Raw genomic sequence first — 57,671 nt, 5'->3', positions numbered from 1 at the left:
GCGCCGAGATGATTGAAAATACGGAAATGGCAATAAGTGCAGGGATATTGATGTAACCAATCGAGCCCATGGGCAAATTCGGTGCGCCCAGCCCCATAATGAGGAAGCCAATGGCGCCGGGGAGGCCGATGAGAAAGCCGATACCGGATGCGGTGGCCACGGCCTGGTGCGCCGGGCGGTTGCACAACACCATGGTCATCACGGTAATGGTGCCGCCACCGATACCGAGCAGGGAGGAAAATCCGCCGAGAAAACTTGCGAGGCCAGCGCGGGCAATACCTGTCGGCATTTCCAGTTTGCCTTTGAGCCCGTCAAAAAGATTGGGGAAAAGGAAGTAGATGGAATACATCAGGACGCCGGCGGCAAATACATACACCAGGCTTTTACTGTTGGTGAAGGAGGCGATATAGAGGCCGGCAAAAACCCCCAGCACTATCCATATGGACCAGTCCCGCAACACTTTAAAGTCCACGGCCCCGCGCTTATTGTGCGCCTGTACCGATCTTGCCGAAGAGACCACGATGGATGCCAGTGAGGTACCTACTGCCACGCGCATCATTTCATCGGTAGCACTGTGGAGAAAGGGGAAGACCGCCAGTAGTGCCGGCACCACCACAAACCCGCCTCCGTTGCCAAATAAACCCGCCGTTATTCCGGCGATCAGGCCCGCTGCACAGAGCAGCAAAATAAACAGTGATACTTCTTCGATGCTCATAGACACTCCGCTAGCTCTTCGTTGAACAAAGTCTAAAAAGCATTAAACGTGCCAATAGTCCCGCGGTCGGGTTGTGCTGCGATGAATGGAATTTCCGTGAGGGTGGGGCGAATCTGGGCGCCATCACAATCTTCGTCGGTGGGATCAGCGCGACGGAAGAATTGTTGGCTCTCACTGTGCCCACCGCGACGACTTGCCCCGAAAGTGTGATTCGCACAGGGTGATCTGCCGAATCCCGGTGTTGCGGTTTACTGTCGAGGTGCGAGTGGTAATCTCTACGGTTTAATAATGCACAACAAAGGTTTTTGGGGGGATCAATGCTAACGAGGTTACTCTTTGCCGCGCTGCTGATATCCAGTTTGTCCGTTGAGGCGGCGAGCATCGGCGAAATCACCAGCGGTATGAAAAAGCAGCAGGGGCTGTACGATTTCTACTGGGATAGTAAAGAAGGTCGGGTTCTACTGGAGCTGGACTACTTTGACCAGGATCTGCTGTTTGTTACTGGCCTGGCGCAGGGCCTGGGATCCAACCCGGTGGGCCTGGACCGCAACCAGGCCGGTGAGAGCCGTCTGGTGCGATTTGAGCGGGTGGGTAACAAGGTATTGCTGCACCAGCGCAATCTCGCTTACCGCGCGGAATCCGACAACCCGGCCGAGCGCCAGGCGGTATCGGAAGCATTCGCCTCTTCGGTGCTATGGGGCTTCACGGTACTGGCGGAAGAGGGGAGTGCGGTACTGGTGGACTTCACGCCTTTTCTCCTGAGCGACCAGCACGGCATTGCCCAGCGCCTCAAAGACACCAAGCAGGGCAGTTACAGCATCGATGGCAGCAAGTCTTCCATTTACCTGCCGAGAACCAAGAGCTTCCCCAAAAACACGGAATTTGAAGCGCAACTGACGTTCACTGGCAGCGAGCCGGGTAACTACCTGAAGGAAGTGGTCCCTACCCCGACACTGGTGACCTTACGCCAGCATATTTCACTGGTGGAGCTACCGGATAACGAATACCAGCCCCGCCAGTTCCACAGCAATAGCGGCTATTTCCCACTGACCTATCGCGACTATGCGACGGCGATCGATCAGCCGATGGATCAGCGGCTGATTTTCCGCCACCGCTTGCAGAAGCAACCCGGTAGCGATGAGGTGGTGGAGCCGATCGTTTACTACGTGGACTCCGGTGTACCGGAGCCGGTGCGCAGTGCCCTGATCGAGGGCGCAAGCTGGTGGAATCAGGCCTTCGAGGCTGCCGGTTTCAAGAATGCCTTCCAGGTAAAGGTGCTGCCGGAGGACGCCGACCCCCTGGATGTGCGCTACAACGTGATCAACTGGGTGCACCGTTCTACTCGAGGCTGGTCCTACGGTTATTCCGTCTACGACCCGCGTACCGGGGAAATCCTCAAGGGCAATGTCACCCTGGGCTCCCTGCGTGTGCGCCAGGATTTTCTCATCGCCCAGGGCCTGTTGCAGCCCTACGGCCAGGAGGACGCCGATACGCAAGCGCTGCAGGATATGGCGCTGGCCCGTATTCGCCAGCTGTCTGCCCATGAAGTGGGGCACACCCTCGGACTGGCCCACAATTTTGTGGCGAGTACCGAAGGTCGCGCTTCGGTAATGGATTACCCGGCGCCGCTGGTCACTCTGGATGGCGATGCACTGAAATTACAGCAAGCCTACGACACCGGTATCGGTGCCTGGGACAAACTGGCGGTCCGCTACGGGTATGGTGTTACCGACAATGCGCAAGAGCCTCAGTATCTGGCCGCGGTTATCGATGATGCCCGTGATCAGAAGCTGCGTTTTATCTCTGACCCGGATTCCCGCTCCATTAATAATGCCCACGGTTCTTCTCACCTGTGGGACAACGGCGGCGATGTACTGGAAGAGTTCTCCCGTATGACAGAGCTGCGCCGTTACGCGCTGGATAATTTCAGCCGTGCGGCAAACCGTTCGGATACGGTGCGCTCCTCCCTGGATGAAACCCTGGTGCCAGTGTATTACGGACATCGCTACCAGGCGGAAGCGGTCGGCAAGTTGCTTGGCGGCCTGGAGTACGATTACCTCTACAACAACGCCGATCCGGAGAGCTATACCCTGGTACCGGCGAGCAAGCAGCAGCAGGCGATCGATGCCCTTGTTGCGACCCTGCAACCGGAGTTTCTGACCCTGCCAGAGAAGGTGCTGCAACTGCTGCCGCCGAAATCCTACGGTTACAGCCGCACCGGTGAGAGCTTCCCGGCCTACACCGGTGTCGCGTTTGACGGTATTGCGATGGCGGAAGCGGCGGCGGGCCACACTTACGCGATATTGCTCGATCCGGAGCGCGCCGCCCGCCTGCAGGAGCAGCAGGCCCGTCGCGGTGAAGGCCCGGGCTTCAACACCCTGCTGGCCCAGCTGACCGAGCAATCGCTGAATCGCAAAAAATATGACGGGCTGGAGGCGGCAGTACACCAGCGGGTGAATCACGTCTATATTCACCGCCTGATGCTGCTTGCCAGCGACAAAAAAGCACCGGAATCCGCCCGTGCGCGTGCCAACTTTGAGCTGGCAAAATTCCAGCACGCCATTGGTGAAATGAAACTTTTTGGCGATGATCCCCTGGGATACAACGCGCACTACTTCTATGAAGCCAACCGCATAGCCGCGTTTATGCAGGGGGATTTGAAGGTGGACGCGGGTGATGTGAAAGCAATACCGCCAGGGTCGCCGATTTGAGCGGCTAACCTATTCTTTGTGAACGCAATAAAAATGCCGGCAATATTGCCGGCATTTTTATTTTTCCGTCGACCTGATTGAGCGCGGCCGCCAAGGTTATCCACGAATAAACTGTGATTTCCTGATCCAGTGCTTGCCCCGATAGTTCCGCGTGGGCGCGGAAGTGGTTTTGGCCCAGAAGTAATCCCGGTTGAACTGGAACTCTACATCGTATCCCTCGGCCAGGGCGGCCAGGGGCATGGCCTGCCAGTTGGATTGGCGGCGCTTGCTGGTTGCCTCCAGCAAATACTCGGTATTGTCCACAACGGCGACCACCCAGGCATGGCCGTCGCCGTTGTAAGTGCCCAGGGCAACCCGGGCATCGACCCCCAGGTTAATCAGCCAGTCGGCCAGCAGTATGGCGTGGTCCTCACAGTCACCACGCTTCTGATAATAGGCCTGGCGGGAGGTCTGCCAGATATCGGCAAGCCCTGCATATTGCAGGTGGTCGTACTGGTACTCCTTGCGGATGGCGAGGGTGTAGAGGGGAATCCAGAGTGCCTCGGTATCGAAGGGCTGGAAGCCAACCAGGTAGCTGTTGGCAAAGTGGTGCAGGCTGTCGAGACCGCGGGCGGAGGCCGTGACGGATTCAAGCCCCTGCCAGTTCCATACGGAGATATAGCCGCTCTCTTCGGCAGACCTTTTTCCAATCGCTCCTTGCACCATGCTTTCCGTGAGGGGCGAACTGCTGCCGCTGACCACAACCGTGCCCCGCTGGCTGTCTATATGCGTTTCCTCCCCGGATCCCAGAGGCGCGCTGCGGATGCTGGCTACCAGCGAAGCCTGCTCCCGCTGCTGGGCCCATTGCTGTTGTAATAGTTTCGGCACCATTAGCAGGGCACCTAGCACGATACCGATGAGCAGTAGACGCACCGGACTAACCTCAGCCCTTGAGCCCGAAGGAAATGATCAGTGCCACAAACATCAGGATGGTGGAGGCAAAGATTGCGACGGCCATATTGCCGTTCTTCAGCTCCGCTTCAATGTCTACATGCTTGAGTAGCTTCTTGTCGATCACCAGCAGGGCCACCATGCCGATAAGTAGTGCCAGCAGGGTGTAGAGCAGGTTCAGGCCGAGATTGAACAGGGTGGCGGTCAGAAATTCAGATTGCACGGTTGTTTATCCTGAGGGTAATTCGAAGGCGGTTATTGGGCCCCATTAGAGGGGTCTTATTAGACCACAAGTCTATGTTGATTGGTGCGCCGCCAACGGCGTTCTAATGCGTTCTGGTATTGGCATTTGAACAGGCCTGACTGATCGGTTTGGGGAAGGGAAATTCTGAAATCATCTAAGGGAAACGGTGTTTCAGTTTTGACGTCAGCTTCGCGCCGGCTTGCTCGCTTTGGCAGGGGTTTAAGTACGGGATGGTGGCCTTGTTGACGATGATGAGTGCGCTGAAGTGAGCCGGCGTTTTATCGCCGCGAATCTTGTTGGGAAGGGACTGACCGGGGAATAGACTTCGTGGCACATCCGAAGAGGAGGTAAACCAAATGCGTTATCTTATGCCCGTCGTTCTGTTCTGTGCTGTAGCGGGTTTTGCTCAGGCGGAAGACCAAATGACTCAGCTCCCTGCTGGGGCGTCCGAAGTGCAGATTATGGGTAAAACCTATTGGCACAGTGGCGATAACTTCTATCAGTTCAATGAACAAACTGGTCTTTTCTATCAGGTTCCTCAGCCTACCGTTCAGGCTCATAAGGATCGTCTGTCACAAGCGCATATGTATCAGCGCAGCCAGACCCTTCCTGCGACTAACCTGACTGGTGACCAGATTGAAGGTTGTCGTAACTCCGCTGCGGATAAATCCAATGAAGTGCCCAACCGGGGCAGCAGCGTTTACATCAATGAGTACAACAAGTGCATTACTGATCTACAAAGTCAGTAACCGCCTGAGAAAGGATAAAAAGGTTTACCGGGTTACCGGTAAACCTTTTTTATTGAACAAATTTTATTGAACGAATTCCGATAATTCGAGCTGCGTTAGCCGGCCACTATCCACTGGGGTGCAACGTGGTTGAAGTCCAGTGCCATGGTCACGCTCAGAGCGGTAATGGTGATAATCGAAAACCCGAAAACCTGCCGCGCCCAGCCATGGACGTCAACGTCTTTGCGGTAACCGCGCAACGCCATCGCCAGCCACCAGAAACTGGTGCTACAGGCCACTGTCATAAACGCGGTACCGGTGTAGCCATTCAAAGGCAGCAGAATACTGGTGAGGGCGAACACCGCAATATAGAGCACGATATGCAGTTTTGCCTTGCCGATGCCCTGTGCAACCGGTAATACCGGAATATTCGCCGCCTCGTAATCGCGGTAACGGAATATTGCAATGGCATAGGAGTGTGGCATCTGCCACAGGCAGAACATCACCAGCAGGATCAACGCTGCAGCGTCACAGGCTCCGGTCACCGCGCAGTAGCCCACCACCGGCGGCACCGCACCGGACAGCGCGCCCACCAAGGTGCCGTAAACGGAGTTGCGCTTCATATACAGACTGTAAGCCCCTACATAAACCGCAAATCCGAGCGCCGCGAAAGCGACGGCAACGGCGTTTGTGTAAAACGAGAGCAGCGCAAAGCCCGCAATGCCGAGCGCCACGCCGAACAGGAGCGCTGCCCGCGCGGCCAGGGCACCGGTGACGGTAACCCGGTTGCGGGTCCGCTGCATGCGTGCATCAATGTCGCGGTCTATGTAGTTGTTGATGGCGCAGCCAGAGGCCACGATCAGCGACAGCCCGGTCACCGAGGCCATAAACAGCCCCCAGTCGATCTCGCCGCGGGCGGCGAGGAAGAATCCCCCCGCTACCGAAATGAGATTGCCGGCGATGATGCCCGGCTTGGTGACGGCGAAGTATTTCGATAAATGCTTGAACACGGCCATTACCTGAATCGTGGTAAAACCATCAATGCATCATCATGGCGTTGGAGGCGTAGATGATCCACACCGACAGCCCAACCACCATCACGATGATCAATGCAGTAAACAGGAAGGCGAAGGTATTCGCGCGTCCCGCGATGGAGAAGTTGAGGTGCAGGAAATATTTCAGGTGCACCACCACCTGAACAATCGCCATCACCACCACCAGCCAGATGCTGGTGGCCTTGTCGAATTGCCCGGTCATCACCGCCCAGAAGGGAATGGCGGTGAGGATGACCGACAGCACAAATCCCACCAGATAGGACTTGACACTGCCGTGATCGGCCGCGTGTTCATGCCCGGAATGCAAGTCAGACTGTGCGCTCATTACAGAACCCCCATCAGGTAAACCACGGTAAATACACACACCCAGACGATATCCAGGAAGTGCCAGAACAGGCTCAGACAGGACAGCCGGGTAATGGTTTGTTGGCCCAGGCCGCGCTTCACAACTTCAATCATCATCACCGCCATCCAGATCAGGCCGGCGGTCACGTGCAGGCCGTGCATGCCGACAAGTGCGAAGAAGGAAGAGAGGAAGGCGCTTCGCGACGGGCCGTTGCCCTCGGCAATCAGGTGATGGAATTCATTCACTTCCATACCGATAAACACCGCGCCGAAGGCGAAGGTCACCGCCAACCAGCCGAGGGTGGCGGCTCTGTTCTGGCGATGCGCGCCGATCATGGCGAAACCGTAGGTGATACTGCTGAACAGTAGCGCCGCGGTTTCGATGGCCACGTAATCCAGTTCGAAAATATCGCGCCCGGATACGCCGCCGGCGGTGTTCATGAACAGCACCGCGTAGGTGGCGAACACCGAGGCGAACAGCAGACAGTCGGTCATCAGGTAGAGCCAGAAACCGAAGATGGTGTTCTCACTCGTGTCGTGATGTTCGTGATGATGATCGTCGTGGTGATCGGACGCCGCAGCGGCGCCCTGTGGTATTTGCGCTATCGCGGTCATGCGGACACCTCTTTGACAGTTTGTTCGGATGCTTTTTTGCGGCGCTTGGCCGGGGTTGCCGGACCGTGTGCATGCTCCGGTGCGGGATTCACGTGGCGCAGATGGGCGTACTCGATACGCGCGATTTCATCCGGCTGCACGTAGTAATCCACATCCTTCGCATAGGCTCTTTGCAGAAGGAAACCAACCACAGCCACCAGGCTCGCAATCGCCAGCCAGGTGATGTGCCACACCGCGGCAAAGCCGAAGGCAGTGGCGGCACCGGCGATTAAAATGCCGGCCGCGGTATTTCTCGGCATATGGATGGGCGCGTATTTGGCGGGACGCTGGTAGGCGGTGCCCTTTTCCTTCATCTCCGTAAACGCGTCGATGTCGCGCACCTGCGGCAGTACCGCAAAGTTGTAGAACTGCGGCGGCGAGGCGGTCGACCACTCCAGGGTGTGGCCGTTCCAGGGGTCACCGGTGAGGTCGCGGTTCTGCTCGCGGTCGCGGAACGTCAGGTACAGCTGCACAAATTGCAGCACGATGCCGACAAGGATTACGACGGCACCGGCGCAGGCGATATACAACCAGAGATTCCAGTCGGGGTTGTCGGTGTGGTTCAGGCGGCGGGTCATACCGAGGAAACCGAGCACGTACAGCGGCATAAACGCCATGTAGAAACCGACCTGCCAGCACCAGAAAGACGCCTTGCCGATGCGCTCGTTCAGATGAAAGCCCATGGCTTTGGAGAACCAGAAGGCAAAGCCGGCCAGGTAACCGAACACCGCACCGCCGATGATGGTGTTGTGGAAGTGGGCGATCAGGAACAGGCTGTTGTGCAGCACATAGTCCGCACCCGGCACCGCCAGCAATACGCCGGTCATGCCACCGATGGTGAAGGTCACCATAAAGCCCAGGGTCCACAGCACCGGTACCGTCATGCGCAGGCGGCCGCGGTACATGGTGAACAGCCAGTTGAACAGTTTCACCCCGGTGGGTACCGCGATGATCATGGTCATGATGCCGAAGAAGGCATTCACATTGGCGCTGGAGCCCATGGTGAAGAAGTGGTGCAGCCACACGATAAACCCGAGGATGGAAATCGCACCGCTGGCCCACACCATGGACTTGTAGCCGAACAGGCGCTTGCCGGTAAAGGTGGAAATCACCTCAGAGAAAATACCGAAAGCGGGCAGCATCAGGATGTATACCTCGGGGTGTCCCCAGGCCCAGAACAGGTTGATATACATCATGGCGTTGCCGCCGAGATCGTTGGTGAAGAAGTGAAAGTCCAGGTAGCGGTCGAGGGTCAGCAGGCCCAGTACTGCGGTCAGGATCGGGAAGGAAGCCACGATCAGCACATTGGCCCAGGTGCAGGTCCAGGTGAAGATCGGCATGTCCATCAGCTTCATACCCGGCGCGCGCATCTTGAACACGGTCACCAGGAAGTTCACACCCGTCAGCAGGGTGCCGACACCGGAAATCTGCAGTGCCCAGATGTAGTAATCCACTCCCACACCGGGACTGAACGACAACTCCGACAGCGGTGGATAGGCGAGCCAGCCGGTCTTGGCGAACTCACCGAGGCCGAGGGAAATGTTGATCAGGATGGCGCCGCCCGCGGACAACCAGAAGCTCAGGTTGTTCATGAACGGGAAGGCCACATCGCGCGCACCGATTTGCAGCGGCAATACGATGTTCATCAGACCGATCATGAACGGCATCGCCATGAACATGATCATGATCACCCCGTGGGCGGTGAAGATCTGGTCGTAGTGCTCCGGCGGCAGGTAGCCGGCGGATCCGTTAGTCGCCATGGCCAGCTGGGTACGCATCATGATCGCGTCGGAGAAGCCGCGGATCAGCATGATTAGTGCGAGCAGGATATACATTACACCGAGGCGCTTGTGATCGACGGAAGTGATCCAGTCAAACCACAGGGTGTTCCACTGCTTTGCGCGGGTGATGGCGAGCGCGATGAGCACGCCGGCAATACCGACCACCGCGAGGGTGCCCATGATGATGGGCTCGTGATAGGGAATCGCTTCCCAGGATAATTTACCGAGCAGATTCATTTTTATTCCTCCGCCTTGCTGTTGTGTGAGCCGTTATGTGGGCCGTTGTGCATGCCTGGCATGGAAGCGGTGTCGTGCTCCCCGTGGTGATGGGCCGGGGCCTTGTTCCAGGTGTTGTAGTGCTGCATGTACTTGAACATGATCTGGTGGAAGAGCCCGTCGCTGACCGCGCTGAAGTATTCCACCGGGTGGTTTTCACTGGGCTCGGCCAACTGTGCGTAACGCGAGTTATCCAACGTTCCATGACCGCGCTTCATGTCGCTTGCCCAGCGCTCGAATGCCGCTTCATCCACCGCCCTGGTTTCGAAGTGCATACCGGAGAAGCCTTCACCGCTGTAGTTGGCCGAGAAGCCCTCGAAGGTACCCGGCTCATTGGCGATCAGGTGCAGCTTGGTCTCCATGCCCGCCATCGAATAAATCTGGCTGCCGAGCTGCGGGATAAAGAAGGAGTTCATGGTCGACTCGGAGGTGATTTTGAAATTCACCGGTCTGTCGGTGGGGATCACCAGCTCATTCACCGCGGCAATACCCTGCTCCGGGTAGATGAACAGCCATTTCCAGTTCAGTGACACCACTTCCACGGTGAGCGGTTCGCGCTCGTGGTCCAGCGGCTTGTAGGGATCGAGACTGTGGGTAGAGCGCCAGGTGATGACGCCGAGAATGAGCACGATCACCACTGGCACCAGCCATACGGTGGCTTCGATCTTGGTGGAGTGGGCCCACTTGGGCGCGTAGATTTCATGTTCCCGCCCCTCGCGGTATTTCCACGCGAAGTACAGGGTCATGACGATCACCGGAATCACCACCAGCAACATCAGCAGGGTGGAGATGATGATCAGATTTTTTTCGTCGACACCCACTTGTCCCTTGGGGTCGAGCACGCCGCCGTCGCATCCCGCCAGTGCAAGCACGGCAGCAGACAGCGCAGCGTTTCTGAGGCTACGAGTTAACACGAGGAGCATTCCTCTCGGCATGGAGATTGACAACAACTACCTGCGGTAGTCAGAGAGGCGCTGACAGATTGCGAACGAACAGGTCCCCCGTCCCGATGCCGGAGGCAGTCAGGTCACAGGTTTATTTTTCGATGAAAAATATCAGCGCGAATGGACTGAACAGGCCGAACCTGTAAAGACCATATGCATTACGCGCGGAAAGGGGGAGCTCGGGAGGTGTGGGCGGAGCGGTGTGCAGAGCACAGTGCCGGAGTCGGCGGTTGTAGTGCGCGAAGAAAACGTTGGAAAACGGTGCGCAGACTTCTGAAAAAACTGAGCAATAGCTGCAGCCAGAAGTGCCGGAAAATGAAAATACTGGTAATCAGCAGCGCCGCACTGGCGAGCGCGATAATGGTTTCGGAGGTAATGCCGCTTTCGAGAATTGGCAGAAGCTCGGAGGGTGTCGGCGGAAAACCGAATTGCAGCAGCAGGCTGGAAAAACCGAAAAAGGCGCTGCCCAGTAACCAGAATACAAATACCGCCCTGACCCGAGGGTCCAGGTTTGCCGGAAGTATTCCGGGGGCATTGTTATAGTGGCTGATCGCTTTCAAAAACTCATCCAGCGGGTAACGCTTGCGGTAAATCGGCACCCCCGAAAGGGGCGCTTGGGTCTGCGGGCAGCTCTCGTAGACTCTCCTGTTGGCTCTCTTGATTACGGGAGTCAAAGAATGGCTACGGCTACGGCTACGCGGCGAAGCCTACCAAACAATGTCCGGGGGCACAAAGAGAAACGGTATACCGATTGGTCAATAAGCCGGACTGCTTATTGGCATGGTCAATAGGCGCTGCGGATCAGTGCGATACCCGGTTCTATGGCGCGGCGCCAGGCCAGCGCGGTTTCTTCGCTAAAGTCCGGGTCGTATTTTCTCAGGGTGACCAGCAGGGCATCCAGCCACAGGCCATACCACTCCGGGCGGATGTTGTAGCCGCTGCGGGAGTGGCTGCAACCTAGCGCGCGCAGTTTGGTGTCGGCCATACCGCGGGCGTGCAATACCAGCTGCATGATGCCGTTGCGCAGGAGGTGGCGCTGGGCGGCCATGTCCGTGTCCACGAACAGGTCGCGAATCTCGGTTGAGCTGCCCATAAACTGGTCGTAAAAATCGATAAAGAAATGTTCGTTGTTACAGCAGCGTCCATAACTCTGAAACACCACATCACTATCGGCATTCCCCATACCGGAACTCCCTGTTTTCTAATCTATTGAATACGGTTGGCGGTACACCGTGTTAATGGGCGTCGCTTGTTGAGGCGAGGATTCTAGAGGGAGGGGTTGTAGTGAAATTTGATCTGGATCAAGACGGGCGCTCAAATTGATCTGGATCAATTTTATCGAGCGATATTTTTTCTCTGCAGGAGGCGCTCTACAGGGGAAAAAGAAAGGGCTTAAAGAAAGGGCTTAAAGAAAGGGCTTAAAGAAAAGGGGCCGATATCGGCCCCTTGTGGTTTGGCTATTGCCGATTAATTACAGTTTTTGCCCTTGCAGGGCTTGCCGCCGCCGCTGCCGCCACCGCTGCTGCCGCCGGAGCTACTGCTACCTGAGCCGCCACCACAGCCGTTGGCGGTGAGGTAATCCACCGCATCCTTGGCCTTCACCAGACCGAAACCGTAGGCGTTATCCCGTCCTGCAGTACCCAGATCTTCCGCGGTGCTGGTCAGCGCGGAGCGGATTTCGCTGGCGCTACAGCTGGGGAAGTGGCTCCATACCAGCGCGGCAACACCGGCTACATGGGGGGTGGCCATCGAGGTGCCATTGAAATACGCATAGTCGCTGGCTTGGATGGCAAGGCTGGCGCTGCTGCCAATCTGGCCGAGCAAGGTAGCGCCGTCGGTATCGGAAATCCCCGCAGACGGAATGCCGGTTGCGGTTTCACCGAGGGTGCCAAACAGCATACCGGGCTCATTGTTGTAGACCACCGCGGCGACACCACCGCCGGCTTCACAGGCCTGGACCTTTTCCGCGAAGCTGATATTGCCGCGGGAAATCAGGCACACCTTGCCGCTGGCATCGGCACAGGCGGCTTCACCCAGGCCGCAATCCATCAAGGCACCACTGGCACTGCCCTGAGGGCTGCCTTCCATACCGGAAGCTTCTATCGCATTGCCAGCCACAGAGAATGTGGTGGAAAGGCCCATGCCCACGGGTACGGAAGACAGGACGTCCACGCCGGGCCCAGAGAGCTCTACCTGATCGGTCTGCTGGGAGAAGTCGGCGACCATCTTATTGCTGTCGACGGCTGCAACTGAGACCACGGAATCGTAGGATGCCGGATAGGAATGACGGGTGTTGCCGTCGTTACCGGCCGCGGCAATGGAGAGAATGTTCTGGTTGCTGTAAAGCGCGGCAAATGCCTGATCTTCGGTGCGGGACTTCATGGTGCCGCCGAGGCTCATATTGATTACGCTGGCACCATTGTTGGCACAATCCTGTGCTGCCGCGACCAGAGACGATGAGTAGGCCCAACCGTCGGCGCCAAAGACCTTGACGATGTAGAGATTGAGGTTGCGGTTCGGGTTTACCCCGACGACGCCGGTACCGTTTCCGCCGATGGCGGCGATGGTGCCGGCCACATGGGTGCCGTGGCTGTTCTCATCGGTGTACCAGAAGCCTGTGCCCAAATCGTTACTGCCATTCACGTTATTCCCGGCAAGATCTTCATGATTGAGGTCGTAGCCGGAATCGATGATACATACGGTCTGGTTGCCGGCCATGGCATCGCTGAGCAGATTGGCCTGTACCATCGGAATGCCGAAGGGCGTGGTTTCCGCCATCGGGTAGCGCTTCACATCCTCTTCCACGTAGTCCACATTGGGGTTATTGCGCATGGCGGTGAGGGCTTTTTGCGGGAGGTTGGCGGCCATGGCGTTGTGTTTTTCCAGGGCCAGGGCCGAGCGCCCGCCGTTCTTTTCCATCATCGCTTTTACGGCCGGGCCTTTGCCCTCTTTGAATTTGACGATGTAGCGCTCATCCGCGGCGCTGGCCTGGACGGCGACGGCAAGGGCCAGCGCGCCGAATGTTAGGGATGAAAGGTTTTTTCTCATTGTTATGAAGCTCCAATATGGGCTGCTACTTCTTATTGTTAAAGGTTTTGCTGGCTGCAGCAGTGCCTGAACCGGTACAGACGTACAGCCGGTGATGAAAATCTAGCAGCTTTTGCTGGTGTTCCAATTGTGGAATGAGGCAAGTGTGGATAAGTGAGCAAATTCTGTTTTTCAGGATGAAAAACGCGGCAATCTGCTGGGGGTTGTGAGGATATTGCTCGTTATGGTTAAAACGAGGAATGCACTAATTGGTACCATCGTTCCTATTGCTGGTTTGGCGCGAAATGCTACCCTCAGTGGCAAATTTCTGCGTATCAAACGTTACAGGGTACACAGCAAAAAAAGGGCCGCGGTATAAACCGCGGCCCTTTTTGTTGTAATTACATTTTGCAATTACATTTTGTAGTTACAGTTTGTAGCTGCAAAGATTGCGGCTAATTGCTCAGCTGTCGCCAGCGACAGGCTTGCCGTCAGCATCCAGCTCGGCGATGGTGCCGATTTCCAGCGCTGCTACCTTGTCGGCGATTTTTTCCTTATCGCCCACAATCACCCACACAAACTGATCCGGCTTGATGGTCTGCTTCGCCAGCTCATGTACCCGCTTCAGGTCGATACCGCGTACCTGCGCCGCGTAGCCGTCCATATAGTCCAGCGGGCGCTCGTAGGTGACCAGTGAAGACAGGGCACCGGCAACGGAATTGATGGTCTCAAAACGACCGGGTAATTCGTTGATGCGCTTGTCTTTCAGTTTCTGCAGCTCGTCCACTTTGGCCGGGTTGCCGCCAATGTAAGCCCGCAGTTCCTTTTGCAGTTCCGCCAGGGATTCACTGGTTTTGTCGGTCTGTACCGGTGCGTACACCAGCAGCGGTTGCTGGCCTTTGGCGCCGGTCAGGAAGGAGTAAGCACCGTACGCCCAGTGCTTGTCTTCCCGCAGGTTCATATTGATGCGCGCGGTAAAGGTGCCGCCGAGAATGTCGTTCATCATGTGCAGGGTTTCACGCTCGGCAATTTTCTCCGAGGGCGCCAGCAGGCCGCCGATGATGATGGACTGCTCGGATCCCGGCTTGTCGATCAGGTAGACGCTGGATTTCTCCGGCAGTGCCACCTTGGCCAGGTTCTTCACCGGTTTTGCACCTTGCGGCGCCGTCCAGTCGGCAAAGTGCTGCTGCAGTTTTTCCTGCAACTGCGGCATGGTGATGTCGCCGGCCACAATCAGGGTGGCGTTGTCCGGGCGCAGCCAGCTCTGGTGATAGTTCACCAGGTCGTTGCGGGTGAGTGAGGCAATGGACTCTTCGGTGCCGCTGCCGGTAAATGGAATGCTGTAGGCGTGATCGTCACCGTACAGCAGCGGCGGCAGGTTGCGCAGGGCCATCTGTACCGGTTTGGTTTTTTCCTGTTGGATACCGGCAATCCAGCGGCTGCGTTTACGCTCGATTTCTTCATCCGCAAACGCTGGGTTCAGCAGTACATCTGCAAACAGGCCGAGAGACTCGTCCAGGTTGCTGGTGAGTGCATTCAGCGTGACGCTGGAGGAATCCAGGTCAGCATCGGTGCCAATGCGGGCGCCGAGCATCTCTTCTTTGGCGCTGATTTCCAGCGCGCTCAGGTGGCTGGTGCCTTCCTTCATCATCGACATGGTGTAGCTGGACGTACCCAGTTTTGCACCCTGGTCGGCAGCGTAGCCGGCATCAAACTTGAGCTCCATGTTTACCACGGGCACCGAGTGGCGCTCTGCCAGTACGATCTTCAGGCCGTTGGCCATTTCCGCGGTCTGGATTTCCGGGAAGGGTACCGAGGGGAAGTCGCCGAGTTCCGGCAGCTTGCTGCGGTCGGCACCGGCCTCTGCGGTTTTGTATTCCGGGAAGGGGTGTACTTCCAGGTTGTGATCGCCGCTGGCGAGCCAGTTATTGGCCGCGGCTTTCACCTGGGCCGAGGTCAGTTGCTGCTTTTCGCCGAGGCTTTCAAGGTAGGCGTTGGGGTCGTTGAAGTAGAGTTCACCGCGGGCCAGGATCACGCCCTTGCCGCTCCAGCCGCCCACCTGTTCCAGGTCGCGGGCATAGGAGGAGTACTCACTCATGTTGACCCGCGCCAGCTCGGCGTCGGTGGGACCCTGCTCGAGGAATTTCTGCAGCTCTTCATCAATCGCCGCTTCCACCTTAGCCAGGTCAACGCCGGGTTTGGCATCGGCAATGATCTGGAACATGGAGGCCAGTTCGAATTCGTACAACGCCACATTCACGCTGGTGGCAATCTGGTCTTCGTACACCAGGCGCTGGTACAGGCGGGAGTTCTTGCCATCGCCCAGTACCGAGGCCGCAACGCTGATGGCTTCTTCATCGGCGTGACCCAGGTTGGGAGTATTGAATACCTTGTACAGGCGAGACTGGGCAACGCGGTCGTACATGGTTTCGCGGCTGGACTGGTCGCGCTTGGCGATCCAGGAATCTTTCTTCGCCAGCGGCGGGCCCGCGGGAATATCACCGAAGTATTTTTCGGCCTTGGCTTTGGCCGTTTCCAGGTCGATATCGCCGGCCAGTACCAGCACGGTGTTGGCCGCGCCGTAATAGGTTTTGAACCACTCGTGTACATCGTCAACGCTGGCCGCGTTCAGGTCTTCCATGGAGCCGATGGTGGTCCAGGAATAGGGGTGGCCAGCGGGGAAGATGGACGCCTGCAGTTTTTCCCACACTTTACCGTAGGGCTGGTTTTGGCCCTGGCGTTTCTCGTTCTGTACTACGCCGCGCTGCTCGTCCAGTTTCTCCTGGGTAATGACGCCGAGCAGGTGGCCCATGCGGTCGGACTCCATCCACAGGGCCATATCCAGTGCGTTGCTGGGCACCGTTTCGAAATAGTTGGTGCGGTCGAGCCAGGTAGTGCCGTTCATGCCGGTGGCACCAGCCTGCTCGAAGGGCTTGAAGTATTCGTCGTCGTAGTTTTCCGAACCGTTGAACATCAGGTGCTCAAACAGGTGAGCGAAACCGGTACGCCCGGGTTTTTCATCCTTGGAGCCAACGTGATACCAGACCCCCACGGACACGATCGGCGCCTTGCGGTCCTCGTGCACGATCACCCGCAGGCCGTTGGGCAGGGTGAATTTTTCGTAGTCGATGCTGAGGGCCTGCGGTGCTGCTGCGGTGGCGGTGTTGATGGCTTCCGCCGGAGCTGGAGCCTTACTACTGGTGCTGTTGCTGCCCGCCGTGGGGTCGCCGCAGGCGGAGATTGCGAGGGCCAGGGTCGCTGGCAGCCAGAGTCTGTTAGCCATAACAGGGTTCCTTTTTATTGTTGGCTCTTATGTTCGGGTGTATTCCGGTGTGCGTTCGGAGCCGGCGCGGCCGGGGATCTCCCGGCAATGCCGCTCGGCGTGAGGCCGAAGCGTTTTTTATAGCGGTCACCGGCTGTGACTGCAATGGGGCTGGTGGCGTACCGGGATGAGATGAGGTGGCGCTTACGGGGACAGAGAGTGAGATATTCCTGCTTTCAGAAAAAAATTCCCGTTTTTTTGTGGTTATTAAAAAGCCAGTTTCGAGGTGGTTGAAGCGGGTTTTTGACGAAAAAGTGACCTTAAAACAAGGGTTTATCATGTTTGTAAGTACTTAGTTCCGCATTTTTAGCCAAAACCGAACAAACATTCCATTTTCCTGTGTGCTCTGTAGAATGGCGCAAAAAATAACTGCTGGGACGTACATCCCAGTTTTGACCACTCACAGGAAAAAAATCATGAGAAGCCGCAAGTCCCTCTCCCCCATTGCGGGGTTGTTGCGCCGTATGCGCGTCGCCCAGGCACTTTCCGATAAAACCGGAATTTCTGCCGATGAAAGTCTCGATATCGTGACCGAAGGTGCGCGTCTGGGTGGCAAGGCGGCTTCTACTGAAGAGCGTCGTCGCTTCCTGAAGCAGCTGGGTATGGGCGCTGCTGCGGTGGGTGTTGGCGCGGCTGCCGGTACGGTATCCAAGCCGGTGATGGCGGCGCCTGGCGGTGGTAATGGCGACGGCAAACCGGGCCGCGTGGCGATTATTGGTGGCGGTGTTGCGGGTATTCGCTGCGCCCATCGCCTGCAGCAGTACGGCATTGCCAGCACCGTATTTGAAGGTAATACCCGCCTGGGTGGCCGGGTGAATACCAACCGCACTATTTTTGGCCGTCCCGTCGAGCGCGGTGGCGAGCTGATTTCTACCGAACACAATGGCGTGCGCAATCTGGCGAACGAGCTGGGTCTGGATGTGGAAGACGTCAACGGCAACGCGGTGCCGGGCGGCAGTGAGCTCTATTACGTCAATGGCCAGCACTACACCGAGCACCAGCTCAACGAAGAGTGGCGCGACGTCTACAAAATCTTCAAAAAGGTACAGCAGGATGCCCCCTGGCTGCCGACCTACGACTGGCACAATGACACCCACAAGGCGCTCGATTACATCGACTCCAACAGCTGGATGGATCAGGTCGGCATCGGTGCCAGCTCCAATATGGGGCAGGTATTCCAGGCGGACCTGGTTGCCGAGTACGGCCTGCAGCCGGAAGACCAGACGGCCCTGAACCTGATCTACTTGCTGGCCTGGAACCCGATCAACAGCGCACTGCCGCTGGCGGGTACCGACGAGCGCTTCCGTATTGCCGGTGGTAACGACCAGATCTGGAGCAAGATGGTCGAGCAGCTGCCGGAAGGCACCATCGAAACCGGTCGCAAGCTGGTGGCGATCAACGGCAGCATCGATGGCCCTTACACCCTGACTTTTGAAGACGGCTACGTACACAACTGCGACAAGCTGGTACTGGCCTTGCCATTCTCCCTGCTCCGGGATGTGGATATCGAGCCGGCGCTATACGACAGCTTCCGCCCAGAAAAACGCATGGCCATCGAACAGATGGCATTTGGTACCAACGGTAAAATGGCGATTCATGCCAGCAGCCGTCCCTGGGCACAGTCGCAGTACATCAACGGTCAGCAGTTCACTACCAATGGCGTGAGCTATGTAGGCCGCCCGGAGTTGTTTGATACCTGGGACTCCACCTCTATCACCGGCTCACAGGACGGTATTCTGGTGAACTTCTTTGGAGGTAACTACGGTGCGAACCTCGGTGGTAGCACACCGTTTGCGGCACCCAAAAACGCTGATGTAAATCACTTCCTGAATATCGTCGACAACTTTTTCCCGGGCACCGGCGCCGCCTACACCGGTACCGCGATGCAGTCCAAGTGGTCTGCGAATCCCTGGTCCAAAGGTTCCTACTCGACCCCGACCTTCGGTAGCTACACCTCCTGGTGGGGCGCGCATCCGTTGCAGGAAGGCAATATCCACTTCTGCGGCGAGCACACCGAGCTGGAAACCTTCGGTTACATTGACGGTGCCGTGACCAGTGCCGAGCGTGCGGCGCGCGAGATTCACCAGACCGCATAACGCTTTCCATCTCACAGGATGCAAAAAGGGCCGCGGGTGAAAACCCGCGGCCCTTTTTGTTGTTCTTGTTGTTCTGTTGTTGCCCCTGTTAGGGACCCTGTTTTAGCGGGGATAGTTTTAACATGACCAATGGCTAGACGTCGTTTTCGTGTTTCAGCTGCACCTGCCAGTCCCCCTCCATATCCACACTCACCAGCACCTGGATTGGCCGGCAGCACACGGTGCAGTCTTCGATGTAATGGCGGCTGCCCCCCGATGTGTCGATCAACATCAGGATGGATTCGCCACAGTAGGGACACTGGGCGCTGAACTCTTCTACCCGGGCTGGTTGCATCGCTTGCTCCTGTTTCTTTTTGAATACTAGTCGCATACCCGGGGGCCGGCTCAGGCGCGCGGGATCTCGGCGGTGTATGTCTGTCCGGGGAGGCGAATTTCTCCGCGGCGGGGCGCTGGTAGGCATTTTTTTGCGTTCTTGTAAAAATGACAGCGCTATCACCATGATATCGATAGTGTGCGGTAATTCATTTACAAAACGGATTGATATACTCCGCGCCGCAGCACCGATTTCTGGTACCCGGGTTCCTGCTCCGCGAATGCGCTCTCCGGGTGACCGCGCCGCAACCATCTCCCTCTGCATTGTGGGCAGGGGGAATCGCAACAGCTTATAATCCGCGCCCGCTTCCGGAGTAGTACCCACATTTTTCCGGGTAAGTGAGTATTCAGTAACCAGCAACAGAGGATTGGCTATGGCGGTTAAATTGATGAAGGACCAGGATCTGGCGGGCAAGCGCGTCCTGATCCGCGAAGACCTGAACGTTCCGGTAAAAGACGGAGCGGTCACTTCCGATGCGCGTATTCGCGCGGCACTGCCGACCATCCAGGCCGCTGTCGATGCCGGGGCCAAAGTCCTGCTGATGTCTCACCTGGGCCGTCCCACTGAGGGCGAGTACGAAGAAGAATTCTCCCTGGCGCCGGTCGCGGCGCACCTGGGCAAGCTGCTGGGCAAAGACGTGCCGGTAGTGAAAGACTGGCAGGGCGGCGCGGAACTTGCTTCTCTGGAAAATGGCGATGTAGTCCTGCTGGAAAACGTGCGCTTCAACAAGGGCGAGAAGAAAGACGATGAAGCCCTGGCCAAGCAGTACGCGGCCCTGTGCGATGTGTTCGTGATGGATGCCTTCGGTACCGCCCACCGCGCCCAGGCCTCCACCCACGGTGTGGCCAAATTTGCGCCTATCGCCTGTGCTGGCCCGCTGCTGGCGACGGAGCTGGATGCACTGGAAAAAGCCCTGGCCAACCCGGCGCGCCCGATGGTGGCCATCGTCGGTGGCTCCAAGGTCTCCACCAAGCTGACCGTGCTGGAGAGCCTGTCTGACAAAGTGGACCAGCTGATTGTCGGCGGCGGTATCGCGAATACCTTCCTCGCAGCCAGCGGCAAGCCGGTAGGCAAGTCCCTGTGTGAACACGACCTGATCGACACCGCCAAGGGCCTGATGCAGAAATGCGACATCCCGGTACCTACCGATGTGGTGACCGGCAAGGAGTTCAGTGAATCTGCCGCGGCCGAGACCAAGTCCGCAGATGCGGTAACCGAAGACGACATGATTTTCGATATCGGCCCGGACTCCTCCGCGGCGCTGGCCGATATTCTCAAAAGTGCCAAGACCATCATCTGGAATGGCCCCGTGGGCGTGTTCGAGTTTGATCAGTTTGGCGGCGGTACCGAGCGTCTGTCCAAGGCCATTGCCGACAGCGACGCCTTCTCCATTGCCGGCGGCGGTGACACCCTGGCGGCTGTGGATAAGTACGGCATTGCCGAGCAGGTTTCCTATATTTCTACTGGGGGTGGTGCATTCCTCGAGTATGTGGAAGGCAAAGTACTGCCGGCAGTGGCCATGCTGGAAAGCCGCGCCAACGACTGATTAGCAGTACAGGTTAGCAGTACAGACACCAGTAGCGGAGCGGGCTCCAGAGCGAGCCTGCTTCGTCAGCGACCTGTTTTCGATGTTTTTTCGATGTAGAAGTACCCAATACCTAAAAAGAGATGCGACCGGCAATTCGTCAGGAATCGCACACCAGCAGTAACGATTTATCCAGCTAAATTTCGACGAGAAAGGGTTTTTTCATGGCTTTAATCAGCTTGCGCCAAATGTTGGACCACGCTGCCGAGTTCGGCTACGGCATTCCAGCGTTCAACGTCAACAACCTGGAGCAGATGCGCGCGATCATGGAGGCGGCCGATGAAACCGACTCTCCGGTAATCGTGCAGGCCTCTGCCGGTGCCCGCAAATACGCCGGTGCCCCCTTCCTGCGCCACCTGATTCTGGCCGCAGTGGAAGAGTTCCCGCACATCCCGGTGGTCATGCACCAGGACCACGGCACCAGCCCCGCGGTGTGCCAGCGCTCCATCCAGCTGGGCTTCAGCTCGGTAATGATGGACGGCTCCCTGATGGACGACGGCAAAACCCCGGCGTCTTACGAGTACAACGTTGACGTAACCCAGCGCGCGGTGGCCATGGCCCACGCCTGCGGTGTTTCCGTAGAAGGTGAACTGGGTTGTCTGGGTTCCCTGGAAACCGGCATGGCCGGCGAAGAAGACGGCGTTGGTGCCGAGGGCAAACTGTCCCACGACCAGCTGCTGACCGACCCGGAAGAAGCCGCGGACTTCGTCAAGAAAACCCAGGTGGACGCCCTGGCGATTGCCTGTGGCACCAGCCACGGCGCTTACAAATTTACCCGCCCGCCCACGGGTGACATTCTGGCCATCGACCGCATCAAGGAAATCCACGCGCGCATTCCGGACACCCACCTGGTGATGCACGGTTCTTCCTCCGTGCCGCAGGAGTGGCTGAAGGTGATCAACGAATTCGGCGGTGAGATCCCGGAAACCTACGGTGTGCCGGTGGAGCAGATCTGCGAAGGCATCAAGTACGGTGTGCGCAAGGTCAATATCGACACCGACCTGCGCCTGGCGAGCACCGGTGCCGTGCGCCGCTTCCTGGCCCAGAACCCGTCCGAGTTTGATCCGCGCAAATTCCTCGCGGCCACCACCAAGGCCATGAAGGACATCTGCGTGGCCCGCTACGAGGCCTTCAACACCGCCGGTAACGCCAGCAAGATCAAGCCCGTGAGCCTTGAGACCATGTTCATGCGCTACGAGAAAGGCGAGCTGGTACCCAAGATCAATTGATCGTTGTGGTTTATCCGGCGTGAAAAGGGCGAACTTCGGTTCGCTCTTTTTCGTTTAAAAATGCAGTACTATTGAGTCATGGACTTGCTGCAAGAATTTAACGCTGTTGACCCCAGCCCGGTGATTCGCCGCCCGGATTATTCCGCCCTGCGGAGTCAGCTACCGGCACTGGATTTCGCCTGCGACCAGCCCCTCCCCGAGTCGGTTATTTCTTACCGCAACTTCTATCGCCTGAACTTTCCCGAATCTTCCGCTACCGGCATCGGCACCTTCAAATCCACCGGGTTTGAGCTGGTGGCCCAGTACTGGCTGGTGGAAAACCCCAGGGGAACCCTGTTCATCTGCCACGGCTATTTTGACCACACCGGTATATACGGTGCAGCCATCCGCTTCGGTCTCGAGCGTGGCCTCAACGTGGTGGCCGTGGATTTTCCCGGGCACGGGCTCTCCAGCGGTGAGCCGGTGGCCATCGATACATTTCTGCAATACCGGGAAGTACTGGAAGCGCTGCTGCGCAAAGCGAAAGGGAAAATGCCGGAACCCTGGCACGGCATGGGGCAGAGCACCGGCGGTGCGACACTGCTCAGCTACCTGCAATTCAGCCTGTGGCAGCCATTCGACAAAATCATGTTACTGGCGCCGCTGGTGCGGCCGGCACGTTGGCATCTGCGCAAGTGGATGTTCTACCTGGGGCGCTACCTGATGCCGCACCCCAGCCGCGGCTTCAATATCAATACCCACGACGCCGAGTTTTCCCGCCGCCAGGCCCACCGCGACCCTTTGCAGTCGCCGGTGATGTCGATTCGTTGGCTGGGCGCCATGGTCGACTGGTTGAAGGTGTTTCCGAAAACCGCCCGCAACCCCAAGTCGATCCTGGTGATTCAGGGCACCGACGATGGCACCGTGGACTGGCGCTACAACATGCGCGTCATTCGCGACCGCTTTCCCAACAGCAAGCGGGTGATCGTGCGCGGTGCCCGCCATCAGATGATCAATGAAACCCAGCCCTACCGGCAGCAGATACTCAAGGCGCTGGACGACTGGCTGGCCCAGTAATCCGCGCCAGCTTCCCCGACCTCAAATTCCCTTATTTCTCAGTGCGCGGCGTTTGCGCCGCTGCTGCAGTGCGTCGACAGAATAAAAGGCCAGCGCCATCCACACGAACGCAAAGGTGACCAGTTTGCCGCTATCGAAAGGCTCGTGATAGTGCAGGGTTGCCAGCAGGAACATCAGGGTCGGGCCCAGGTATTGCAGGAATCCGATGGTCGAGAGATTGAGTCGGCGCGCAGCGATATTGAACAGCAGCAGCGGTGTCAGGGTGATGGGGCCGGCCAGAAGCAGCAGGCCATTCAGTTCCCAGCTGTTATTGAGCAGGTTACTGGTGGGGCTTGAGGTCCAGAACAGAAAGCCCAGGGCAACCGGCAGCATGTACATGGTTTCCACGGCGAGGCCGGTAAGGCTGTCCACCGGTGCCCGCTTGCGTACCAGTCCGTAAAAGCCGAAGGTGAATGCCAGGAACAGCGCAATCAATGGCAGCCGCCCGAACTGCCACAGTTCATAGGCAATGCCCACCGCGGCCAGAGCCACCGCCAGCCACTGCAACGGCCGAAGTCGTTCGCCCAGCACCGCAACCCCGAGCAGCACACTGATCAGCGGATTGATGTAGTAACCAAGGCTGGCATCCAGCAGATGCTGGTTGGTGATGGCCCAGATAAACACCAGCCAGTTGCTGCCGATCAGGATCGTCGACAGCAGCAGGGTCAGCATTTTTTTGCGCGAGCCCAGTGTCGCGCGCAGATCCGGCAATTTGCCGATGGCGGCCAGCAGGATCAGGGCCAGGATAAACGACCAGACACTGCGGTGGCTGAGAATTTCCGGAGCGGAAATACCGTCAAGCAGATTGAAGTACAGCGGCGCGAATCCCCAGATCAGGAAAGCGCCGATGCCTGCCAGCAGTCCAGCGGCAGCCGAGTCGGAATTCTGGTTTTGCACTTGGAGTCGCCTTGGCCCGGCGCGCAGCAAACATCGCTGGGCAGTGAAGTCGAGCCGTTAATTCGGGAAGAAAGAAAAGAAGAAACCCGGGCGGCGGGTCGCCGTCCGGGTTTGCGAGAGTCTATCAGATGATCGGGCGGTCTGGCAGCGCTGCGGAAGGCCGCCGTTTCAGACCCGGTGTATCAGAAGAGCACGCGGCAGCGCAGAGTGCCGGGGATATTCTTCAGTTTTTCCAGTGCCAGATCCGAGTACTCCGCGTCCACATCAATTACCACGTAACCCACAGTCTCATTGGTCTGCAGGAACTGGGCGGAGATGTTGATACCGTTTTCGGAGAACACCTGGTTGATGGCACCGAGCACGCCGGGCACATTCTTGTGGATGTGCAGCAGGCGGTGGGTGCCCACGTGGCCCGGCAGGGCAACTTCCGGGAAGTTCACCGAGCTGGTAGTGGTGCCATTGTCGGAGTAGAGCGCCAGCTTGTCGGACACTTCGACACCGATATTTTCCTGAGCTTCCACTGTGGAGCCGCCGATGTGCGGCGTTAGCAGGGCATTGTCGAGGCCGCGCAGCGGGGAGAGGAACTCGTCGTCGTTGCCGCGGGGTTCCACCGGGAAAACGTCGATGGCGGTGGCCGCCAGATGGCCGCTCTTCAGCGCTTCCGCCAGTGGTTCGATTTCCACCACGGTGCCGCGGGAAGCATTCAGCAGGATGGCGCCCTTCTTCATTTTGGCGATCTGCTCGGCGCCGATCATCCACTTGGTAGACGGCAGCTCCGGCACGTGCAGGGAGACCACATCAGACTGTGCCAGCAGCTCGTCCAGGCTGTTGACCTGGGAGGCGTTGCCCAGGGGCAGTTTGGTGACCACATCAAAGAAAATCACGCGCATACCGATGGCTTCGGCAAGCACCGAAGTCTGGGAGCCGATGGCGCCGTAGCCAACGATACCCAGGGTCTTGCCGCGGGCCTCGTAGGAACCCACCGCAGACTTCTGCCAGCCACCGCGATGGCAGACCATATTCTTCTCCGGAATACCGCGCAGCAGCATAATCGCCTCGGCGATCACCAGCTCGGCTACGCTACGGGTGTTGGAGTAGGGCGCGTTGAATACCGCTATGCCGAGCTCGGTAGCGGCTTCCAGGTCCACCTGGTTGGTGCCGATACAGAAGCAGCCCGCTGCGATCAGCTTAGGTGCATTCTCCAGCACCTTGCGCGTCAGTTGGGTACGGGAGCGGATCCCGATAAAGTGGGCGTCGGCAATCTTCTCAATCAGTTGGTCTTCTGGCAGCGCGGTCTTGATGTATTCCACGTTGGTGTAGCCGCGGGAAGTCAGCAGTTCCACGGCGGACTGGTGGACGCCCTCCAATAGCAGGATTCGGATTTTGTCTTTCTGAAGAGACTCTTTCGGATGAGAAGCGGATGAAGCCATATCGGATCTCTTGGCCGTGCGCGATGACGGAACCATCGCGGCAGATTTAGCTAAATAGTGCGATTAGTCAGTTGAAGACCGCCGGGAGTCCGGCGAGGTCGGCATCATAACACAAGGGCTTTCCAAAGCTTTATACGCAATGTGTATCCTAGGTATCGAATTTGGTTATGTATAAGCATCAATTTACCTGCAATTCTCCTGTAGACCTGCCTCTGGGCAAGATAGTGTGCGTGGGGCGCAATTACGCCGCTCATGCGGAGGAGCTGAACAACCCCATTCCAGAAGAGCCGTTGCTGTTCATCAAGCCGGCAACGGCGGCGGTGTCCATGGGCGAGCCAGTGCACCTGCCGCGGGGCCGCGGCAGCTGTCATTTCGAGGGCGAGCTGGCGCTGCTGATCGGCGAGAAGCTGAGCGATGCCAACCCCGCAGATGTACCGCCGGCGATTGCCGGGCTCGGCCTGGCACTGGATCTGACCCTGCGGGAGCTGCAGTCGAACCTGAAGCAACAGGGGCAGCCCTGGGAAAAGGCCAAAGGGTTCGACGGCGCCTGCCCGCTGTCGCCGTTCGTCAAGCTCGACTGGCTGCCGGACTGGGATAACCTGACCTACACCCTGTGGCTGAACGACGAGGTGCGCCAGCGGGGCAAATCCAATCATATGTTGACGCCAATACTGGATCTGGTGGCCTATATCAGCAGTTACTTTACCCTGCTGCCGGGTGATGTGGTGCTGACGGGCACCCCCGCGGGTGTCGGTGAATTACAGGTCGGTGACCGCGTTGCCATGGGGCTGGAGGAGGACTGGCTGCGGGTGGAAACCTCGGTGGCTTGATCCGCAGCCCGGGCGTGAATTTCTAGTTCCGCCGGTAGTTGGTAATCAAAAACCGGGACTTGAATCCGAGTTGCCGGTACAAACCCTCGCCCATGGTCGATGCCTGCAAGGTGGCGTAGCGGGCACCGGTTTGCCTGCAGTGGTTTAACAGCTGCTGCATCAGTGCGCGGGCAATACCGCGGCCGCGGTAGGCTTCGGGCACGCCTACCTGGTGGATGCCGATGACGTCGCCGGTGCGAAACAGCAGGGCGGTGGCTACGGCAACACCTTTCTGCTCCGCCAGCCACAAGCTGGTCTCTGGGTTGGTCGCCGCATTGGCCATGACCCCGGTATCAATCTCGTAGCCAAAGGCATCGCTGCATATCCGCACCCAGTGTTCCAGTTCTGCCGCCGACCGCACCTGAGTCAAATTCAGGGCGCTGTCGGTGGGGGCTGGTTGCCACTGTGCCAGTTCCAAATGCATGGCCCGCTGTTCACTGCCAATCTTGAAACCGGCATTGTGTAACGGTGTACCGAGCTCCGCAGTGGCGTCCCATATCGGTACTGTCGCCGACGGTGGCAGGCTGTTGAAAATATTCGCCAGAGTCTCGGTCGGCGGCACTGAATCCGCTTCAAACCAGTGCCGGTAGGGCCAGCGGTGGCAGGCGTAGAGTTGTGTTGACTGCTCTCTGTAAGCGCGCTGCGCCCCCATAACGCGCCACAAAGTGGTCAGGTTATCGATGTTGGCCTGGTCCAACTGATTCTCTGCAGTTTTCTCTTGCAGTGAGGGCGTGGCTGGGTTTCTGTCGCTGCTGTCCGTTACGTTAACCTTCTCCATGATTGCTTCCGTTATTCATTCCCAATTAATCAAAACGATGCCTGACATCAGCGCCATGACCCCCATTCCACGCAGGGCGGAAATCGGTTTGGTGGGCAGGTCGAACCAGCCAAAGTGGCTGGAGATTACCGCGACCAGAATCTGCCCGGTGAGGGCAAATGACATCATGCTGCCAACGCCCATACGCGGAATCAGAAAATAGAAAAGGCCGACGCCGAAGGCACTGAGCAGGCCGCCAAACCACAGGTACCAGGGCACGCTCTGAATGGTGGCCAGGCTCGGGTAGTGCCGCACCGACACCGCGATCGCCACTACCGATACCAGGCAGCTGACGGCAAACGCGATGGCGGTACCCAGCAGGGAGCTGCGCAACATTACCCCGAGCTGTGCGTTGATACTGGCCTGAACAGCGATTGCCGCACCGGCCATCAGGGCCAGGGTTGCCAGGGCGTACACGCTAAATAACCTGTGCGAAATCGTTTGCCGGCAGGCGTACTTTGGCGAGCGACGCATGGTCATCTTCCGGGTGGCGCCGACCCAGTGCGCACAGTGCCGTTGCGGTGAGGCCCTGCGTGGATAGACCCAGAACCTGATCAAACCCCTGCGCCTCGAACCCGGTCATGGGGCAACTGTCGATCTGCATACTCGCCGCCGCGGCGAGTAGTGTGCCCAGTGCCAGAAAAACCTGTTCCCGTGCCCAGCCCGCGCGCTCGACCGGTGTCATGCCGTCGATGACACTTTTCATATGACGGGTCATACCGCTGCGCGCTTCCGCCGACAGCGGGCGGGTACTTTCCATTAGCGACATATAGCGTTCAACCGTGTGGTCTCCGACGGCCGTTTCTGCCGCAAGCACCAGCAGGTGGGAGCAGTGCAACACTTTGTCCTGTCCCATGGCGTGGGGGAGCAGACGCTCGCGCACCGCCCTGGAGTCCACCTGAATCAGGCGGTAAGGCTGCAGGCCGTAAGCCGAGGCGCTCAACCGGGTGGCCTCGATCAGGGCTTCGATATCCTTCGCAGGCAGGCGCTCATCGCTAAACCGCCGCACGGCGTAGCGCCATTGCAGCGCGGATAACACGGGCAGCGCGGTCGAAATGGGGGACGTGGGTAAATCTGGCAACGCGGTCAACGCTTGCATCGCTCTCTCCGGGATTGGTCACTTGAGTAACGGGAGCGCACAACTCCCCTGAACGCGGTGCAGTCTAGGGAGCCGGAGGCGGAGAGGCATTTACATAGGTTGATTCGTCAGCAGGTTTTTGCGAATCCGGCTCAACTGGGTCGGGGTGACCCCCAGGTGGGAGGCAATGTGATATTGCGGCAGGCGCTGGGCCAGGCTGGGAAAATCCTGCAGGAAGCGCTGGTAGCGAACACTGGCCTCATCCTGTACCAGGGCGACTTCGCGGGGTTCCTTATCCATTAGCCAGTGCCGCTCCAGGTAGTGGATATGGTAGAGCTTGAGGTCTTCCCGCTCGTTTAATAAACGGCGGTAGCCGGCGTGGTCAATTTCGATAATGGCGGAATCTTCCAGCGCGTCGATGGTGTAGAGCGATGGTTGCTGTTTCAGCAGGGCTGTCATGGAACCGGGGAAGCGCCCCTCGGGGAAAAAGTTCTTGTTGTACTCGGCACCCTTGTCGTCCAGCACATAGACTCGAAAGAGTCCCCGGTGCACATAGGCAAAGGAGCGGGGGATGTCGCCGGCGGAATAGAGCTCTGCGCCTTTGCGGATTTCGTGCCAGTTACACAGCGCCCGATAGGCTGCCCAGGTCGCATCGCTCAGCGGATAGTAGCTGTGCAGCGTATTGCGCAGGGCGATAAACGCCGCCTCTTCCGGGGACAGAAACGCCGGCATGGTATTCCTCAGGTTTTGGGTTATAGGTTTTGGGCTACAGGTTTTAGGCTATAGGTTTTAGGCTTTGGGTTTCGGGCCATTTGGTGGGGCGCCGATTATAAAATGCTGCTCCCTGCGCCCCCAGCGGAATTTCCCGGTGAGATTGGGAGATGGCGCGACCGCCAATGGAAACTAAGATTGTCCCATTCCAAATCCCCCTCTAAGATGCGCGAAACTGTACTCATTCAGCGGGAAAAACGATGACAGATATCAACCAGAAGACCACCATCCGCATCCTGACCACCGGTGGCACCATCGAAAAGAGCTACTGCGAATCCGAGGGCACCCTCAAAAATCGCGCTTCTATCATCCGCGACGGTCTGATTGCCAGTCTGCGCCTGCCCTATACCCATCTCGAGCTGGAGAGCGTGCTCAACAAGGACTCGCTGGAGATGGATGACAACGATCGCATGCAGATCTGCAATGCCATCGCCAGCACCTCGGAGCACGGCGACCCAATCGTCATTCTCCACGGTACCGACACCATGTCCGTCACCGCCGACTACTGCTACAAGCAAATGGGAACACCCAAAGTGCCGGTGGTGTTCACCGGGGCCATGAAACCCATGGGCTTCATCGATTCCGACGCCCGTCAAAATGTCACCGAAGCCCTGTTAACTGCCCGCCTGATGCAGCCCGGTTTCTACATTGCTTTCCACAACCGGGTATTCAGTATTCCCGGTGCGCGCAAGAACCTGGAAACCGGCACCTTTGAAGCCTTCTAGGTTTGCGGTTTATACTCGCCCTTTGATTTGTGATCACATTTTAGGTATAAACTGAACAATCCTTCAGTTTTAACCCATTGCTATCAAACTTGTAGCGAACTATTGAGGTGCGTCATGACAGAGAACCGGTCAAGCAAGAAGCCGACCCCGCAAACCCTCGAAGAGTGGCTGGCCATGGCCGACGCCCTCACGATCGAGGGGCGTGCCTTTATCAACGGCGAGTATGTGGATGCGCTTTCCGGCAGCACCCGCGCCAATACCAGCCCGGCGGATGGCCGCGAGCTGGTGCAGGTCGCCAGCTGCGGCCCGGAAGATGCCGAGCGTGCGGTCAAGGTGGCCCGGGATACGTTCGAATCCGGTATCTGGTCCCATATGCCACCCATGGATCGCAAGAAGATCCTGGTGCGCTTTGCCGAGCTGATCGAAGAAAACCGCGATGAAATTGCCTTGCTGGAAAGTCTCGACGCCGGCAAGCCCATCAGTGACACCATGAATGTGGATGTGCCCAGCGCGGTGACCACCATCCGCTGGAACGCGGAAGCGATCGACAAGATCTACGACGAAATTGCCCCCACCGGTCCGACCGAGATTGGCTTGATTACCCGCATGCCCCTGGGCGTGGTGGCCGCGATCGTGCCCTGGAACTTTCCGCTGTCTACCACCGCATGGAAACTGGGCCCGGCGCTCGCCACCGGTAACAGCGTGATTTTGAAACCGGCCTCCAACACCCCGCTGACCGCCATCAAACTGGCGGGCCTGGCCAAAGAGGCCGGACTGCCGGACGGTGTGCTGAACGTACTGCCGGGACCGGGCAGCAGTCTGGGCAAGGCCCTGGGTCTGCACATGGATATCGACGGCCTGACCTTTACCGGTTCTACCGAGGTGGGTAAAACCCTCACCGAATACTCGGGCCAGTCCAACCTCAAGCGCACCTTCCTCGAGTTGGGTGGCAAGAGTCCGAACATTGTGTTTGCCGATGCGGACCTGGACAAGGCGGCGGAAGCGGCGGCCCTGGCGGTGTTCTACAACCAGGGTGAGACCTGCACCGCGGGTACTCGCCTGCTGGTGGAAAAGGGCATCGCCGATACCTTTATCGAAAAGGTGAAGAAGGCCTCCGAGCGCTTCAAGCCCGGACACCCGCAGGACCCCAACACGGTGATGGGTGCGCTGATCGACCAGAGCCAGTTCGATACGGTCGAGTTCTATGTGGCCAAGGGCCTGGAGCAGGGCGCACAGCTGGTGTGCGGCGGCAAGCCGGTGGCGGCGGTTGAAGGCGGTCACTATTACGAGCCCACCATCTTCAAGGGCGTAAACGGCGATATGAAAATTGCCCGCGAAGAAATCTTCGGCCCGGTGCTGTCGGTGATCGAATTCGAAACCGAAGAAGAAGCGCTGCAGATTGCCAATGACTCCATCTACGGCCTCGCCTCCGGTGTCTGGACCAAAGACATCGGCCGTGCCCACCGTATGGCACGGGACATCCGCGCCGGGTCGGTATGGGTCAACAACTACTTTGGTGGCGATATCACGGTACCCTTTGGCGGCTTCAAGCAGTCCGGCAACGGCCGCGACAAGTCCCTGCACGCCCTGGACAAGTACTGCGAGCTGAAATCCACCTGGATCGATATCAGCTGATCCCCATCCAAGATCTGAATTTGACTCCTTTGGGCCGCTGTTGCGGCCCTTTTTTATGGGTTTCAGTAAAGGGGCCGATTAGCGGTTATGACTAGCGGTTACTAGGGGCGGGGCGTGAACGGGGTGTGACGTCATTCAGGGAAGCGTCAGCTTGGCGTTGCTAAAGTGCGGACATCGAGAGCCGAGGCTCAACCACCAAGGGGATTTTCACGATGCGTTATTTGATTTGCTCAGTACTGGCCGTTGCCCTGGCCGGCGGTGCCGGTGTAGCCATGGCCAAGGACAAGTCCGGCGACCTGCCTCCGGGCCTGCAGAAAAAGGTCGAGCGCGGTGGTGAGCTGCCTCCGGGCTGGAAAAAGAAACTGCAGCGTGGCTACGTTCTGGAAGATGCCATCTATCGCCATGCGGTGATCGTGCAGCCGGTCGATCGCCATGGTCTGGTGACCGTGCGTATCGAAGGCGAGCTGGTGCGCCTGGTTCACGCCACTCACGAGATTGTCGACATCCTCTCCCACTAATAGGTGGCTATCGCGGATTTGCCACCCTATACCTGCAGGTCAGTAGAATTCTGAACCGCGGCCCGAGGGCCTGAGGAGCTAACCCGATGGGTGAATTTCATCACGGCTTTTCTGTCAGTATCGAGCGCACCGGCAACGAGCGGGTGCTGCTTTCCCTGCATGCCCGGGGCAAGCTGGAACATCAGGATTACGAAACCCTGGTGCCCATGCTGGAGTCCGCCATCGCCGGGATGGAACACCCGAAGATCGATGTGATGATGGACATGCGCGAACTCCAGGGATGGGAAATTCGCGCAGCCTGGGATGACCTCAAGCTGGGGGTAAAACACGGCCGCCAGTTCAACAAGATTGCCATGGTCGGCAATAAATCCTGGCAAGAGGTCGCCGCCAAAATCGGTACCTGGTTTATCGGCGGTGAAGCCCGCTTCTTTGAAGATAAAGCGCCGGCCTTGGCCTGGTTGCAGGAAACCGCATAAACTCCCCTGTGAATTTTCGAGTTCCGGCGCTGCCTGTCAGCGCCGCACTTGTTTTTACAATAACGTCACAGGAATTTGTGCATGTTCGAATGGATCGCGAGTCCCGAGGCCTGGATTGCGCTGGCCACCCTGGCCGCCCTGGAAATCGTCCTCGGCATCGATAACATCATCTTTATCTCCATCCTTGTCGGTCGCCTGCCGGAAAAGCAGCGTGAGTCCGCACGGTTTATTGGCTTGGCCCTGGCCATGATCACGCGCCTGGGGCTGCTGTTTTCCATTGCCTGGATCATGGGATTGACCGAGCCCTGGTTCACTCTGTTCGGGGAAGAAATTTCCGGGCGCGATGTCATTCTGATCGGCGGCGGCCTGTTCCTGCTGGCCAAGGCGACCCACGAAATTCACAACAGCCTGGAAGGTGCCGAGGGCGAACACAGCAGCGCGGCCACCGCGACTTACGGCATGGTGCTGGTGCAGATCGCGGTGCTGGATATCGTTTTCTCTCTGGACTCGGTGATCACCGCGGTGGGGCTGGTGGATCATATTTCCATCATGGCCATCGCCATTATTCTTGCGGTTGCGGTAATGCTGGTTGCCGCCAAGCCCATTGGCGACTTCGTCGATCGCCATCCCACTATCAAAATGCTGGCGCTGTCTTTCCTGATCCTGGTGGGGGTGACCCTCATTATCGAGGGCTTCGATGTGCACGTGCCCAAAGGCTATATCTATTTCGCCATGGCGTTCTCGGTGGCGGTGGAGATGCTCAATATCCGCCTGCGCAAAAAACAGAGCACGGCCGTCCGGCTGCACAAACCGATACGGGAGGAGTGATCGACGGTCGTCGATTGGCTATAGGATAAATGCGAATAATTACCGGTAATTGCGGATAAACAATCAAAAGGGGCGAATCATTCGCCCCTTTTTTGTGCCCGCAAGAATTACCCGGCCGCGCTATCAGGCTACGCGCTTCAAACGGCGGCGGGGCGTCGCCGGGCGGGTCGGGTAATTGGGGCCCGTGGGCACCGAGCTCTGCTGCAGATACTGGAGGATCGTTTCGCGCAGCCGGGCATCGCCGCCCTCGATTCCCTGGTTGCCAAACAGGCGGTTGAATTCGATTACGTAGGGATGTCCACCCACCATGGCAATGTCCCAGCCGGCGTGATTGATCTCCAGGGTGCGCGCCAGGTACAGCGCCAGGTCAATCGCCGCCTGGGGTACCGGGCTGCGATCCACAAACCCACCCTTGGAAACATTGTTGTAAAACCCCTGGGCGGCCTGCAGTCGCCAGTAGGCGGTCACCACCTGGTCGCCGACGATCACGATTCGGATATCGCGGTCGATGGGCAGCCACTCCTGCACATAGAGCACATCGGTTTTTTCCAGGTAGGCATGCCAGTCTTCCCGCCCCTCGATCAGCCAGACACCAGAGCCGCGGGCGGCCTTGGGTAACTTGGCCACAAACGGGTGGTCCATGGTCTCCCACAGGTGTTGGGCATTTTCCGGGGTGTTGGCGACTATCCGGGTGGATGGGGTATTGCCCGGCGCAACAAGTTCAAACGCGCGGGTCATTTCGATCTTGTTGTGCCCCAGCCGGTAACTGGACTCGCTGGGAAAGACGCGGGCCTTGAGGCCGCAGGTCAGGGCGTTCAATTGCCAGTATTCCGGGAATAGCACCCATTCCGCTTCGGCAATTTGCGCTTTGTATTTGAAGACTGCTTCGGGTTTCAGTTGCAGGGTATCTGCGAAACCGAGGGTTCTGAAAACGTCAAAAGAGACCCATGCCACCGGTAAAAACACGCATAAGTTGAGGTGCGCGTTTTTACCGGGGTTGGAGCTCCGGCGTCAAGCAATTTCACGCCAGTTTCGGGGCGCTCGTCCGTCTGAACGGTCTGGCTTTCTGCGCCCCTGGAGCCCCGGATCAGCGGCTCAGGCGCGCGGTGACCTGGATCTCGATTTTCATCGCGTCGTCCAGCAGGCGGGCCTCGAATACCGTGGCCGCCGGGCGCACCTCACCCAGCCATTTTTGCAGTACCGGCCAGCAGGGTTGGAAGTCATCCCGGTTCGGCAGTATGTAGGTTACCCGCACAATTTCGGCGATCGCCGAGCCGGCCTCTTTCAGCGCGCTCTCGATATTCGCAAAGCATTGGTCCGTCTGCTCGGCCACATCATCACTGATGCTGTTGGTGGCGTAGTTGAATCCGGTAGTGCCGGAAACAAATACATAATCGCCGTCCACGACCGCGCGGGAATAGCCAATTTTGCTTTCGAACTCGGATCCGCTGGAAATCAGTTTTCTACTCATCGATGTCCTCCTTGATGGAATTGGCCCTTACTGGCGCCGTTTGAGAATTCAGGGCGCGGGATCATGCCACAGGCCGGAGAAATCCCCTAGCGGGAGGCGGTGGAAGCCGATTGCCGAAACGACGCTGGCGGCCTGAAGAAAAGGTTGCGGGCATTCAGGCGCAAGCTACTGCGGGTCAAATTTTCGGCAGTGTGCCCATAAAGGCAATGATTGATGGTTTTTTGTCCGTGCCGGCCCGGCAAAATAACCAAAAAGGGCCATTGTGGCGCTGGGTTAGCCCCGTCATCATTTTCACCGCCTAATCCTGAGATGCGTGTCACAGAGTTGCTGCCAATTGTGTTGCAACTGTCGACGCCCTCTCAGGGACTTATTCGCCGGGGGTATGGGCCCGGGCGTGTTGAATACTGAAATCAAGTTCTTATCGAAGGAACGGGGGAAATCGGAATGTACAGAAAGCTCGCACTGGCCCTTGCGGTCACCGCGCTCACGGCCTGTGGTGGTGGCAGCGGCTCAGGTAACGGAGGTGGAGGTTCCAGCTCCAGCTCAAGTTCTAGCTCCAGCTCCAGTAGCTCCAGTGGTGGCGGCAGCAGTAGCTCCAGCAGCTCCAGTAGTGGTGGCAGCAGTAGCAGTTCCAGCAGCGGTGGTAATGGCAGCCCAATCAGTGTTGGCGGTACCGCAGCCAAGGGCATCATTGCCGGAGCAACCGTTGAAGCTTACAGCGCAGCAGAGGTCCTGCTGGGTTCCGCGATCACCGGAGCGGACGGTAGCTACGTCATCGAGTTGAACGATGCGAGCTTTAGCGGCCCGATCAAACTGGTTCTGAAGCAACCGCAGGATGGCGGCGCCATGGTGACCTGTGATGTGGCCGAGTGTCGTGCCGCTGGGGAAGGCGACCAGGACAGCGACGAAGACGGCGTTATCGAGTTCGGTGAAAAATATGCACTGGATTACGAATTGAGCGCAGTTACGGTGGTGGACGAAACCGCAACCGAAATCAGCGCCAGTATCACCGCCCTGACCACCCTGGTGGCAGAAAAGGCCGGTGCAGCACTGACCCCGGCTTCCATCAGCGCGGCCAACACCTTTGTTAAAGATTCCCTGGGACTCGATGCCGACCCGATCACCATAGTGCCGGTCGATTTGACCAGCGCAACCGAGGCCGACGAGCAGGCGCTGCGCTTTGCCCTGGTTAACGCCGCGGTAGAAGCCTCGGCCGAGGGCGGTGACGTAAGTGCCCAGATCGCCAGCCTGAGCGCGGGATTTGAATCCAATACCGTCGATGCCGCAGCGCTGAATGCGGTGAGCGCGGCTATTGAAGGTGTGGCCGCAGCAACCAGCGCGGGCAACGAAGCGCTGGGTGGTGTTGAGGACGCGGCAGCCGCCGCGGAAGTCGATGCCGGTGCAGCGATTGCGGAAAACTGTGATGGTCGCGACACCTGTAACCCGGCGGTTGAAGTGGACGCGGAGCTGGCCAGTAACCTGGACGCCGCGAAAGCCCTGGTAGCGACCGCGCGCAAAGTATCGATTGAGGCCATTGAAGCGATCGACGCGGAGCTGGATGGCGAAGCGGATACCTATAACCCGGAAAATATCGTTGCCAAACTGCAATCGGCGGAAAACCTGCTGGACGAAGACATGCAGAGCGTAATGACCGCGTTCAGTGAGGTCAGTGATGTTTTCGTCAACCAGATTTCGGCGGTGGAGTTCGGTGTTGAGCCAACGCTGGAATCTCCAGCTGCGACCCTGCCAGAAGCAGCGGGCTACTTGTGGGATAAGTACCTGGGAGATACCGATTACGCCGACCGCGCGGATGCGGTTGCGCACTTCCCCGCGGGCACTATTAGCAAATCCGGCGTTCAGTGGACGCTGATCAACGGTGTCTACGACCTCGACGGCAGTGCATCCACCACCGATGATCAGGTCGCAGTTAACCTGACCATTAGCATTCCGGAGCTCTCTGGAGAACCCGGAAGCCTGGCGTTGACTGCGGGCGAGAACAGCCTGGCAATCGAAGGTAGCGCGGAATTGGGTGATGCCAAGTTTGCCCTGTCCGATGCTTCCAAAGTGAACCTGACACTCGGCGAGCAGTTTGGTGAAGGAAGCGAAAGTGAGCCGAAGATCGACAGCATCAGTGTGGTTGTTGACGGCAGCCTGGAAAACGCGGCACACGGCTTCAGCGGCACCGTCGAGTTCGCCCTGCGTAAATCCAGCGCGCTGGAAGAAAACAGTCCCGATAATCAAACTCTTTCGCTGTTGCCTGAAAAGCTGGCATTGCGCGGCGCCTTCACCGACAAGGTTGCGGAAACCTCGCTGGAAGCGTCAGTAATCCTGACCGTCGACAACGTTGCCGACTATTGGTACTTGGCCGAGGGCACAGAGCGCGAAGATCTGACCAGCTATGTCTACGAGCCAACCGACAATACGCTCACTATCACCCATGGTGATGACAGCAACTACGCGGTGGTTCGCTACTCCTATACTCCATCTGTGGATGAACTTAATTACGACCACTACATTGGCGTTGAGTGTGTGGAGCAAGTTGGCAATGCAGCTTGTCCGCAGCTTGATCAATACTGGTTCTGGGGGCTCAATCAGGAAGTAGCGAATGTCACCCAAGAGGCGTGTGTATCCGGTGAAATCAATGGCTGGTGGGAGGATGAGCTCGGCAAGTGTTTCCATGGCGTAACCCCGGAGTTCACCAATATCGCTCAGGATATCCGGGTTGCCTTTACCTATGATCACACCGAGCTGTTGGATGGCCTGGAAGTTCACTTGGCGGGTGAAGGTATCTATGGCGTAGGCCCGGGCGACTGGTGGCCGGACTACATCACGGACTCCATCTTCGATGAGGTCAGCGGTGAAGTGGTGGCTAGCCTGGCGGAGTCCGATCTCGACGTCAATGAAGACGGTCGCTATGTGAAAGCAACCTTCCGCATCAATGCCAATGGTAAACTCTCGGCCGATTTACCCGAAATGGATGTGGAGCTGATCCTCAAGCGCACCGGTTTCGAGCTGGGCGATGCTTCGCTGACGCTTACCTGGGGCAGCGATCTATTGCGGATTGCCATCGACTATGTCGGCGAAGAAACCAACACTATGGTACTGAGCGACGGAAGTGGTACGGAATTCACGCTGGAACTGTTTGAAGACGACACCATTGCCGGTACCATCAGCAAAGACGGCACCGTTTACGGTACCTTGAGCGAAGAGAATAATATTTACCTGATCACCTGGATCGACAATGCAATCGAAACCCTGCTCTGAGCAGTGTGACACTTGCGAAAACGGAAAAGGTCGCCCCTGGCGGCCTTTTCTGTTCTTGGGGTTAATGAACCTGTCTTCACAGTCAGTTGCAGTGCCAGCCCCCGAAGTCACACTGGATTTTTACAGCCGCACCGTCAGTGAAGCGCTGCCCATCAAGGAATTTACCGGCAAGTGGAAAAACGCACCGGGTAATGGTGAAAACACCTGGACCCGAAATCGCCTGGATACCGGCGCCTGGTTGGGAGACTGGGGTGTCTCCTACACCGTGCGATACGATTACCAACTGCAGTACAACCGCGCGACCGCGGATCTTTACTACCGGGATGAACAGGGCTTACCCCCCGGCGAGGGTGCGGTACCGGTTTACCTCAATGCGCTGCAGCTGGAAGCCGATGGCATCAAACTCAAACGCCGCTGGTATTTTTACTCCGGGCTCTTCCTGCAGGCGGACATCAGTTTGCTGAAAGCGCGAGAATTTCAGGATGGCACTATTGACGGCCTGTTGACCGCGGGCGAGCAGCTTTTCAGTGGCAATGCCAACCTCGATTATCGCTACACCGATGACCTGCTGCTCAAGCATGAATTTGAAATGCCGGAGGGCGAAGGAATCGCCGTAGATATCACCGCGGGTTACCGGGATAACAATCGTGTGATCTCACTACAGGTACAGGATGCCTACAACCGGATTCGCTGGAAGCAGGCTCCCTATACCCACGGAAAGTTTGATACCGCCAATCGCGACGTTGAAGACGAAGTGCAGCTGGCCCCGGTTTTTTCCGGCTGGCGGGAACTGCAAGACCACGACATGACCATGCCCATCTATGCCCTTGGACGCTACACCCAGCGGCAACAGAATTTCCAGTGGTCTCTGGACCTGGAGTATTTTGCCGATGATGTGAAGTACCGACCGGGCATGCGCTGGGATAATCTCCCCGGGAATCCCTATCTGGGCTACGAAGGGAGCGATAAACAGTGGCTGCTGGCGTTGAGTGATGAGCAAAACATCTGGAAGCTGCAGCTTGGATTTGACGATATCAATCTGGAAAAGGCACACAGTCTGACGATCGCCATGGCAGTAGCGGCACACTGGTAAGCTACTGCCAGCTTAACGTCCGACACTATAAAGCGGGTTCAGGAGCCCTGTTTTTCATCTTTCAGTGCACCCTCCGTCCGAGACAAGGCGCGCCGATTAATTTGCTCGTAAACCAGGCGACGGTTGTGCCACGCCGATACGTTATTTTCATCGAGCTCGATGGCGCGGCTATAACTGAGTTCGGCAAGGGTTAGCTGTCCTGCTCTGCGCTGTAGATATCCCCTGGTTGTCCACAGTAGAGAGGAGTTTGCGTTCAATGCCATTGCTTCGTTGATGTGGGCAAATGCCTGGTCGAGATTATTCTGATGTGCCGCTTCGATGGCGAGGTTGTTCAGGTAAAACAGCACAACCTGTTTGTCAGTTATCGGAATATGTTTGTAGGGCCCCCTGGGTTCAAAATTTGACTCGATAATGCGGGTTGTCCAATCGAAAGATACCTCGGCATTTATATGCAAAATATTCTGGACCAGTGGATTTCCCCGGCTGTCGGTCACCCGCCGTGCTGTCGGTGCTTCAACAAAATTGAAGTGCGCCTCAACCCCGACTTCTCTCGCCAGCGCAACAATCATCGCAGAAAAGGAGATGCAGTTTCCCCGACGCGATTGGAAGACTTCGGCCGCGGAAGTGGTATGGGAGAGATCATGTTCCATGTAGAAGTTTTCCCGCTTCAGCGTGCGCAAGATCGCTCTGAATCGCGCGTTGGGGGAAGAGTTTGGTGAGATGCCAGCGACAAATTTTCGCATGGCCGGACTGACCCATAGCAGCTGATCGCCTTTGGCACCGGCTGCCTCCATCGGGGGCCGGATTGCGGCGATTCCCCCAGGACTATTTTCCGCCACGAGGAGCTGATCGACAGCTGGTTGCGCCGCTAAATTATCTGAGCCGCCCATACCCTCCGTACTGGCGCATCCCCATTGCATTGCTGCAATGAAGAAGGCGCCGACTATTTTTACACTTCCCGTTGAGATCTTTTCCCGCATCAATATCGCCACCGTTATGCTCCTGCCAGCCATGTCCTTGTGTGTGGCTATAGGATGGGTGAGGCTTGCAATTCAGATGCAATATCTCGATAAGCTGCGCAATAAGTCCGACGAAATGCAATTTTGGCGATTATTTCTGCCAAAGCGGGCTCGGAAGGTGCGCTGGAAGTGTAATTTTTTTCGGTAGAGGGTTTGGTTGAAAATTTTTATGCCAAATCCACTCTGACACGAATTTATATTTTAAAAAGAAGCGCAGAAAGATGATTTAATCTGCGCGCACTCCCGGTGTTATGTTCAAGGAAAAAATGGGATCTAAGGCCGGGCGATGGAGCTTTTTATTTCAGGGAGGTTAAATTCGTGCCGGTCATTGCTTATCAATCGCTTAATTCAAACGCCAGTACCAATCACGGTGTGGCGTCCTCAAACTCGCAGCACTTTACCAAGATCGCACACAATAAAATTGCCCAGGGCGGCGAGCGCTGGATGCTGGCGATGCCGACGGCGGAAGGTGTCGCTCCCAATATTCCTATTCACGGCCCTGCACAATTGATTGCCAGTGCCAAGCAGGGACACCATAAAGATACCAATTATTCGAACGCCAGTTTCTTACAGTTGATTGAGGGCAAGGCGCGGCAGACGCATCAACACCTGATCCGTTCCCTGGGTCCCTGTAGCCTGCTGGTTTATGGGGAAATGGACGGTAACCACAGTGACTGGCAAAGCATGGGGCAGCACGCGGGAGAGTTAGTGGGGGCGACCAGTAGCGGCAAGGCCTGCAACAGCTTTAGTGTGCACGCGGCCAACAATAGCCAGCATACTCTGGTGGCATCCGGTATGGGCTGGGTGGCCGTGCGGAGCCAGGGCATTATGGCGCTGTTTGTGCATGTCCCCAACGATGTAGCGAAAGAGCGCGGCAAGACGCTGCGTTTTTATAGTGATATACGCACTCAGGTATTACAGGCTACCGGCGGTGGTGTGATCGACCTGATTATGGGGGACACCAATCAGCCCCGCAGTGGCTATACCCAGGAAATCGTTACCCAGGCGATGGGGATCCAGTTTTCAGAGTTGCATAAGGACAAGCTGATCCAGCCGGAGGATGCCTACCAGCGCAGCTTTGGCGGGACTAATAGTACCGGAACGCAGAAATATGATATCGCCCTCCACAATACGGAAACCGTGAAGGTGGAAAATATGGTGTATCTGTCCCAGTGCACGGAAATCATCGGTACCAGTGGCAGTGAAGCCGCTGCGATTACCGACCATATGGGTATTGGGGTCAAAGTGGTGAAGGTCTGATTTCGGAAAGGCATTGTGCGGGGCTGACAGAGCGTGCCCCGCGGCGCTAGCCGTCAGCCTGCAGCAACTGCCCAGAGTGTTCTCGGGGCAGTTACCTGACGGGTTATTTTCTTAAACGAAGTTTCTGTTTCCCGACAAAATTTCAGTTATTGACCGACTTTTGTCGGGCATTCATATCCTGACACCAGACGCTCTGCTGTTGTCGATCCTTCAGTACCCGGCCAAGGGCGGGTATCAGGTCCGGGTTCTTGGCCAGCACTTGCTGGTAAGCGTCAATTTCAGCTTTGCTACAGGCGATGGGAAACAACAGGGCATAGGCCTTGTTGTAGAGCGTATCGCCGGTGGCGCTGACGGTCGGGGCGGCGGCGAACAGCTGTGCGCTGAACTGGCGGTAAAGTGGCAGCTGCTCCGCCGGGAACAGGTTGCCGGCGGCCGCCTTGATCTGGCTCAGCTTGTAGTCATCCCGCTTGTTCAGAATATTGTCCAGCCATTCTTTCTTGGTGGCCTCGGTCGGACGGCCGGCGCGAGCGGCAATGGCTGCGTTGTTGGCGCGATCACTGCTGTCCTTTTTCAGCTGGTCGGTAACGCGTTTTTCATAGTCCCCGTAAAGGTTGCGGTTGAGCAGGGCAATCAGTGGCCAGCTGCGGTCCTTGCCGATTTCCAGGCCCTCGATTTCAAGCTTTTCATCCAGCAGTTGTGCGGCGTTATCCAGTGCCGTTTCACCCTGAGCGAGGTCGGCAAAAGCGTAGAACCAGGTCTTCTGGGTATCGCTGCCCGCCGGTGCTGCATTCAGCTGTTGCCAGGCAAAATCGCTGATGGCCTGCAGCTTCTGCTTGCGCTGGGCATTCGGCAGGTCCAGTCGGTAGAGATAATTGTGCGCACTCTGCAGGTGGTTGCTGATCAGCCGAATCACATTGATGTCCGTTTCATGGCCGGCGTTTTTCAGTGCGAATTCGATCCAGTCGGTCAATGGCAACTGTGCATCGGTCACCGAGTCGTAGAGGCTCTGCCACAGTATCAGGCGGGTAAAGGGGCTCTCTATATCATTGATATGCTGATTGACCGCGGCCACGGTGCTGCCGTCGAGACGGGTTTTTACATAAGCCCAGTCTTCATCGTTCGGAATCAGAATCTGCGGGCAGGGCATGCCCACGGCGTCTTTCACTTTAGTGGTTACACCGTTATAGATAACTGGCACCTTGGCGGCACGGGTCATTTTGCCTTCTTGCATGCGGTAAATACCCAGCTGCACTTTCTGTGAGCGCAGCGTGGGGTACTGCTCCGGAGCTGTCTGCTCAATGCTCAGGGAGCTGATGCGGTCTTTGTCGCACTGGTAGCGCACGGCGATGGTGTTCAGGCCCGCTTTGTACAGCCAGTTCTGGGTCCAGCCGGTGAGGTCCTTGTTGGCGGCGGTACCCAGCGCGCCCATAAAGTCTTTCAGCTCGGCATTGCCATAGGCGTGCTCTTTCAGGTAGTTGCTTACCCCCTGACGGAAAGCCTCTTTACCCAGGTAATAGGGCAGTTGATTCAATACCGAGCCGCCCTTGCCGTAAGTGATGCCGTCAAAATTGGAGAAGGCCTCGTCGGTATTGGGGACCTTCACTTCGATGGGGTGTGTGGTTGGCAACTGGTCCGCGCCATAGGCCCACTGTTTACTGCCCAGGTAGAAATTCTGCCAGACGTCTTCAAATTCGCTGTTCTCGGACAGGGCGAGGCTCGCCATATAGGTGGCAAAACTTTCTTTCAGCCAGAGGCCGTTCCACCAGTCCATCGTCACCAGGTCACCAAACCACATATGTGCCATTTCGTGGGCGATGACGTTGGCGAGTCGCTGGCGCTGGGCCTGGGTTTTATCCCCGCGGGAAACATAGCCTTCGTTAAAGGTCACCGCCGCCACGTTTTCCATGGCGCCGATGGTGAAGTCGGGAACGATCAGCTGATCGTATTTTTCGAAGGGATAGGGGATATCGAAATACTTCTGGTAAAACGCGAAGGATTCACCGGTAAATTTGAACCAGTCGTCCGGCTTCACGTATTCCGCCATGCTCTTGCGTGCAAACAGGCGCAGGGGAATACCCGCGGCATCGCTTTCCCAAACGGTAAACGGGCCCGCGTGCAGTGGAAAAATATAGGTGGAGAATTTCTTTGACTGGGGGAAGTGCCAGCGCTTAAGGCCGTTCTCCAGTGCGTCCACTTTTTCCTCGCGGGTTGCGGTGACCACCTGCCAGCTTTCCGGTGCAGTGACGGTGACGGTATAGCGTGCCTTCAGGTTCGGCTGGTCAAAGTGGGGGAAAAAGCGGTTGGCCTTGTACGGCTCGAAATGGGTGTAGAGGTAAACGCTACCGTCTTCCGGGTCCTTGAAATGGTGCAGGCCAGAGCCATCACTGGAGTAAGGGTGTTCGTATTCGATAGCGATGCTGTGCTTGCCCTTGGTCAGCATCGATGGTGCCAGCGCGATAAAGTTACCGTTGTAATCGAAGTCTACCGCTTTGCCGTCGAGCGTGACCTGTTTCACTGTGCCACCGGCAAAGTCGATGGTCAGCGGTTGCTTCAGATCCCGTGCCAGGGTGGTATCGGCGGTTACCCGACCGGAAAAAGTCTCAGATTGATTACCCAGGGTCACTTCGATCTGATAATCCACATCGGCAATCTGCGCGCGACGCAGTGCGGCGTATTCCGCCGTCAGTGCCGGGCGGTTTTCGCGATCAACTGCGATGGATGTCTCGGCACCGGCAGCAGAGATGTGGCTCACGGCGGCAATGGCGCCGGCGAGCAGGCAGCTGGCTAGTTTGGGAAGAGAGGGCGGTAAAAGGGAGGTGAGTCGGCTGGGCATGAAATTCTCCAGTATGAGCGCGGCGCTTTTTACTTAGACCTTGCGCTGCAGTTTAGCCTGTAACAGAGGTCGTCGGGGAGCGGGTAGCCGGTTATAAGCCTTTTGATAGGCAAAAACAGGTAAAACAAAAAAGGCCCCGAAGGGCCTTTCCTGTGCCGGGCGGTCCGGCGAGAACCGGATTAACCGGCCTTGTTGTTAATGGCTGCTGCCATGTCCAGACACTGCTGGTTTCTATAACGACGATTTTTCAGCGCTTTCTCCAACAGCGGGTTGAGTTGCTTTCCGCTATTGAGAAGCTCGCTCATCTGCTGCACACCTTTTTCGCTGCAGTTCAGCGGGAACAGGCGGGTATAGGTGCCGACAAATTCCGAAGCGTCGCTGGAGTTAACTTCGTCCAGTGCCGCGACAATCCGCTCAACATTCGCCTCGTAGAGACCCTGCTGTTCGGTGGGGAAGAGCGCGCTGGCGGCGTACTTCAGCTGGGCCAGCTTGAACCCTTCGCGGTTGTCCAGCAGATTGCCGAGCCACAGGGCTTTGGCTTCCTGCTGAGGGCGGATGGCTTCCGCGGCGATGGCGTTCAGCTGGGAGCGGTCGGAGCTGTCTTTTTCCAGTTCAGACTTGATCGCCTGGGCGTAGTCACCGTAGAGGTGCTGGTTCAGCAGCGCGATCAGGCTCCAGCGCATATCCGGATCCAGAGTCAGGCCTTCAATACTCAGCTCACCGCGCAGCATGTTCTGGGCATTGCCCAGTGCTTTATCGGTGTGGGCCACGCCAGTAAAAGTACCGAACCAGGTTTTTTGTGCATCGCTGCCCGCCGGAGCGTTTTGCAATTGCTTCCAGGCGAAGGTTTCGATCGCCAGTTGCAGCTGGGTGCGCTTGGCATCGTCCATGGCAACCTGGTTCAGGTAACCGTAGGAGGCTCCCAGGTGGCTGGAGACCAGGCGGATCACGTTAATGTTTTCTTCGCTGCCGGCGTTGCTGACCGCGAAGCTCACATACTGATCCAGCGGCAGTTTGGCATCGGTCACGGAATCGAACAGGCTCTGCCACATCATCAGACGGGTGAACGGGCTCTCGATGTCATTGATGTGCTTGGACATGTTATCCACAGACACCTTGTCCAGATTCACCTTGGCAAAAGCCCAGTCGCCTTCGTTCGGATAAACGATCTGCGGGCAGGCTTCGCCTTTGGCGGCGGTGACTTCGGTGGAGGTACCTTTGTAGATCACCGGGATGGCCTTGCTCAGAACCATCTTGCCGCCGTCCATGTTGTACAGGCCGACCTGGGTGCGTTGCTCGCGCAGGGTCGGGTAGTCCTCTGGCGCAGACTGGCGGATGGTCAGGCTGGCAATCTTGCCACCTTCACACTGGAAGTTGGCTTCAATGGTGTTGAGGCCGGCCTGGTACAGCCACTGTTGCTGCCATGCATCCAGGTCTTTGCCGGCGGCTTTGCCCAGGTGACCCATAAAGTCATCCAGGGTGGAGTTTTTGTAGGAGAGATCCTTCAGGTAGTTGGAAACCCCTTTGCGGAACTCTTCTTTGCCAAGGTAATACGGCAACTGCTTGAGGATGGAGCCACCCTTGCCGTAGGTGATGCCGTCAAAGTTGGCGAAGGCCTCGTCGGTGTTTTTCACCGGCAGCTGAATCGCATGGGTCGTCGGCAGCTGATCAGAGCCGTAGGCCCACTGCTTGGTGCCCTGGTAGAAGTTTTCCCAGGCATTGTCGAACTCGCTGTTCTCCGCCAGGGATAGGTTCGCCATATAGGTGGCGAAGCTCTCGTTCAGCCACAGGTCGTCCCACCAGTTCATGGTGACCAGGTCGCCGAACCACATGTGCGCCATTTCGTGGGCGATCACATTGGCCAGGCGCATACGCTGGGCTTGGGTTTTTTCGCCGCGGGAAACGTAGCCTTCGTTGAAGGTTACCGCGGCCACGTTTTCCATGGCGCCGGCGTTGAAGTCGGGCACGATGACCTGGTCGTACTTCACGAAGGGGTAATCCACTTCAAAGTACTTCTGGAAGAATTCGAAAGACTGCTTGGTAAAGGTGAACCAGTCGTTTGGCTTCACGTATTCCGCGAGGGTTTTACGCGCGAACAGGCGCAGCGGGATACCGTCGGCATCGTCTTCCCACACGGTGAAAGGACCGGCGTGCAGGGAGAAAATGTAGGAAGAGAACTTCTTGGATTGCGGGAATACCCAGTGATTCACTTCACCGGCTTCTTCGATCTTGCTCTCGCGCACAGAGGAGATCACGCTCCAGTCTTTCGGTGCGGTCACGTCGAGCGTGTAGTGCGCCTTAAGGTTGGGCTGGTCGAAGTGCGGGAACAGGCGGTTGGCATCGTAGGGCTCGAAGTCGGTGTACATGTACACCTCATTGTCCACCGGATCCACAAAGCGGTGCAGGCCAGAACCGTTGGTGGAGTAGGCGTGCTTGTAGTCCACGGCAATCGCGTGCTTGCGTCCTTTCAGGTGCGCAGGCTCGATGGTAATGAACTGGCCGTTGTAGGCAAAAGGTACGGTTTTGCCGTCGACCTGAACGTCTTCCACTTCACCGCCGGCGAAGTCGATGGTCAGCGGCTGCAGCAGATTGCGGCGGAACTGGGTGTCGGCAACCACACGACCGGAAAATGCATCACCGGTTTTGCCGATGGTGACAGACAGCTTGTAATCCACCTGGGCAATCTGTTGCTTGCGCAGCTTGGCGTACTGCTCAGACAGCCCGGGCGCGTCGCTGCGGGCAACGGCCGGCTTGGCCAGGGCGTGTGCGGTAGTGGTGGATTGCAGCTGGTTAGGCTCCAGGCTGCAGGCGGCGAGAATGCTGCTGCACAGCACGCCCAGGGCGAATTTTCCGGTCTTGTTCATGGGGACCCCTTGGTACTTTTTTGTACTTGGAATTGGTGTCTTTGAAATTCGAGTTTTTAGAATCGGGATTTCAGCGCATGGCGCGGAAAGTTGATTCTTATATCACGCCACCGGGGGCTGGGCGGGCCGGCTTGTCTCGCTGAGGGAGCGGTTCGTCGCGGGCTAGTGAAATCTGCGGAAAGGTTGGTTTTCCTGAAGTTTTAAACTGCCAAATTTATATTTTCGGAGTTTTGTGCTGCATTCAGGTGGTGCAGCGCGTCGCCCGTGTTGGTGCGTAGATGAGGGGCAAGTGGCGAAGCGCTTACCCAAAAAGAATATTTCGGGTAAGCGCTGTTCTGAATCAGGCTGGGATCAACACCGATTCAGTGGCGGCATCAGTTGCTCGGGAAAGAGAACTGGGCACCTTCACGCACACCGCTGGATGGCCAGCGCTGGGTGATGGTTTTGCGCTTGGTGTAGAAGCGCACACCGTCCGGACCGTAGGCACCGAGGTCGCCGAACAGGGAGCGCTTCCAGCCACCGAAGCTGTGGTAGGCCACCGGTACCGGCAGGGGTACGTTGATACCGACCATGCCTACCAGGATGTTGTCGCTGAAGTAGCGCGCTGCTTCGCCATCGCGGGTAAAGATGCAGGTACCGTTACCGTACTCGTGATCATTGATCATCTGCATCGCCTGCTCCATGGATTCCGCGCGTACCACCAGCAGTACCGGGCCGAAGATTTCCTCTTCGTAACAGGTCATGCCAGGTTTTACGTTATCGATCAGGGTGCCACCCACAAAGAAGCCGTTTTCGTAGCCGGCGACTTTCGGGTTGCGGCCGTCCACGACAATGGTCGCGCCCTGGTCCGCGGCACTGGCGATATAGCCGTTGACCTTGTTCATGTGCGCTTCGGTAATCACCGGGCCGAAGTCGTTGCTGCTATCGGTATAAGCGCCCACTTTCAGGCTCTGCATGGCACTGGCCATTTTGTCGATAAACGCATCCGCCGCTGCATCGCCCACACAAACCGCAACGGACAGCGCCATGCAGCGTTCACCGGAGGAGCCGAAGGCGGCGCCGGTCAGTGCCGCGACGGCGTTGTCGAGATCCGCATCCGGCATGATGATGGCATGGTTCTTGGCGCCGCCGAGGGCCTGGCAGCGTTTGCCGTTGGCGCTCGCGGTGGCGTAAACATATTCGGCGATTGGAGTGGAGCCCACGAAGCTGACGGCCTGAACGCGGGAATCGGTCAGCAGGGTGTCTACCGCGACCTTATCGCCGTTCACCACATTGAAGACACCATCGGGCAAGCCTGCTTCTTTTAACAGTTGCGCCAGGAACAGGGAGCAGGACGGGTCGCGCTCGGAGGGCTTCAGTACAAAGGTGTTGCCGCACACGATCGCCAGCGGGAACATCCACAGTGGCACCATGGCAGGGAAGTTGAACGGAGTAATGCCGGCTACCACGCCAAGCGGCTGCATCTCATTCCAGGAATCGATATCCGGGCCGACGTTGCGGCTGTGCTCGCCCTTCAGCATCTGCGGCGCACCGCAGGCGAATTCCACATTCTCGATACCGCGGGTCAGTTCGCCCATGGCGTCGTGAGAAATTTTGCCGTGCTCCTGGCCGATCAATTCACAGATTTTATCCGCGTTTTCTTCCAGCAGGTGCTTGAACTTGAACATGATGCGGGCGCGTTTCGCCGGCTGGGTGTTGCGCCAGCTCTTGTAGGCTTCTTCTGCGGCGGCAATGGCTTCTTCCACGGTTTCTTTTGCGGCAATGGCAACTTGCTTCGCCGCCTCGCCGGTGGCCGGATTGAATACGTCCTGAGTGCGCTCAGCGCTCTCGACAACTTCGCCGTTAATAAAATGGCCAACAATGCTCATGTTGTTTCCTCTCTTTAATTCTATGTAGTTCTATTAGCTCTGAATTTTTTAAGCACTTGCGACTTCGTTGATGCTGTCGCCCAGCGCGCTGACCAGCGTATCCACTTCTTCGGGCTGCGCCACAAATGGCAGGCCGAGCTGAATGGTGTCACCGCCGTAGCGCACGTAGAAACCCTTCTCCCACATCTTCATCGCGATAAGGTAGGGGCGCAGCAGTGGCTCGCCGGGGGCCGCCTCAATGGTGAGGCCGGCGGCGACGCCGCAGTTGCGGATGTCGGTGACCAGCGGTGTGCCCTTCAACTGGTGTACGCGCTCTTCGAGAATCACCGCCAGCTCTGCCGCGCGGGCGAACAGGTTCTCGTTCTCGAGAATGTCCAGGGATGCCAGCGCGGCAGCACAGGAAACCGGGTGCGCGGAATAGGTGTAGCCGTGCGGCAGCTCCAGCAAATACTCGGGGCCGCCCTGATCCATGAAGGTATCGTAGATCTCCTGCTTGGCGATAACGGCGCCCATCGGCACCGCGCCGTTGGTCAGCTGCTTGGCGGTATTCAGGATATCCGGGGTTACTCCGAAGGCCTCGGCACCGGTGGCGGCCCCCATGCGGCCGAACGCGGTAATCACCTCGTCGAAGATCAGCAGGATATTGTGCTGGTCGCAGATCGCTCTGAGACGCTGCAGGTAGCCTTTGGGCGGCGGCAATACCCCGGCGGAGCCCGCCATGGGCTCGACGATTACGGCAGCGATGTTGGAGGCATCGTGCAGGGCGATCATCTCCAGCAGCTCATCGGCCAGGTGCGCGCCTTCTTCCGGCATGCCTTTGCAGAATTTGTTCTGGGGCAGCACCGTGTGCGGCAGGTGGTCCGCGTCTACCGCGGTGCCGTAGAGCGCCCGGTTGGCGCCGATACCACCGACGCTGATACCGCCAAAGTTCACCCCGTGGTAACCCTTGGCGCGGCCAATCAGCTTGGTCTTGCTGGGCATGCCCTTTTTGCGCCAGTAGGCGCGGGCAATCTTCAGGGAGGTTTCAGCGGATTCGGAACCGGAACCGGTAAAGAAGACCCGGTTCAGTCCTTCGGGCATAAATTGGGTGATACGCTCTGCCAGCTGGAACGCCTTGGGATGTCCGAACTGGAAAGCGGGTGCGTAGTCCAGGGTACGTAACTGCTCACTTACCGCATCGGCGATTTCAACCCGGTTATGGCCCGCACCGCAGGTCCACAGGCCAGAGAGGCCGTCAAAAATACGACGGCCGTCGGCGCTGGTGTAATAGCTGCCCTCGGCGCCGGTGATGATCCGCGGATCCTTCTTGAACTGGCGGTTACCCGTGTAGGCCATCCAGTGGGCATCCAGTTGAGACTGGCTCAGCCCGGCAAACTTATCGCTCACTCTTATTCTCCGATTGGATTGACTGCGTAGTTGCAGCAAAGGTTGCGGTAAATGTAGGTGAGCTTTTAAGTTTCATAAATTGCAATTTATCGATCTTTAGTTTCATATATGTGAAACATTGTGTGGGTCTGGGGCGGCTTGGGGAGATGACGCTTAGAAATGGCACGTAAAGAAGCGGCGCTGCTGGGGCAGCTGAGTGATATCGACCTGCGTCTGCTGCGGGTCTTTCGCGCGGTAGCAGAGGCCGGCGGCTTCTCCGCGGCCGAGCTGGAGCTGAACGTGGGGCGCTCCACCATCAGCCGGCATATCAAGGACCTGGAGGTGCGCCTGGGCGTGACCCTCTGTCAGCGCGGTCGCGGGGGCTTTGCCCTGACCCGAGAAGGACGCCAGATCTATCAGGCGACTCTGCGCCTGCTGGCATCCCTGGACACCTTTCGCGGTGAAGTGGCCGACGTGCACAAGCGCATGACCGGTCACATCGCCATTGCCCTGTTCGACAAGATGGTGACCAACCCCGCGGCACATATTGGCGAGGCCCTGCGCCGCTTTGACGACCAGGCGCCGGAGGTGAGCCTGGACATTCATATCGAGCCGATCAATGAGATAGAGCGCGGTGTGATGGAGGGGCGTTTCCAGCTCGGGGTCATTCCCGCCCACCGAACCTCACCCAGCCTCGAGTACCAGCATCTCTTTTACGAGCAGATGTACCTCTACTGCGGATACCGCCACCCGCTATTCGGTACGGCAGACATCTCTATCGACGACGATGCCATCCGCGACTGTAAATACGCCGGCCTCGGCTACCATTCCCCGAATATGGAAGTGGGCAACCGCCTGGGGCTGGAGCGGGACATCACCGTCAACGACCAGGAGGCCATTGTTCACTGCCTTCAGTCCGGCCGCTATATCGGCTATCTGCCAGATCATTACGCGGAAACGTTTTTAAAGAAGGGTGAAATTCGCGCGATACACCCGCAGCGCTACCAGTACGAGTGTGACTTTGTGGCGATCCAGCGGCTTTCGCCGAAGCCGTCGCGGATTGTGAAGACATTATGGGAGTGTCTAATGTTTACGCATTCGGATGAAAGAAAATAGTTTGGTTCGGACGCGAAAAATTAAAGTGCACATTCTGTTTTTCGGGATTTCCTGGCCGGTCGGAAAAAATTCATATCACGTAAACTTTTCAGATGTTGGCACCTATCGAATCGCTCCGAATGTATCGTTGCTATTTTTCTTGTTAAGGCATTTAGTTCAGCCATATTAGGCTTGTACGCGGTTAGATCGAAGTTGGCTTTTGGTGGGGAAGGGAAAATTTCTAGTTTTTTCATAAGGCAGCGAAAAATATAGTCCCCGTCAGTAAGGTAGTTGAACATTGAAAATACGATGTATTTTCTATTTTTCATCGGTATGGTGATAACTCTCAAATAACTCACTGTTGCCCATGATTGGATTGCCAGATGAATATGAGAGAAGTTATTCTCCTTACTTATGCCTATATCGATTGAACTATCGATTAGTGAGAGTGAAAGCTCTCCATTCGAGACCCGATCGGGAGGGAACTCGTTTATAACTAGTTCGGATACTATTCGATTGATATCGTCTTTCGAGCGCAAAGCGCCTTTGTTGTAGAAATCTATTTCGCTAATTATCAGAGTTGGGCAATAATTTTGTTGAGACTCTTCGTTAAAATAACCTCGTGATATTTGCGAGTCCCAGTTGTATTTCCGAATGGTTCGGACGCTGATTGTTTCTTGAAGAGCTTTACTGATGTAGATTTTTTCTTTGTGCCCGGACCAGTACCATTCGTTTTCTCGCCTTGGCTTAGTATTTCGTTTGGGAAGTGTAAAGCGTAAAGAGAAGTATTTTTTGGATACGGACTGGTTGATTTTCAATCTTTGTGAGGGGCCTAGCGGATTGTCTTTGCTCAAAGAAAAGCTCTTGAGCGAATTTCCGTAGTGACAATAATTCCAGAATAAATCCATTATCGGAGCTATAGCGAATTTCCCGAATCTTATGAATATTATGGCTGCAATAAAAACTTGAAGCTGTTGTGAAGATATAAAGTAAGTTAGGCCAGCAAAGTATGGAATTTCAAGCGCTAAAGGCAGCTTTTGATTTTCATCAGTCCGAACTAGCTTTATCCAATGACTTAGACCTTCAAGAAAGGTAATGCATAATACAATTGAAAGGTTTAATTCTGAAAATAGTATTTCTTTGAAGGAATCTGTTAAAAATTTAATCAATTCAATCATTTTTATTTTCTACGATACGAAACCTTTCGCGTCTAGCTTTAGCTTCTTCTGCGCGGCGTCGTGACTGGCGTTCCAGTTTTTTCCGTGCTTTTTCTTCGTCGGAGGGCCAGCTGTCGGCCTCGGATAACGTATAGATCACGGATAACCAAAGCCGTCGGTAATCGAGTTTCAGAGGATTCTGGATAATGGGATAGCGCTGTTCGGTATCACAAACCTGCAACCAGCCGTGTCGGTGGTGATGCACCATCAACTTTGCCTGAACATTGCCGCCGAGGGCGGCAAGCCGGATAAAGGCAGCGTGTAACTGTGAGCGAAGATTTCCGCTTCCGGCCATAAAGTGTACAGTGTCTTCGCGGTACTTTAGTCGAAGTCGGTGCCACTGGCTCGGGAACATATCGGATATCTACTTCACTTAGGCCGTGGTTGAGGTTTTTTGTTTACATTCGTTGTAGTCGAGATTCAAAGAGTTGCTCGGTGGGTGACCGCCAGGAAGGAGGCGGGGTTGCAAGTAATTTTCGATAAATGCGGAAACGTCCTCTGGTGATGCTCGATGATCAGAGTTTTCGTCTTTTCCATTTTCTGTAAAACCTTTTGCGCTCCACATGTACATTACATGTTTGGCTTCTTCAATTTGATCTGGTGTTAATTTGTAATGGGGTCTTTTGTTGCCTGCTTGATGGGATTGGGCAGTGGGTTTTCTAGATGCGCTTTCGGCAGATAAATTAACTTCCATTGTTTCCATGATTTTATACATGAAATCTAAGAAGTTATCTTTTGATACGTGATTCTCTATCCGGAATGGATTTCCGGCGTTCATGGCAGAACGTTTTATTGAAAATATACAGCGCAAATAATGCTTTTCGTCGATGGCTATATGCCATAAATATTGGTTTTTATTTTCTACTAGTGGCTGGTTTTCAAAATAAAGCCATTCGTTGTTGTTTAACGTAACCCACTGTAAGTTAAGCGGTCCGATGTGGCTGGGCCATTGGTGCTCTGTCAGGTCGAAAGGATCGTATGAAATTCCAGTGTTGAAGTCTCTAGCATTGGATATTTGTAAGATTCGGATGGCTTCTTTAGTTAAAATTTCATCTTTTAGCAGACTTTCGTTAACAGGTAAGTCATCAACTTCATGGAGGTTGATGAGCATTGTTAAGCTTCCGCAGTAACCATCGATTATGGGTAATCCTCGAAATTCCCATATGTTGGAATATATTCTCGACCACAGTAGATGTTTGTTGATATCACTGTCAGAAATTTCTGTTGGCTTGTAAGAGTTTTTATCTAACAAGTCAATGTCGTCTGGTTCATCTTCCCAGCTCTCGATGTTTGAAAATGGGTCTTTACTGGGAGGCGCAGAAAATTTTAAAGAATGGCCAGATATATTTTTATTTATGGTTCGAGATTTTCCGAAGCTGGGGCCTTTGGGATTTTTTTGGGTGCCGAAAATCATGATTTTTTCCTGGTTAACCTTGTGGGATAAGTTTTTTACCTATTTTGTTTCCCAGGTTTTTTATCGGGTCCTGCGGCCCGTTATGATAGTTTTCGTTGAGACTCGGGATGCTTGCAGCGGCTACGCCGACAATAGCTGTCTTTCCGATAACTGAAAGCACGCTTAATGCGAGTGCTGGGCTTACTCCATGCTCTGCAATGAGTTTCCCAATTTTTTCGTAGGTAGAGTTTATAGCAATCCCCCCTCCGATGGCAGTTGAACCTATAACAGCTATTTTTCCACCTAGTTCTTCACGCTTGGTATGATTTATTAACTCATTTATTGAGCATGCTAGGCTAGCTCCGCCAAATATTTGTCCGCCAACGAGTTGTGCGATACCTTTTGTGGAGTTGTGCCATTTACTGTCAGTTGTATTCATTCCTATAGCTCTGCGAGCTCGATCAGCTTCGAAATGACTCGAAGTGTGATCACTTAGGAAAACCTTCTGCTTTCCGGCTACATTTACGCCTTGTTTTGCCAGTAGCTTCATGGCTTGAGTCAAGGGCTTTGAGCCGCCTCGGTGGCTGGTCCATTCGATAAATAGCCCATTTTCATGTGCTTCTCGCATATGGCTTGCCAAAATTTGGGAGGACTTCAAATCTGACGGACTTGTACGGCCAAGGTCCCGCACGAAACTCCACCCGGCTCTGAAGTAAGAGTTGCTTTGTGGAATGTAGAAGAGTTGGTACCCACTAGACTTCAGTTTTCCTAATGATGTTTCGTTGCCTCGGGTAATATGAGATGGAAGCATAGATATGGCATGGTCAATATTTTTGCAGAATCCATTGATTCCAATTTTTATAGAATCATTTTCTGTCCCTGAGCACTTTGGTGTGGGCTTTAACTGCGATTCTGGGTCACGACTGCGTTTCCATTCAGAGCCAGATTCGTTTTCAGTGTGAGTGACATTCCAGAGAGCTGCTCGTGTATTGGTTTTAGTTTCGCTACGAAAAATTCGAATGTCGACAATGCTTACGTCAGTTTGAGGCCCGCCGTAATAGCTTCCTACTTCAAATTCAATTTCAAAGTCAGGGTAGACGATGCAGCGACGATTTGGGTTTCCATCTTTTAGATAAGAATTAACCGGAAAAGCGCATCCGCGAAGGCCATCGACAGCGCTAGTAACCGCTTTTGCATGATAGCCGCGACTACTTGATTCTTGTGAAATCTCGCGTAGACCATCTAGTATTTGTCGATGCTTATCATTCACCATTAGTGAGCGACCTGCATCACTGGGGCGGTACGGTGTGACAGCGGAAAAACTGGCAGGAGCCTGGCTCATTGAAATATCCCTTTCAAATATCCATCAATTGAAATGTGAGCTGATAAGGTGTGTGCACCTTTAAAGCGCAAACTCTATCGAAGATTTACTGGGATGTATATTGAGTGATTCCGTTCATAGATGGGGATATTCGAGGGTCGGAAACGGAATACTCTTGCAAATAAGGGAGAAATGAAGTTTTGTGGTACGAACGTGCGAGTCACAAATAATCGTTATTTTGGCAGTATAACGATGTCACTTATTTGGTAATAAATTCGACTCTGGCACGAATTAATAAACTGCTAATTCTGTCATAACGAACGGCGTTTAGTTTCCGGTAGGTTCGCTACCGAAAAGAAACACAGGCGGAACTCCTCACACGTAGTACGGTTTTCTGGTTAAAGCGCAGTTTATAGCGCGAAATGATTTCTGTAATTGCCGCTTCTTTCTGGGGGTTTTGCGGATATACCAGCGACAGAATATGGCTGGGCTCGTGCACGATATTGCCGTCGCTGTCCTGCCATTGGCCGGCAGCAGTAATGACGGTCAACCCTTCGGAAAAGCGCGGAGTGATGGTGGTCTTGAGAAAAGACGACCACTGCTCTTGAGTGACAAAGCCATCGTTTTTGTGGGTCCCGAAGTACAGGAGATCCTGGGATTGCAGCCTCTCTCCGGGTTGGCAAACCAGAGGCGAGGGGCTGGCGCAGGCGGTAAGCAAGAGCCCGGCAAGGAGGCTTACAAGGAGGCTTAGATTACGCAGTTGTAGCAAGTGGTACTCCCCGCGGCTATTCAGTCTAATGCGGGGAGTATAGGGGTTTGTGCCGGTTAGAAATGATATTTCAGCAGCAGGTTGATATTGCGCTCGTTGGAATCGACCCCGAAACTGCCATCCTTGATGCCAAACTTGTCGTTCCAGTGCACGTACTCCAGTCCCACGTAGAGTTTCTTCGGTTTGCCCACACGGGCACCGATATCCCATTTCAGCTGCGAGGTGACGTTCATGCTCGCATGTACGTCTCTCGACGCACTGGCCCAGTCCAGGAAACCGTCATACAGAAACGCTTCGCTACCGAGGGTGAACGGCAGGCCCCAGGCTAGGGTCAGCTGTTCATTGTCAGCCCTGGCCTCGTTGTTGCGGTGATAGATATTGGCCTGCAGGTAACTGAATCCCGGCGCGGCCAAGTCAAACCCCACCCCGGCCAGTTTGTTGGTGAAGTGCGGGCCGGTAGCGGTGAGGCCGTCGGGGTCATCCATGTTGCCGAGCTCCAGCTGTCCGGCCAGCAGTATGTCCTTTATCGGGCCAAATCCCAGCTCGCGACCACCCAGCTTGCCCAGACTCAGGCGCGGTGACAGCTCGGTGTAGAGCTCCTTGGAGCCGTCTTCGGAAGAGAGGTAGTCGGCAAACATGAAAAAGTCGCCCCAGCTGTGGCCGCTGACGTGCTCAAACGTCAGCACATTGCGGGTGCTGTCGTCGCTGCTGAGGCTGTAGTTAACCTTGTAATCCTTGCCGTGCAGGGCGGTCAGGCTATTGTCGCTCCACAGGGTTTCGGCATTGGCACACAGGGAGAGCGGGGCTGAGAGCAGGCCACTGGCCAGCAGGGGGAGGGACTTGGTCAGCTTCATTGGTTACCTCTAAATGCAGCTGGCGGAGTCCGTCCCGCGACGCGATCAGGCAGGAGAGTTGCCGACCGGTTAAAAAATGATCGCGGAATGTACAGGATTCGAGGGGAGTTTTCCAGGCGGGTGTATATCCAGATTGGTGCATATATCGCACAAACAAAAACGGGCCCCGAAGGGCCCGTTTTCTTACATCTGGAGAGGTAATTAAACCACTACGATGTTTTCAGCCTGAGGGCCTTTTTTACCTTGAGTCACGGTGAACTCAACGGCCTGGCCTTCAGTCAGGGTACGGAAGCCGGTGCTGGAGATGGCGCTGAAGTGAGCGAAAACGTCCGGGCCGGACTGCTGCTCAATGAAACCAAAACCTTTTGCTTCGTCGAACCACTTAACGGTTCCTTTAACGGTATCAGACATAACTAACATCCTGAAATTTAAACAGATTTATGCCTCTTAATGAGGCGGGTGTTGCTTAGAAATGTAAGCGAAACCGTAGAAACTGCAGGACGAGGGTGTTACGTAAAGACAGTGAAATTCTAGGTCGTACTATAGGTGGTGCTATATGGCTTTCTTTCCAGCTGCCGCACACTCTATATGGGCGGCGGCTGGTTGTCTACTAATCGTTCAGCTTATTCAACGCAATGTGACGGGAGAGTCATTGCCGGTTGCGCTCAGGCCGCTTGGGCGGCGGCCCTGGCCTTGTCCGTCAGGTACTCGTCGTAGGTGCCCTGGAAGTCGATCATCTGCCGGTCTTTGATCTCCAGCACCCGTGTGGCCAGGGATGACACAAACTGACGGTCGTGGCTGACGAAGATCAGGGTACCCTCGTAGCTGGCC

Annotated in this window: 51 protein-coding genes (2 of these 51 cut by a window edge); 17 read left to right on the top strand and 34 right to left on the bottom strand. The window is 56.4% G+C overall.

The window, feature by feature from the left end; translation table 11 throughout:
- Positions 1-715 carry the 5' portion of a sulfite exporter TauE/SafE family protein gene (locus M0G74_RS04590; RefSeq protein ID WP_160152232.1) on the bottom strand. 104 nt of this gene lie to the left of the window's left edge, so only the first 715 of its 819 coding nucleotides appear in the window; the start codon lies at positions 713-715; its stop codon lies off the left edge, out of view.
- 317 nt (positions 716-1,032) lie between these two features.
- Here M0G74_RS04590 and M0G74_RS04585 point away from each other — a divergent pair, with 317 nt between their 5' ends.
- On the top strand, positions 1,033-3,426 hold the full coding sequence (locus M0G74_RS04585; RefSeq protein ID WP_248215070.1) for a zinc-dependent metalloprotease: 2,394 nt from the start codon (positions 1,033-1,035) through the stop codon (positions 3,424-3,426).
- Between the two features lie 96 nt (positions 3,427-3,522).
- On the opposite strand, the gene M0G74_RS04580 is transcribed toward M0G74_RS04585, so the two are convergent.
- Positions 3,523-4,338, bottom strand: coding sequence for a transglutaminase-like domain-containing protein (locus tag M0G74_RS04580; protein ID WP_248215069.1), 816 nt, complete (start codon positions 4,336-4,338; stop codon positions 3,523-3,525).
- A 10-nt stretch (positions 4,339-4,348) separates the two neighbouring features.
- Positions 4,349-4,579 carry a DUF350 domain-containing protein gene (locus M0G74_RS04575; RefSeq protein WP_160152234.1) on the bottom strand — a complete coding sequence of 77 codons (231 nt, stop codon included), beginning with the start codon at positions 4,577-4,579 and terminating at the stop codon, positions 4,349-4,351.
- 377 nt (positions 4,580-4,956) lie between these two features.
- Here M0G74_RS04575 and M0G74_RS04570 point away from each other — a divergent pair, with 377 nt between their 5' ends.
- Positions 4,957-5,349 carry a hypothetical protein gene (locus M0G74_RS04570; RefSeq protein ID WP_248215067.1) on the top strand — a complete coding sequence of 131 codons (393 nt, stop codon included), beginning with the start codon at positions 4,957-4,959 and terminating at the stop codon, positions 5,347-5,349.
- A 95-nt stretch (positions 5,350-5,444) separates the two neighbouring features.
- Here M0G74_RS04570 and cyoE read toward each other — a convergent pair whose 3' ends face one another.
- The 9 genes from cyoE to M0G74_RS04525 all read right to left on the bottom strand — a co-directional run bounded on the left by cyoE (position 5,445) and on the right by M0G74_RS04525 (position 16,693).
- Positions 5,445-6,338 (bottom strand): heme o synthase, encoded by an 894-nt coding sequence (cyoE, locus tag M0G74_RS04565; RefSeq protein ID WP_248215066.1) that lies wholly within the window; start codon positions 6,336-6,338, stop codon positions 5,445-5,447.
- A gap of 28 nt (positions 6,339-6,366) precedes the next feature.
- Complete coding sequence (gene cyoD, locus M0G74_RS04560) at positions 6,367-6,708, bottom strand: cytochrome o ubiquinol oxidase subunit IV (RefSeq protein WP_248215064.1); 342 nt, start codon at positions 6,706-6,708, stop codon at positions 6,367-6,369.
- Positions 6,708-7,343 (bottom strand): cytochrome o ubiquinol oxidase subunit III, encoded by a 636-nt coding sequence (gene cyoC / locus M0G74_RS04555; RefSeq protein ID WP_248215062.1) that lies wholly within the window; start codon positions 7,341-7,343, stop codon positions 6,708-6,710. Before cyoC ends, cyoD begins: the two co-directional genes overlap by 1 nt.
- Positions 7,340-9,400 (bottom strand): cytochrome o ubiquinol oxidase subunit I, encoded by a 2,061-nt coding sequence (gene cyoB / locus M0G74_RS04550; protein ID WP_348983684.1) that lies wholly within the window; start codon positions 9,398-9,400, stop codon positions 7,340-7,342. Before cyoB ends, cyoC begins: the two co-directional genes overlap by 4 nt.
- 2 nt (positions 9,401-9,402) lie before the next feature.
- Positions 9,403-10,353 (bottom strand): ubiquinol oxidase subunit II, encoded by a 951-nt coding sequence (cyoA, locus tag M0G74_RS04545; RefSeq protein WP_248215060.1) that lies wholly within the window; start codon positions 10,351-10,353, stop codon positions 9,403-9,405.
- A gap of 188 nt (positions 10,354-10,541) precedes the next feature.
- The gene (locus M0G74_RS04540) at positions 10,542-10,943 is read right to left on the bottom strand and encodes a hypothetical protein (protein ID WP_248215058.1); all 402 of its coding nucleotides are present in this window, start codon (positions 10,941-10,943) and stop codon (positions 10,542-10,544) included.
- Positions 10,944-11,167: 224 nt separating this feature from the next.
- A complete protein-coding gene (locus M0G74_RS04535) occupies positions 11,168-11,566 on the bottom strand; it encodes a globin (RefSeq protein ID WP_248215055.1) in 399 nt (132 codons plus the stop codon).
- Between the two features lie 284 nt (positions 11,567-11,850).
- On the bottom strand, positions 11,851-13,431 hold the full coding sequence (locus tag M0G74_RS04530) for a S8 family serine peptidase (protein ID WP_248215053.1): 1,581 nt from the start codon (positions 13,429-13,431) through the stop codon (positions 11,851-11,853).
- A gap of 442 nt (positions 13,432-13,873) precedes the next feature.
- Positions 13,874-16,693 (bottom strand): pitrilysin family protein, encoded by a 2,820-nt coding sequence (locus M0G74_RS04525; RefSeq protein WP_248215049.1) that lies wholly within the window; start codon positions 16,691-16,693, stop codon positions 13,874-13,876.
- Positions 16,694-17,148: 455 nt separating this feature from the next.
- On the opposite strand from M0G74_RS04525, the gene M0G74_RS04520 reads away from it, so the two are divergent.
- On the top strand, positions 17,149-18,828 hold the full coding sequence (locus M0G74_RS04520) for an NAD(P)/FAD-dependent oxidoreductase (protein ID WP_248215047.1): 1,680 nt from the start codon (positions 17,149-17,151) through the stop codon (positions 18,826-18,828).
- Positions 18,829-18,961: 133 nt separating this feature from the next.
- Here the strand turns inward: M0G74_RS04520 and M0G74_RS04515 are convergent, their stop codons facing one another.
- The gene (locus M0G74_RS04515; RefSeq protein WP_248215046.1) at positions 18,962-19,162 is read right to left on the bottom strand and encodes a CPXCG motif-containing cysteine-rich protein; all 201 of its coding nucleotides are present in this window, start codon (positions 19,160-19,162) and stop codon (positions 18,962-18,964) included.
- A gap of 412 nt (positions 19,163-19,574) precedes the next feature.
- Here M0G74_RS04515 and M0G74_RS04510 point away from each other — a divergent pair, with 412 nt between their 5' ends.
- The 3 genes from M0G74_RS04510 (at position 19,575) to M0G74_RS04500 (ending at position 23,071) form a co-directional block, all read left to right on the top strand.
- Entirely contained in the window at positions 19,575-20,747 is a 1,173-nt protein-coding gene (locus tag M0G74_RS04510; RefSeq protein WP_160152246.1) for a phosphoglycerate kinase, read from the top strand.
- Between the two features lie 203 nt (positions 20,748-20,950).
- Positions 20,951-22,015 carry a class II fructose-bisphosphate aldolase gene (gene fba, locus M0G74_RS04505; protein WP_160152247.1) on the top strand — a complete coding sequence of 355 codons (1,065 nt, stop codon included), beginning with the start codon at positions 20,951-20,953 and terminating at the stop codon, positions 22,013-22,015.
- 78 nt (positions 22,016-22,093) lie between these two features.
- Positions 22,094-23,071, top strand: a complete 978-nt coding sequence (locus M0G74_RS04500; protein WP_248215044.1) for an alpha/beta hydrolase — start codon at positions 22,094-22,096, stop codon at positions 23,069-23,071.
- 21 nt (positions 23,072-23,092) lie between these two features.
- Here M0G74_RS04500 and rarD read toward each other — a convergent pair whose 3' ends face one another.
- The gene (rarD, locus tag M0G74_RS04495; RefSeq protein WP_248215043.1) at positions 23,093-24,007 is read right to left on the bottom strand and encodes an EamA family transporter RarD; all 915 of its coding nucleotides are present in this window, start codon (positions 24,005-24,007) and stop codon (positions 23,093-23,095) included.
- A gap of 182 nt (positions 24,008-24,189) precedes the next feature.
- Positions 24,190-25,437: a phosphoglycerate dehydrogenase gene (gene serA / locus M0G74_RS04490; protein WP_248215041.1), complete on the bottom strand. Its 1,248-nt coding sequence runs from the start codon at positions 25,435-25,437 to the stop codon at positions 24,190-24,192.
- Between the two features lie 167 nt (positions 25,438-25,604).
- Between serA and M0G74_RS04485 the strand changes: the two genes are divergently transcribed.
- The gene (locus M0G74_RS04485) at positions 25,605-26,267 is read left to right on the top strand and encodes a fumarylacetoacetate hydrolase family protein (RefSeq protein WP_248215039.1); all 663 of its coding nucleotides are present in this window, start codon (positions 25,605-25,607) and stop codon (positions 26,265-26,267) included.
- 22 nt (positions 26,268-26,289) lie between these two features.
- Here the strand turns inward: M0G74_RS04485 and M0G74_RS04480 are convergent, their stop codons facing one another.
- From M0G74_RS04480 to M0G74_RS04465, 4 genes are all read right to left on the bottom strand, one after another.
- The gene (locus tag M0G74_RS04480; RefSeq protein ID WP_248215037.1) at positions 26,290-27,084 is read right to left on the bottom strand and encodes a GNAT family N-acetyltransferase; all 795 of its coding nucleotides are present in this window, start codon (positions 27,082-27,084) and stop codon (positions 26,290-26,292) included.
- A 15-nt stretch (positions 27,085-27,099) separates the two neighbouring features.
- Entirely contained in the window at positions 27,100-27,540 is a 441-nt protein-coding gene (locus M0G74_RS04475) for a DMT family transporter (protein WP_236250549.1), read from the bottom strand.
- Position 27,541: 1 nt separating this feature from the next.
- Positions 27,542-28,222, bottom strand: coding sequence for a nitroreductase family protein (locus M0G74_RS04470; RefSeq protein WP_248215030.1), 681 nt, complete (start codon positions 28,220-28,222; stop codon positions 27,542-27,544).
- A 90-nt stretch (positions 28,223-28,312) separates the two neighbouring features.
- Positions 28,313-28,933: a Crp/Fnr family transcriptional regulator gene (locus M0G74_RS04465; protein WP_248215028.1), complete on the bottom strand. Its 621-nt coding sequence runs from the start codon at positions 28,931-28,933 to the stop codon at positions 28,313-28,315.
- 239 nt (positions 28,934-29,172) lie between these two features.
- Between M0G74_RS04465 and M0G74_RS04460 the strand changes: the two genes are divergently transcribed.
- From M0G74_RS04460 to M0G74_RS04440, 5 genes are all read left to right on the top strand, one after another.
- The gene (locus M0G74_RS04460) at positions 29,173-29,697 is read left to right on the top strand and encodes an asparaginase (RefSeq protein WP_160152255.1); all 525 of its coding nucleotides are present in this window, start codon (positions 29,173-29,175) and stop codon (positions 29,695-29,697) included.
- 114 nt (positions 29,698-29,811) lie between these two features.
- Positions 29,812-31,332, top strand: coding sequence for an aldehyde dehydrogenase (locus M0G74_RS04455; RefSeq protein ID WP_248215022.1), 1,521 nt, complete (start codon positions 29,812-29,814; stop codon positions 31,330-31,332).
- 212 nt (positions 31,333-31,544) lie between these two features.
- Positions 31,545-31,850: a hypothetical protein gene (locus tag M0G74_RS04450; protein ID WP_248215020.1), complete on the top strand. Its 306-nt coding sequence runs from the start codon at positions 31,545-31,547 to the stop codon at positions 31,848-31,850.
- Positions 31,851-31,936: 86 nt separating this feature from the next.
- Entirely contained in the window at positions 31,937-32,326 is a 390-nt protein-coding gene (locus M0G74_RS04445; protein WP_248215019.1) for an STAS/SEC14 domain-containing protein, read from the top strand.
- Between the two features lie 81 nt (positions 32,327-32,407).
- Positions 32,408-33,154 (top strand): TerC family protein, encoded by a 747-nt coding sequence (locus M0G74_RS04440; protein WP_248215017.1) that lies wholly within the window; start codon positions 32,408-32,410, stop codon positions 33,152-33,154.
- A 123-nt stretch (positions 33,155-33,277) separates the two neighbouring features.
- On the opposite strand, the gene M0G74_RS04435 is transcribed toward M0G74_RS04440, so the two are convergent.
- A complete protein-coding gene (locus M0G74_RS04435) occupies positions 33,278-34,108 on the bottom strand; it encodes a hypothetical protein (RefSeq protein ID WP_248215015.1) in 831 nt (276 codons plus the stop codon).
- Between the two features lie 133 nt (positions 34,109-34,241).
- Positions 34,242-34,625, bottom strand: a complete 384-nt coding sequence (locus tag M0G74_RS04430) for a RidA family protein (RefSeq protein ID WP_160152261.1) — start codon at positions 34,623-34,625, stop codon at positions 34,242-34,244.
- Between the two features lie 110 nt (positions 34,626-34,735).
- Here M0G74_RS04430 and M0G74_RS04425 point away from each other — a divergent pair, with 110 nt between their 5' ends.
- The 3 genes from M0G74_RS04425 (at position 34,736) to M0G74_RS04415 (ending at position 38,982) form a co-directional block, all read left to right on the top strand.
- On the top strand, positions 34,736-34,927 hold the full coding sequence (locus M0G74_RS04425) for a hypothetical protein (protein WP_248215012.1): 192 nt from the start codon (positions 34,736-34,738) through the stop codon (positions 34,925-34,927).
- A gap of 142 nt (positions 34,928-35,069) precedes the next feature.
- Positions 35,070-37,889 carry a hypothetical protein gene (locus M0G74_RS04420; protein ID WP_248215009.1) on the top strand — a complete coding sequence of 940 codons (2,820 nt, stop codon included), beginning with the start codon at positions 35,070-35,072 and terminating at the stop codon, positions 37,887-37,889.
- Positions 37,890-37,980: 91 nt separating this feature from the next.
- Complete coding sequence (locus M0G74_RS04415; protein ID WP_248215006.1) at positions 37,981-38,982, top strand: hypothetical protein; 1,002 nt, start codon at positions 37,981-37,983, stop codon at positions 38,980-38,982.
- Positions 38,983-39,020: 38 nt separating this feature from the next.
- On the opposite strand, the gene M0G74_RS04410 is transcribed toward M0G74_RS04415, so the two are convergent.
- Entirely contained in the window at positions 39,021-39,974 is a 954-nt protein-coding gene (locus tag M0G74_RS04410) for a transglutaminase domain-containing protein (RefSeq protein ID WP_248215005.1), read from the bottom strand.
- Between the two features lie 399 nt (positions 39,975-40,373).
- Between M0G74_RS04410 and M0G74_RS04405 the strand changes: the two genes are divergently transcribed.
- Entirely contained in the window at positions 40,374-41,261 is an 888-nt protein-coding gene (locus M0G74_RS04405) for a hypothetical protein (protein ID WP_248215002.1), read from the top strand.
- Positions 41,262-41,403: 142 nt separating this feature from the next.
- Here M0G74_RS04405 and pepN (M0G74_RS04400) read toward each other — a convergent pair whose 3' ends face one another.
- From pepN (M0G74_RS04400) to M0G74_RS04385, 4 genes are all read right to left on the bottom strand, one after another.
- The gene (pepN, locus tag M0G74_RS04400; protein WP_248215000.1) at positions 41,404-44,094 is read right to left on the bottom strand and encodes an aminopeptidase N; all 2,691 of its coding nucleotides are present in this window, start codon (positions 44,092-44,094) and stop codon (positions 41,404-41,406) included.
- A 179-nt stretch (positions 44,095-44,273) separates the two neighbouring features.
- Positions 44,274-46,958 carry an aminopeptidase N gene (gene pepN, locus M0G74_RS04395; RefSeq protein ID WP_248214999.1) on the bottom strand — a complete coding sequence of 895 codons (2,685 nt, stop codon included), beginning with the start codon at positions 46,956-46,958 and terminating at the stop codon, positions 44,274-44,276.
- Positions 46,959-47,332: 374 nt separating this feature from the next.
- Positions 47,333-48,826, bottom strand: coding sequence for a CoA-acylating methylmalonate-semialdehyde dehydrogenase (locus M0G74_RS04390; RefSeq protein ID WP_248214993.1), 1,494 nt, complete (start codon positions 48,824-48,826; stop codon positions 47,333-47,335).
- A gap of 48 nt (positions 48,827-48,874) precedes the next feature.
- A complete protein-coding gene (locus M0G74_RS04385) occupies positions 48,875-50,161 on the bottom strand; it encodes an aspartate aminotransferase family protein (RefSeq protein ID WP_248215311.1) in 1,287 nt (428 codons plus the stop codon).
- A gap of 210 nt (positions 50,162-50,371) precedes the next feature.
- Between M0G74_RS04385 and M0G74_RS04380 the strand changes: the two genes are divergently transcribed.
- Positions 50,372-51,307, top strand: a complete 936-nt coding sequence (locus tag M0G74_RS04380) for a LysR family transcriptional regulator (protein WP_248214992.1) — start codon at positions 50,372-50,374, stop codon at positions 51,305-51,307.
- Between the two features lie 20 nt (positions 51,308-51,327).
- Here the strand turns inward: M0G74_RS04380 and M0G74_RS04375 are convergent, their stop codons facing one another.
- From M0G74_RS04375 to M0G74_RS04340, 8 genes are all read right to left on the bottom strand, one after another.
- Positions 51,328-52,464, bottom strand: a complete 1,137-nt coding sequence (locus tag M0G74_RS04375) for a hypothetical protein (protein ID WP_248214990.1) — start codon at positions 52,462-52,464, stop codon at positions 51,328-51,330.
- Positions 52,457-52,798 (bottom strand): hypothetical protein, encoded by a 342-nt coding sequence (locus M0G74_RS04370; RefSeq protein WP_160152270.1) that lies wholly within the window; start codon positions 52,796-52,798, stop codon positions 52,457-52,459. Before M0G74_RS04370 ends, M0G74_RS04375 begins: the two co-directional genes overlap by 8 nt.
- A 78-nt stretch (positions 52,799-52,876) precedes the next feature.
- Positions 52,877-53,917: a hypothetical protein gene (locus tag M0G74_RS04365; protein ID WP_248214988.1), complete on the bottom strand. Its 1,041-nt coding sequence runs from the start codon at positions 53,915-53,917 to the stop codon at positions 52,877-52,879.
- Between the two features lie 13 nt (positions 53,918-53,930).
- Positions 53,931-55,238, bottom strand: a complete 1,308-nt coding sequence (locus M0G74_RS04360; protein ID WP_248214987.1) for a hypothetical protein — start codon at positions 55,236-55,238, stop codon at positions 53,931-53,933.
- 325 nt (positions 55,239-55,563) lie between these two features.
- On the bottom strand, positions 55,564-55,986 hold the full coding sequence (locus tag M0G74_RS04355) for a DUF3574 domain-containing protein (RefSeq protein WP_248214985.1): 423 nt from the start codon (positions 55,984-55,986) through the stop codon (positions 55,564-55,566).
- Between the two features lie 56 nt (positions 55,987-56,042).
- Entirely contained in the window at positions 56,043-56,840 is a 798-nt protein-coding gene (locus M0G74_RS04350) for an outer membrane protein OmpK (protein ID WP_248214983.1), read from the bottom strand.
- 201 nt (positions 56,841-57,041) lie between these two features.
- Positions 57,042-57,251, bottom strand: coding sequence for a cold shock domain-containing protein (locus M0G74_RS04345; protein WP_160152275.1), 210 nt, complete (start codon positions 57,249-57,251; stop codon positions 57,042-57,044).
- Between the two features lie 254 nt (positions 57,252-57,505).
- Positions 57,506-57,671 carry the 3' end of an ABC-F family ATPase gene (locus M0G74_RS04340; protein ID WP_160152276.1) on the bottom strand. 1,442 nt of this gene lie beyond the right edge of the window, so the window shows 166 of its 1,608 coding nt (coding positions 1,443-1,608); its start codon lies beyond the right edge, outside the window — the gene reads right to left on this strand; the stop codon is at positions 57,506-57,508.

This window comes from Microbulbifer sp. CAU 1566, assembly GCF_023156515.1.
Lineage (GTDB): Bacteria > Pseudomonadota > Gammaproteobacteria > Pseudomonadales > Cellvibrionaceae > Microbulbifer.
This window is presented reverse-complemented; position numbering and strand designations above follow the sequence as displayed.

What these genes read in the sequence shown, in the direction of transcription:
- serA (WP_248215041.1), bottom strand. Translation starts at nt 25,437, where the DNA reads ATGGCTTCATCCGCTTCTCATCCGAAAGAGTCTCTTCAGAAAGACAAA.
- M0G74_RS04420 (WP_248215009.1), top strand. Translation starts at nt 35,070, where the DNA reads ATGTACAGAAAGCTCGCACTGGCCCTTGCGGTCACCGCGCTCACGGCC.
- M0G74_RS04390 (WP_248214993.1), bottom strand. Translation starts at nt 48,826, where the DNA reads ATGAGCATTGTTGGCCATTTTATTAACGGCGAAGTTGTCGAGAGCGCT.
- cyoD (WP_248215064.1), bottom strand. Translation starts at nt 6,708, where the DNA reads ATGAGCGCACAGTCTGACTTGCATTCCGGGCATGAACACGCGGCCGAT.
- M0G74_RS04485 (WP_248215039.1), top strand. Translation starts at nt 25,605, where the DNA reads ATGTATAAGCATCAATTTACCTGCAATTCTCCTGTAGACCTGCCTCTG.
- M0G74_RS04455 (WP_248215022.1), top strand. Translation starts at nt 29,812, where the DNA reads ATGACAGAGAACCGGTCAAGCAAGAAGCCGACCCCGCAAACCCTCGAA.
- M0G74_RS04360 (WP_248214987.1), bottom strand. Translation starts at nt 55,238, where the DNA reads ATGAGCCAGGCTCCTGCCAGTTTTTCCGCTGTCACACCGTACCGCCCC.
- M0G74_RS04385 (WP_248215311.1), bottom strand. Translation starts at nt 50,161, where the DNA reads ATGGCCTACACGGGTAACCGCCAGTTCAAGAAGGATCCGCGGATCATC.
- M0G74_RS04380 (WP_248214992.1), top strand. Translation starts at nt 50,372, where the DNA reads ATGGCACGTAAAGAAGCGGCGCTGCTGGGGCAGCTGAGTGATATCGAC.
- M0G74_RS04525 (WP_248215049.1), bottom strand. Translation starts at nt 16,693, where the DNA reads ATGGCTAACAGACTCTGGCTGCCAGCGACCCTGGCCCTCGCAATCTCC.
- M0G74_RS04510 (WP_160152246.1), top strand. Translation starts at nt 19,575, where the DNA reads ATGGCGGTTAAATTGATGAAGGACCAGGATCTGGCGGGCAAGCGCGTC.
- M0G74_RS04500 (WP_248215044.1), top strand. Translation starts at nt 22,094, where the DNA reads ATGGACTTGCTGCAAGAATTTAACGCTGTTGACCCCAGCCCGGTGATT.
- fba (WP_160152247.1), top strand. Translation starts at nt 20,951, where the DNA reads ATGGCTTTAATCAGCTTGCGCCAAATGTTGGACCACGCTGCCGAGTTC.
- pepN (WP_248215000.1), bottom strand. Translation starts at nt 44,094, where the DNA reads ATGCCCAGCCGACTCACCTCCCTTTTACCGCCCTCTCTTCCCAAACTA.
- M0G74_RS04375 (WP_248214990.1), bottom strand. Translation starts at nt 52,464, where the DNA reads ATGATTGAATTGATTAAATTTTTAACAGATTCCTTCAAAGAAATACTA.
- M0G74_RS04520 (WP_248215047.1), top strand. Translation starts at nt 17,149, where the DNA reads ATGAGAAGCCGCAAGTCCCTCTCCCCCATTGCGGGGTTGTTGCGCCGT.
- M0G74_RS04570 (WP_248215067.1), top strand. Translation starts at nt 4,957, where the DNA reads ATGCGTTATCTTATGCCCGTCGTTCTGTTCTGTGCTGTAGCGGGTTTT.
- M0G74_RS04445 (WP_248215019.1), top strand. Translation starts at nt 31,937, where the DNA reads ATGGGTGAATTTCATCACGGCTTTTCTGTCAGTATCGAGCGCACCGGC.
- M0G74_RS04350 (WP_248214983.1), bottom strand. Translation starts at nt 56,840, where the DNA reads ATGAAGCTGACCAAGTCCCTCCCCCTGCTGGCCAGTGGCCTGCTCTCA.
- M0G74_RS04440 (WP_248215017.1), top strand. Translation starts at nt 32,408, where the DNA reads ATGTTCGAATGGATCGCGAGTCCCGAGGCCTGGATTGCGCTGGCCACC.
- pepN (WP_248214999.1), bottom strand. Translation starts at nt 46,958, where the DNA reads ATGAACAAGACCGGAAAATTCGCCCTGGGCGTGCTGTGCAGCAGCATT.
- M0G74_RS04535 (WP_248215055.1), bottom strand. Translation starts at nt 11,566, where the DNA reads ATGGGGAATGCCGATAGTGATGTGGTGTTTCAGAGTTATGGACGCTGC.
- cyoB (WP_348983684.1), bottom strand. Translation starts at nt 9,400, where the DNA reads ATGAATCTGCTCGGTAAATTATCCTGGGAAGCGATTCCCTATCACGAG.
- M0G74_RS04450 (WP_248215020.1), top strand. Translation starts at nt 31,545, where the DNA reads ATGCGTTATTTGATTTGCTCAGTACTGGCCGTTGCCCTGGCCGGCGGT.
- M0G74_RS04585 (WP_248215070.1), top strand. Translation starts at nt 1,033, where the DNA reads ATGCTAACGAGGTTACTCTTTGCCGCGCTGCTGATATCCAGTTTGTCC.
- M0G74_RS04465 (WP_248215028.1), bottom strand. Translation starts at nt 28,933, where the DNA reads ATGCCGGCGTTTCTGTCCCCGGAAGAGGCGGCGTTTATCGCCCTGCGC.
- M0G74_RS04345 (WP_160152275.1), bottom strand. Translation starts at nt 57,251, where the DNA reads ATGTCTGATACCGTTAAAGGAACCGTTAAGTGGTTCGACGAAGCAAAA.
- M0G74_RS04515 (WP_248215046.1), bottom strand. Translation starts at nt 19,162, where the DNA reads ATGCAACCAGCCCGGGTAGAAGAGTTCAGCGCCCAGTGTCCCTACTGT.
- M0G74_RS04530 (WP_248215053.1), bottom strand. Translation starts at nt 13,431, where the DNA reads ATGAGAAAAAACCTTTCATCCCTAACATTCGGCGCGCTGGCCCTTGCC.
- M0G74_RS04365 (WP_248214988.1), bottom strand. Translation starts at nt 53,917, where the DNA reads ATGATTTTCGGCACCCAAAAAAATCCCAAAGGCCCCAGCTTCGGAAAA.
- M0G74_RS04430 (WP_160152261.1), bottom strand. Translation starts at nt 34,625, where the DNA reads ATGAGTAGAAAACTGATTTCCAGCGGATCCGAGTTCGAAAGCAAAATT.
- M0G74_RS04460 (WP_160152255.1), top strand. Translation starts at nt 29,173, where the DNA reads ATGACAGATATCAACCAGAAGACCACCATCCGCATCCTGACCACCGGT.
- M0G74_RS04480 (WP_248215037.1), bottom strand. Translation starts at nt 27,084, where the DNA reads ATGGAGAAGGTTAACGTAACGGACAGCAGCGACAGAAACCCAGCCACG.
- cyoC (WP_248215062.1), bottom strand. Translation starts at nt 7,343, where the DNA reads ATGACCGCGATAGCGCAAATACCACAGGGCGCCGCTGCGGCGTCCGAT.
- M0G74_RS04470 (WP_248215030.1), bottom strand. Translation starts at nt 28,222, where the DNA reads ATGCAAGCGTTGACCGCGTTGCCAGATTTACCCACGTCCCCCATTTCG.
- M0G74_RS04370 (WP_160152270.1), bottom strand. Translation starts at nt 52,798, where the DNA reads ATGGCCGGAAGCGGAAATCTTCGCTCACAGTTACACGCTGCCTTTATC.